The following is a 57,671-nucleotide window of genomic DNA, read 5'->3' as shown; positions in this document are numbered from 1 at the left end:
CCGTTGCGAGCGGATTTTAGTTCTTTCTTCAGACTTCTGGATTCACGCTCCTGACTTCCTGGTAGAATTTTTAGTGTTTCTCAAACATTGGTCAATGGGATCGACACGCGCAAGAATTGCAATAGACGCTATGGGTGGGGATCATGCCCCCGCCGAAGTTGTAGCTGGAGCGCTTAAGGCACAAGAAGAATTAGGCGTAGAGATTTTGCTCGTGGGCGACCCGCAGCAAATAGAAGACTCGCTCCGGCAACAAGACGCGATCGGCCGCGTCTCTACAGGTCAGCTAGAAATCGTTCCTTCTGAAGGAGCGGTGGAAATGCACGAAGAACCTTTGAGTGCCCTCAAACGCAAGCCCAACGCTTCGATTAACGTAGCGATGAACTTGGTAAAGCAGCAGCAAGCTGATGCTGTGGTGTCCGCCGGTCACTCCGGCGCGGCAATGGCTGCTGCCCTGCTCAGGTTGGGCAGGCTCCCCGGAATCGATCGCCCTGCGATCGGTGCGGTTTTGCCGACAATGGTAGCGGGCACCTCTGTACTCATTCTCGATGTCGGCGCTAACGTGGACTGCCGCCCCAAATTTTTGGAGCAGTTCGCTCTTATGGGAACTATTTACAGCCAGTGCGTGCTGGGCGTCGCCGAACCTAAAATCGGCCTGCTCAACATTGGCGAAGAACCTTCTAAAGGCAACGACGCGGCAGTGCGGACTCACCAGTTATTGGTAGACAACCCGAACATTCCTTTTGTGGGCAATGCCGAAGGCCGCGACGTGCTGTCGGGGAAATTCGACGTGATTGTCTGCGACGGGTTTGTTGGCAACGTGTTGTTGAAGTTTGCCGAAGCGGTGGGCGAAGTCGTGGTGCAAGTTCTTAAGGAAGAATTAGTCAAAGGACTCCAACATCAAATTAACGATCCTCTGCTGCAAAAAAGCTTGCAAGGATTTAAGCAGCGGGTAGACCACGTTGAACACGGCGGCGGTTTGCTATTGGGCGTTGCTGGAGTTTGCATTATCAGCCACGGTTCGTCTCAAGCTGGCTCGATTTTTAATGCCATTCGTTTGGCGAAGGAGGCTATTGACAACCAAGTGCTGGAGCGAATTCGCTCGTCCAATCAGCAAAGCGCTCTGGAACAAGAAGCTGTGAATTAGAGGCAGTAAGTAGGAATTAAAAATTAAAAATGTCAAATTAAAAATATCAGCTTAAACAAGCGGTTTTGCTTCACAAAAAAGTAATTTCAGCAGTTTAAAAAATAATTTTAATTAGTAGTTTTTAATTTTTAATTTCTCGATCGAACAGCGAGTAAATGGAGAGGAATGTTGCAGCAATCAGGGTTCGGCATTGCCGTCACGGGTAGCGGTTCTTGTACACCGCAGGTTTCACTGGATAATAACGGTTTGAGTCAGATAGTAGAAACTTCTGACGAGTGGATTGGGGCGCGGACGGGCATTCGTTCCCGCAGGCTGGCGGACGATCGCACTTCTTTGTGCGATTTAGCCACAGAGGCATCTCAAAAGGCGATCGAAATGGCACAGATTTCGCCTACAGATATCGATTTGATTATTTTGGCGACCTCAAGCCCCGACGATTTGTTTGGCACTGCCAGTAAAATTCAATATCAATTGGGCGCAACAAAAGCTGTGGCTTTTGATTTGACAGCAGCTTGTTCGGGCTTTGTTTTTGGTTTAGTTACAGCCTCGCAGTTCATTCGGACAGGGGTTTATCAAAATGTTTTGCTGATCGGAGCAGATATTTTGTCTCGCTGGGTGAATTGGTCGGATCGCGGTACTTGCATTCTATTTGGAGACGGTGCAGGTGCGGTGGTATTGCAAGCTTCAGAAGTTGATCGCTTTTTGGGATTTGAAATTCGCAGCGACGGCACGCAAAACTCCTCTCTCAATTTGCCTTATAAAGCCGAGCCAAAAGAATTAATTGAGGGCGTCAACATCGGAGTTGGCGGATTTCATCCCATTACAATGAACGGTCAAGAAATCTATCGCTTTGCAGTGAAAAAAGTGCCGGAAGTCATAGAAAAAGCTATGTTTCGGGCAAATATTAGCGCTGCTGAAATTGACTGGCTGCTGTTGCACCAAGCCAATCAGCGGATTCTCGATGCAGTGGCCCAAAGGCTAAAGATTCCCCCCGAAAAAGTAATCAGCAATTTGGCGAATTACGGCAATACCTCAGCGGCTTCAATTCCCCTTGCCTTAGACGAAGCCGTACGTCAGGGTAAAGTTAAAGCGGGCGATACTATTGCTGCTGCTGGTTTCGGTGCAGGTTTGACTTGGGGGGCTGCGATTTTTCAATGGGGAAGGTGATATTTCCCGACTGTAAACTTGCCCAGGTGATTGTCGGGAGTTCGACCCTTGATAAATACAAATCCTTTAACACGCTATACACACACAGGGTAAGGTGTACGGCTGCACCCGGAGGACAGGAGTTCTTGACAAGCGGGGTCTGGAATTGGAAATCCTCTATTCTTCGATCGACTTTCGCCGGCTAGAAGGTGGAAAATTTTGTTACTGCTATTAATTTAATTAAAGTAGCAAAAAAAATATAAATTTCGTAAAAACTGCAATTATTATGTTATAATTGTGAGTCGCGAGTAGATAGTTCGTTAACCGAAAGATAGCGGATACCAGCGAGCGAACTTAGAAGCGGGAAAGAAAGAATTTTTGCAATCACCAATTAGCAACCACCAATTAGCAGATTACCGGAAAAATGACTAAAACAGCATGGGTATTTCCCGGACAAGGTTCCCAGGCGATCGGGATGGGTGCAGACTTATTAAACTTGCCAACAGCCAAAGCCAAATTTGAGCTCGCTAAAGAAATTTTAGGTTGGTCTGTCGCGGAAGTTTGCCAAAAAGAAGAAGCAAAACTATCTCGGACTCTCTACACTCAGCCTTGCTTGTTCGTAGTAGAAAGTATTTTGACCGACTTAATGCGAGAAAAAAGCGATCGACCAGCGGTAGTGGCCGGTCACAGTTTAGGAGAATACGTTGCCCTCTACGCAGCAGGCGTCTTTGACTTTGAAACCGGGTTGCGCTTAGTCAAACGCCGCGCCGAACTCATGGACACCGCCTCCGGCGGGCAAATGGTGGCTTTGATCGGGTTCGACAGGCAGGAACTAGAATTGCAAATTCAATACAGCCGAGACGTAGTGCTGGCAAACGACAACAGCGAAGCACAAGTCGTGATTTCTGGAACGCCCGCAGCAGTAGAAGATTTACTGGCCAAAATCAAAGTCAAACGCGCGGTTAAATTGAATGTTTCCGGTGCGTTTCACTCTCCCCTGATGGCTGGGGTGGCGGCAGAGTTTCAACTAGCTTTAAAGTCTGCAAGATTTTCCGATGCGAAAATGCTGGTACTCTCGAACGCAGAACCGTCAGCCACTACCAGCGCAGCCACTTTAAAGCAGCGGTTGACTCAGCAGATGACCAAAGGCGTGCGCTGGCGAGAAATTTCTCTGCAATTGCCACAACAAGGAATCGATCGCGTAGTGGAAATTGGTCCCGGTAAAGTTCTCACAGGTTTGATCAAACGGACTTGTCCGGATTTAGCGCTGGTAAATGTTAGTAGTTTTGCAGATTTGCCAGCTTAATCTATTTTTAACCTGTGATGAAATCCCAGGCGGTAAAATTGAGAGTTAACAGGCCTGAAGATTGCCGAAAAACAAATAGCACCACAGGAAAATCCGAATATTGCCTGTGGTGCTAATTGGGGATAGACGATCCAGACAGTTAGAAAATATTTATTAAAATTGTAGATATCGATCGAGCTGACGGGGCGATCGACAAATCCTGATGTAAACTAGGCGTAAAAACCAAGCTTATCTGGTATTTATATGAAAAAAGTCCTTTACTGGTTAATGGGCGACAAGGCAGGCAGAACCATAGTTGGTGCCTGGAATTGGATGTGGGGACTGCCCGTAGAATCAGGCGGCCCGGTGGCGGTGGCGGTAGCCGAAGAGTCACTGCGATCGATGCAAGAATCCGTGCAAAAGCTAGCAGCAGCAGTCTCCACCCAAGTTGCAGCCTACCAGCGCGCCAAAACTAAATATGAAGAAAAAGTTAGGGAAATGCAAACCGTAGAGCGCCAAGCCATCACAGCCCAGCGCAACGGCAACGAAGAAGCAGCCCGCTTGGCAATGTCGAAAGTAATTCAGACAGAACAAATTCTGCCGCAGTTAGAAGCTCAAGTAAAACAAGCCGAACAGTACGTCAACGCTTCCAAAGATAAGCTAAATCGAGAACGGATGAAGCTGGAAGCCTACAAAACCGATATGCAAAATATGAAAGATATGGCCGAGATTAACGAAGCCCTCCGAGCCATATCCCAAGTCAACAACGACCTCAGTATCGATTCAGCTCGATCGCAATTTGAGCAAGCCAAAAACGCCGTCCACGGCCGCAACCTCGAACAGCAAGCTTTAGCAGAACTCTCTGAGAACCCCCAAGAAAGACTTCAGGCAGAATTAGAAAATATGACCTTAGATGATGAAGTTAATCGCAGGCTGCAAATGTTAGACGGCTCCAACAACAAAGAACTTCCCAGCTAAGGAGAATTTTATGGCTAAGAGCGGGCCTCCCCCCATAGTTTTTATTCTGTTATTTCTGTTGCTCGCCGGTGGCGGTTGGTTCTTTTTTCTCAACAAACCAGCATCGCAAGATGTTAGTAACCATCCCCCCACTCCCATACCCGCAGGCGGTGGTGGGGCCAATCTGCCTCCCGTCGCGCCAGTAGTCGGCGGTGCTTCCCCTGTTGCAGCTACTTCCTTTGCGCTTCCAGCTTCCGTACCTGCGGGTACGGCCGTGAGAATTGACGGTTCTACCAGCATGGTGACAATCAATCAGAACCTCAAGAACGGCTTTCAAGGCAAGTTTTCCGGCACGACAGTCGATACCAAAGCGAACGGTTCTGCAAAGGGAATTCAAGATTTGGTGGCGGGAACAGCCGATATTGCAGCGGTATCGCGACCTTTGACGGCTCAAGAACAAGGTCAGGGTTTGGCAGCCGTGCCCGTTGCCCTAGATACGATCGCCCTTGTAGTTGGCATTAACAACCCCTTCAAAGGAGGTTTAACCTCCGTTCAAGTTCAAGATATCTTCAAGGGAAATGCTCAAGACTGGTCGAAAGTCGGCGGCCCGCCGGGCCAAATTAAAGTAATTAACAGACCGGCAGTTAGTGGCACTCACCAAACGTTTAAAGAACAAGTGCTTGGAGGTGGGGAGTTTGGCACGACGGCAAATATTACCACGCTCGATCGAGATGCGACAACTCCCCTGCTGCAAGCTTTAGGCAACAACGGCATTGGCTATGCGACTTTCGCTCAAGTAGCCAATCAGAAAACTGTGCGCGTTGTTCCCGTCAACGGTGCGACGCCGGATGCTGGTAACTATCCTTACAAGCGGCAGTTGTACTACGCCTACAAAAACCCTCCTAGCCAAGCAGTTAAAGATTTCTTGGGCTATGCGACTTCTTCGGAAGGACAAAAAGCCATGCTGGCTGGAAATTGAGCCTTTGCAAAGTTTTGACATTCAGAAATTCGCCAGAATAAATTCTGGCGCTACACAAGCAAATAGTCCGCCAGAATAAATTCTGGCGCTACACAAGCAAAGTCGGCCTGCGCGGACTATATTCTTCAGTCCGCGCAGGCCGACTTCGTTTGACTCTTAAGCGGTTTCAAGCGCCGAATAATCTCAAACGGACTCGATCTGATAGGCTAATATTCGATGTAATTTAAAATCTAAGGTTTTTCTGTGAGCAAAAGTCGCGAACCAGTCGAAAGTTTACTTCTCTACTATTTATTCAAATGGTCAATTGTCAGCCCGATGCTGCACCTGTACTTTCGGGGCCGCATCTACGGTGCAGAAAATGTTCCGACAGAAGGGCCGCTGGTGGTAGTCAGCAATCACGCCAGCGATTTTGATCCGCCGATTTTGTCGAATTGCATGAGGCGACCGGTGGCATTTATGGCAAAGGAAGAGTTATTTAAAGTTCCTATTTTGAAGCAGGCAATTACGCTTTACGGTGCTTATCCAGTGAAGCGGGAAAGTGCCGATCGCAGTGCAATTCGATCCGCTATCAACTCTTTGGAAAATGGCTGGGCGACGGGTGTATTTTTGCAGGGAACTCGCACGCCAGACGGCAGAATTACTGAACCGAAATTAGGTGCTGCGCTGATAGCTGCTAAGGCTAAAGCGCCGCTGTTACCTGTTAGTTTGTGGGGAACTCACGCGATCGCGTCGAAAGGTTCGGCAGTGCCGCGTCCGGTGCCCCTAACCGTGCGAATTGGCAAGCTAATTGAAGCGCCCGGTTCTTCGGATCGCCAGGAGTTGGAAGCGCTTACTCAAAGATGTGCGATCGAGATTAATGCCATGCACGATTTGGGTCGCTGATTTTATAACTTTTGTTGCTGTTTTTCAGGTTATATCTACAGATAGATGAATGCTGAATATAAACACCGAAAAATATCAATATAAGTGATTGAAGACAAGCGCAATAATTAGGCTTGAATTTGAGTTTAATTTGACAGGAGATAAGAAGAAAGATATGGTAACAAGCAATCAAACCCGCGCGTTGGGATTGTTTTCTAACCGCGAAGAGGCTGAGCAAGCTCTGACAGAATTGAAATCTTCCGGGTTTCCAATGGATAAAGTTTCGGTTGTTGCTAGGGATGCAGGTGAGTCTGTAGGCGATACTCAAACGATCGCTCAGGTAGGCGATAAAAATCTAGACACAGGAGCAGGAGTGGTAGCAGACACTCTGACAAATAGTGCTTTAGCCACCGTGCTAGTGGGTCTGGGAAGTTTAGCTATTCCCGGAATCGGGCCGATGATTGCAGCGGGGACTTTGGGCGCCTCACTCGTGGCTGGCGTAGCAAGCACTGGCGTCGCGGCTGCGGCTTTCGGTGGAGTGGTGAAAGCCTTGACTGACTTGGGAATTCCCGAAGAAACAGCTAGAATTTACACCGATCGCCTGCAGGCCGGCGATTATTTGGTGGTAGTAGATGGCGCTGAGAATGATATTAGTCGGGCTCAAGGGATTTTCAGCAGTCGGGGCATTCAAAATTGGGGCGTTTTTTAAACAAGAATTGTGCACCAAGTCTATCCCTAGGGCGATGCACACCTCACCATTGGTGAGAACAATCAGCTCAAATTTAGTACCCGACTTTTCTGTGAAAATTAGCGCATCTATCCCCCCTAATTTAAAAAGGGGGGAACCGGAAACGGTCTTTCGTCTGCCGGAAAGGGGATTGAGATTCGGCTAAAACCCAGATCTAGACGTGGTTTTAGTCTTAAGTTTACATTCCTTTATTGCCCATCCCCTGCCTACAAGTCAATTATTGATTTTTATGGCTCATGTTTTGGTGCTGAGGCGGTGACATAAGCAACAGCTAAGGGCGAAATTTTTTCTGTAACTGCTGCGATAACTTGGCGATCGAAGTCCGTCCAAACTCTGGGGCGATCGAACATACAAGGCTGCAACACCCCCCACAATAAGCCGTCATCACAAAGGTGAGCGTGAATCAAAGCTCGATGTCCGAACTCTTTGGCCTCAAAATCTTTGTTGACCACTTCAGGATTGGCTGTTTCAACATCCTCAACAAAAATCGACGGTTTAGTTCGCAAAGCTGCTGCAAACAAAGGGTCTTCTTCCCCTAAAGATTCAGGTTCTTTTTTCCATTCCGCGTCCCAAACCTCTGGATAGTTTGAGTTGCGACGCCAGCAGTAAGGTACTCTGCCAATTTGGGTTTCAGGATGGCGGAGGTAGAGAAAGACGCGATCGCAATTTAACACCTCGCCTAAAGCCGGCACCAAAGCCGAAAAAACAGCATCGGGCGTTTTGCTATAACTCAAAATTTGCTCTAGAACTTGCGGCAGAATTTGCTCGGTCATTAACTTTAGCTTTTGAAGTTCATCTACTAATTTTAAACTACTCCTTCTCTTCTTTTACGCATTTGTCATCAGCGTCTTCGCGCTTCGTTAAATCGCTATAGGAGACAAGTTTTCAAACCAGATGGAATGGAAAAAAAATTAAAACTTGCTTAATCCTTCCCTTTGTTTATTGAATTCTGGCTTGGGTGAAGTTAGCACCCGTATAACCCGTTGTCAGCCAAAGAATAGCCCTAGCGCCGTCGCGAAGAGCTTTTTCCATTGGTTCGGGGGTTCGACCAGACGGAACTGCCACAGGCTTAAAGCTAATGCCTCGACTGCCGAGCACGATTTCGCCGATAATCTGAGCTCGCCGCATATGATCGTCAGAAGTGATCAGATACACGCTCTCAATCCCTTGAGCTTTCAATTCATCTACCAGCGTGGTAAAATTTGTTACCGTATCCACCGCTCTGTAGTCTAAGTGCAGGCGATCGGACTCAATTCCCGCTTCTGAAAACACCCATTCCGCGAACTCGGGATTGCTCCCAGAGGACACCCAAATCGGCAATTCAGGATGAACCCGAGCAAATTTGGCGGCAAACACCTCTCGCTCAGTAGCCCCACCTAGAACTAACACAGCTTGGGGTCTCTGAAATTCGCTCTTAACCTGCTGATAGCCAAACCAACACGCCATTAAAAGCCCTACTAGGAACCAAAAACTGCGTAAAGTGTTCAAACGCTTGTAACGCTGAGTGTTTGAATGGATTCTTAACCACATCTAAACCTATAAAAATTTTATGTAACTGACAAAGGAACCATAACAAAAAATACCGCACGTATAGCCCACTAACAGGAATTAAAAATTAAAAATTAAAACAGGGTCTGGGGATCATAGGATTTTAGATTTTAGATTTTAGATTTTAGATTGACTCTACGCTGATGTTGGGGGCTTAAACGGGAGATTTTAGATTTTAGATTTCAGAGGGACTCTAGAGAGAGAGGTTCTGCGTAAGCCCTCGTCTTCCAGCAAGTATTCGTCTGTGGGCGAATTCGTTAGCGGATATACAAAAAAGAGGGGCAAAACTTAAGCTTTCCCCTCCTGCTTTTAATTTTTCTTGATTTTTAACGGGACTGGCCGGGTTCGAACCGGCGGCCTAGCGCTTCAGATTTGTGTGAGTTTCCCCACTCTCTGGACTATACCTTCACCATAGGCTTGCGGCCTTTAGGTGGTGACCGTCTAGTCTCTAAACCTTCCTGATTTCAATATAGGCAATTCTTTAATCGCCCTGAACTCAGGCTTGGCTTGGTATTGCCTTAGAGTCATAGGAACCCATGAACTCTTTAGGTTTCACCAAATTTGACCACATTCACTCCCAGAGTTTCCTCGCAGGGTGCCCGATTCTTCAGGAGGCGCTTGCTCTATCCATCTGAGCCACAGCCCCAGTTGCTAAACCGTTTTGATTATAGCAGTTAATGTCGATTTTGAATTTTTTATTTTGGATGATTAGCGATCGCCAGTTGCCAGTTTCGCAGCGATGCGGGCAAAGTTTTCTGCCGCGGTGAGTTTACCAGCACCGTAACAGGCGCGCTGCCTCCAGGCGGTGACAGGGAGATGTCCGGGGGGAGCATTTTCGTTGAACGAGAGCTCGCTGTAATATTTCCAATTTTCCTTGACTCGCCAGCCGACTCGATCGCAAAATTCAGTATAATTTGCCTCGGTACTTACCCAAATCTGCTGCTGCACGCTCAACCCAAACTGCCCGCTGCTGTATTGTTGCCAAAGTTGGTCGATCGTGCGAAGGTCTGTAGGAGGAAAACTGTCAATATCGGCTGCACTCAGCCAGCCTTCGTCTTCCCTAACAGCGATTTGCAGCAAGATTTCCCAAGTGTGTTCGTCAGCTTTGCGCCATTTTCCGGTTTCTAATAGCTTTGTCAGTTGCCGGTAGTCCATCCCCACTTCAGAGACAGCCGGAGTTTTGTCAGGTATGGCGCCGATTTTGTCTTCCAGTCGCAGTAGAGTGCTGACAATCAATTCGGGGTTTAGTTGTTCGAGGCGATACAAAACCCATTCTAACTGAGATTGAAGGTACGTGCGGGCGATCGCACCTTGCTGCATTTCGCCCTGCAACTCATCAAATTTTGCTGACCAATCTTGTTGATTGCGGGCCACTTCCCACATTTGTTTTGCCCACTGCAATCTAACTCGTTCTTTTTTTAAATAAGTTTTGGAAGGCTTAGCACGTTGCGGGTAGGGAGTCACATCCCAGCCGCAAATCGAGCAAAACTCTGCTTTGTCTTCTATGTATTCAGCACCGCACACTGGACAGTTAGACATATTGCCATAAATTCCGTTGCGAAGTAATTATATGACATCCGGTAAATTAACCATAATTCGATTAGGTGCTTATGGCGCACCCTACAATTACAACTTATCTGTAGTAATGTGCGCCTTTCGTACCCCAAAGTTAGAGTTAATTATACCGCTCTAACAAGGCAAGCGAATTGTAAACAAACTGCCTTTGCCCAAGTCTGATGTTACCTCGATCGTGCCGCGGTGAGCTTCGACTATTTGGCGGCAGAGGTGTAATCCCAAACCTGTACTGGATCTCTTGTGAGTTCCCGGGCCAAACCTTTCAAATAACTTTGCTTTTTCGGTGGGAGAAATGCCGGCGCCGGTGTCTTTGATTTCTATGATTACCCATGCCAGCGGTTGGTTTTTGAAGCTAGTATAAGCAGGCGAATTCGCAGCTTTTAAGCTGACATCTATTGAGCCGCTGTCGGTGAATTTAATCGCATTTCCGATTAAATTTGTCATCAAGCGGTGCAGTTCCAGACGATCGCCCGGATACTTCGCAATCGGTGCACTTTCTGCACTTTCGGTCAAGTCTAAATTTACCGACAAGCTTTTAGCATCGGCTAAGGGAGCGAGTTCTTCAGCTACCTCAGTAATAAGCTGGCGCAAGTCAACGGGAGCGAAACTTAGGGATTTGCGGCCTGCTTCATAGCGGTAGACTTCCAGCAGCATATTTACCATCGCGATCAGGTTTTTGTTGCTGCGAACCATCGTCCCGAAAGCGTCGCGCATGGGAAGCGAAATGTCTCCCAAAGCTCCCTGCTGCATTAAAGTTAGCATTCGATCGGCTGCTACCAGGGGCGTCCGCAAGTCGTGAGCGAGTCGAGAGACAAAATCTTCGCGCTGCAGGGCGATCGAATTGCGCTCGTCTACGCTGTGTTTTAGCCGCAAAAGCGATCGAACCCTCGCCAGCAGTTCGTCCATTTCGACTGGTTTGCGGATGAAATCGTCTGCTCCCATGTCCAATCCCTGGACTACGCTCGCACTGTCGTGAGCCGTGATTAACAAAATCGGGATAAAGGGCAATTCCTTATTTTGTCGCATTCGCTTGGTGACTTCATAACCGTCCATTCCCGGCATCATCACGTCTAGCAGTACCAAATCCGGGGCTGACTTGTCAATTTGACTCAAGGCAGAAAAGCCGTTTTCTGCAGTGCTAATTTCGTAACCTTCTTCTTCTAGGATTGTCTGTACCAATAAAACATTATCTGGTGCGTCGTCTACCACCAGAATGCGATCGGCTTTTGTGGCATTCGGAACAGATAAATAATTCATTTAAGTGACTGCAAACAAATACTAAACTTTAATCTCGCATCCGATTTATGTTTTCACATTTTTACACTTATTAACTCTGTCATAAGGAAGATTTCAAATCTTTATGCAATCTTTTTACTTTTCAACACTCGGATGTAATATAATCTACTACTTGGTTGTCATCCTATGCACGCCGTCCCAATCATCGGACGGGGGTACTTCCAAATAGCTCAGGGATCGGTCGAGGTGAACTTCCACAGGTCGATCGCTCGGTCGCATTGCTAAAGCCGCTTCAAAATAACTAATAGCTTTCTGAAAATTTCTAGCAATATAAGCCTCCCTACCGTTACTGTAAAGTTCCATAAACCGAAGGGTTTCCCCGTCGATGGGTTCAGAACTATTTTGCAACAACTCGTAAATGCCCACCGGCTGATTTTGGCCCTTAACCCGCACCTTGTCCAACTCTCGCACCCAAATCCGTTCGCTGCACAAACTGTATGTAAATTCGCTCAAAATTATATCGCACCCGTACTCCTTTGTAAGCTGTTCCAATCGCGAACTCAAGTTCACCGCATCCCCGATTACCGTGTAATCCATCCGCTTTTGGGAACCAATATTTCCCGAAACCACCTCTCCGGAACTAATCCCAATTCCGAAGCGAAACGGAACTTCGCCGGGGCGAGAATAATTAAACTCTTTCAAACGCCGGCGCATATCTAAAGCCGACTGAACCGCCATCCAACCGTGACTTTCCGGGGGATTCAGCGGCAGGGGCGCGCCGAACACCGCCATTAAAGCATCGCCGATAAACTTGTCTAAAGTGCCTTCGTGGTGGAAAACCGCCTCCACCATCGTCTCAAAATATTCGTTTAGCAGGGATACCACCTGGGACGCTCCCAGATTTTCGGTCAGCGTGGTGTAGCCGCGAATGTCGGAAAATAAAATAGTCACTTCTTTGCGTTCGCCCACCATCATGGCGCCTTCACCCAAGGCCATCACTTTATCTACGACTCCAGGAGTCAGGTAGCGGTACATCGTATTTTTCATCCGCTTTTCGCGGCTGATGTCTTCGAGTACCACTAAACCGCCACGCACGCCGCCCTCTGGATTGATCAGCGGGTTGACAGTCAAATTCAAACTACGTTCAATTAGTTTAATTCGAGAGGCGGGGATGGGCAGTGGACAATAAGGGTGATAAAGGGCAGAATTCCGCAGCGAAAATAGAGATTGGGCATTAGCTAATTCTGCCAACGCTACTTCCTCAGTCCACGCGCTGTTTTCGCCCCAAGCGTAATATAAATTAGGGTCATTGCGATCGGGCACGGCCAAAATATAACTTTCTTCTTCTTCTTCTTCTTTTTGTTGTTGGGAATTTAGCGTTTTTTCCACCAACAATCCCAAAGTTAAACTTTGTTCGGGAACGTAATGTCTGGCAGCATTTTTGAGACTGTCTTCTAGTCTAAATTGCAAATTGTCGATCGGCACAACTTCCCAAACATAGCGATTCACAAGTTTATCTTCCCAAATCTGGGGATTTTGTTTGCTTTTAGCTTGATTTACCGGACAGCCCAACAATTCTAGGGCTGCTTCGTTGATCGTCACAACTCGCCCCTTCAAATCCGTGGAAATCACTGCATCAGAAAGACTTTGCAGCATATCTTTCTGATACTGCTTTTCCACCATCACGTTTTGAAACAGTTGAGAATTTTGCAACGCCATTCCCGCTTGGGAATTAAACGCTCGCAAAAACTCTTCGTCGGAAGGAGTGAAAGTACCTTGGTTCTTATTAATTAGCTGAGTTACCCCGATCAGCTCACCTTTAGCGTTATGCACCGGCATACACAAGACCGTCCGAGTGCGGTATCCCGTTTGCTGGTCTGTAGAGGGGTCAAAGCGCGGATCGTCGTAAGCATCTGTAATATTTAGAGGTTGACCAGTCGAAGCCACGTAGCCAGCAATTCCCCTATTCGCAGGAATACGGATTTCCATCATCGTTTTGCCGTCAGCCTTAGCGACTTTTGTCCAGAGTTCGTTAGTCTCCCGATTTAACAAAAATAGCGTGCTGCGATCGGCTTGCATCAAGTCGCGAGCTTGATCCATGACAGAGCGCAAAGTTGTTTCCAAGTCAAGACTTTGACCCAAAGTCGTGGTGGCTCTCAAAAGTGCGGCAACCCCTCGCTGGTTGCGGGCGACGACGTAGAAAGACTGACAGCTTTCGAGAATAATCCCGATCGAATCTGCAAAAGCCTGGAACTGCTGTTCGTCTTCCTCGCTAAAGGAGACATTGCCAGCTTTATTTAACAGTCTGACCACCGCTACGGGTTCATGTTGGCTCTTGCTGCTAAAAATCGGCATACAGAGGATGGTCTCGATCTGATAGCCCGGTGGTTCGTCTACTTCGGAATTAAAATGCTCGTGCGATCGAGCTTCGGTGACATTGATCGATTTTCCGGTTGTTGCTACGTAGCCTAAAATGCCTGCATCCATCGGCAAGCGTACTTCTACATCCTCGCCCGTAAGTGGATCGACTATTTTGTGCCACAGTTGATTTTTGTTGGAGTCAACCAAAAAAATTGTTGTCCGGTCTGCTTGCAGAATCTGACCAATTTTAACAGTGAAGGCATCTAACAGTTGCTCTAAGAGAGTTTCGAGTGCTTCATTGTTAATCAGGTCCATCGCCCGGATAAATTGCTGAAATTCAGCCGTGATAAAGTCCAGCAGGCAGACTAATTCAGGAACTGGCAGGCTCTTAACACGGGAGGTCAATGCCCCCATAAAATTGACTTGAGTCAGTGTAGCCAGAACGCTACCAGTATTGGAGAATGTCATGATTAACTGCTTGCTCAGAGGGGTAAACTGACGGCAGGTTGAGCCGCGCTAGATTCGGCGGCGGTGCAAACTCTTGGATTTGTTTGCAAGCGCGTCGGCACTCGCTTGCCGTTTTGATGAATCCTGAGTTCAAAAGTGGCGCACGCAACTTCAGTTTGCTTGTTATGTATGCTCGATCGATCTTTTTTACAACCTGGATACTGATGAGGGTTCGTCAATTAAAGCTGAACTTGAGTTCGGAACCGTATCCGCCGGAAAACTAGCTCCCAGACTTTTGTTCGATCAAGAGTGCAAGGTAGATTTGACACTCTGTGCTCGGCGGCAGCGCGGTGTGACTGTTTTAGCGCACTCGGCGACCGTATCCGGTCAGGTAAAGGGCGCTATGAAAGCAGCGCGCGAGGCATTCCTACAGAGCTACTCATAGTTTAATGGTAAACGCAACAGCAGGATAACGACGGTAATTTATGCAGCAAAAAAGTTTGATCAATCTTTGAGGACATCCCTCCTCAGTACCAACTGACGATCGAACAGCGAAGCTAAGTTGGCGGTGATGTTTAAAGGTGCTACAGATCCTGACATTTAGGCCGCTCTGGGCACAGACTGGGCAAACACCACTGATTGATAGTACCGCTGGAGTTGTGCGGCGGCGGCGGCCCAACCCCAGCGTTCGGCTTCTCGGCGAGCGTTATGGCGCAGGGTTTCCCGTTCTTCAGGATTCGCAAACAGACGCTTGGTGGCAGCGAGTGCTCCTTCTTCGTCGGCGGGGTCAAATAAATATCCGTTAACACCGTCGGTGACGATATCCGGAATTCCGCCGCTGCGCGCCGCCACTACGGGCGTCCCCGCAGCCATTGCTTCTAGGAGCACTAAGCCCAAGGTTTCGGTGCGGGAGGGAAAAATGAAGGCGTCGGCCGATGCGTAAGCTCTGGCGAGTTCTTGCCCCTTGAGGTAGCCGACAAAATTAGTGGGGGTGCCGGCAAAATATTGTTCAAGGGTTTGCCGATGCGGGCCGTCTCCCACTAAGGCGAGGCGGGCGTCGGGAATCGCTGCGAGGACTGGTTTGATGCGTTCGATTTCTTTTTCTGCACCCAGGCGACCGACGTACAGCAGCAGGGGACTGTCTGGGTTATTTTCAGAAAGGCGCGATCGCATTTCTCGACTTGCCAATTCCGGGACAAACATTTCAGTATCTACACCCCGCTGCCACAAATCTACCCGATCGATCCCGTGGTTTCTGAGTTCTTCCACCATTGCTGTAGAAGTACACAGATTCAATTCTGCTTGGTTGTGAGCTCCCTTGAGCAATTCCCACAATAAAGGTTCGAGAACTCCGAAACCGTAGTGGTGCAAGTATTTGGGCAAATGCGTGTGGTAAGAAGCCAAAATCGGAATGTTGAACTTTTTGCCGTAATATATACCGCCCAATCCCAAAATAGCGGGATTGACAACGTGAATAATATCCGGTTTAAACTGCTCTAATTGGCGACCGACAGCCGGAGAAGGAAGTGCCATTTTCAATTCCGGGTACATCGGCAAAGGCAAACCCTCCACACCGTAAACTCGGGCGCCTTTGTATTCTTTAATCCCGTAATCTGGAGAAAATATCAGAACTTGTTCGCCCGATCGCTGCAAGTGATCTACAGTGTGAATCAGGCGCGTCACAATGCCATCTATTTTTGGCAGAAATGTCTCAGTGAACAGAGCAATTTTCATAAAAATAAGTTATTTAGGGAGCCGATAATCCTACCCTGCGGCCAAGGTCATCGGTAACAGGATACACTGTCTCGCGGGGAGCTAAGTCATTGCGTGCGATCGGCTGCTTTTCTACACTTCTTCTTTCTGTTGCACTATCGCTAATTCCGAGCGAGAGGTTTTTGGGATAAAATGCCAATTCCCTGAATGCCAATTGATATAATTATCCCACCTCAAAGCCATCCCACACTTTCAGCCAAGCAATTAATTCTGTGAATTTCCTGTGCTGTTCCGGCAATTTATCTTGCTTTTTAAGTGGCTGATAAGCCTTCGCTAACTCGGCGCTAATTGTGATAACTTGCCGTTAATGCAGCCCATTCCGATATTAAATAATCAGCACAAACTGCACTCGCTGAAAATCCCGGCCGAACAACCAAAAGCCACAGAACAAAAATGTGACTTTTCACGGTTTTATTCCCAAAAAGCCAGCCTTAAAAACCTTATGCCATTTTGCAACTAAGCGCAGAGGACGCAGAGAACACAGAGCAAAAGATCAAAAAGATAGATATGAAAAAATTAATCTACAAAGAAATCCCTTCTAAACTTGCAAACATTTCTCCTCTCTTCCCTTCTTTCCTCTTGCTTCGCGCCCTTCGCGCCTTCGCGGTTCGTTAAAAAATCTCTTACCCGCAAATAGATACCAGAACTTACTTCCAAGAAACCTTCGGCAAAATCTGGTTTTTATCGACACGATGCTGATATTTCGTAGCAAAATTCAGCAGAGAATCGAGCAGGGAATCTGAGAGATAGTGCGGTTGCAAACCGAGGTCTAGCAAATTGGTGTTTTTGGCATTGAAATAATGTTCTTCTTTCTCGACTCTGGGATTTTCGATGTTGTTGATTTCTACTTTTAATCCCATTGCCATGCCTGCTTTTTGCACCAAGGAGGCTAAGTCGCCGACGCTGAATAGTTCGGTGAATTGGTTGAAGACGCGGAATTGTCCGGCTTCGGCGGGGTTGGCGATCGCTAATTCCACGCACCGCACGGTATCCCGAATGTCCAAGAAGCTGCGGGTTTGTCCGCCTGTGCCGTAAACTGTCAGAGGATGACCGATCGCAGCTTGGATGCAAAATCTGTTCAAGGCCGTACCGAATACTCCGTCGTAGTCCAAACGGTTGATCAACAGTTCGTCCATGCCGGTTTCATCTGTGAGCACGCCGTATACTACGCCCTGATTTAAGTCGGTGGCTCTTAAACCCCAGATTTTGCAAGCAAAATGGATGTTGTGGGAGTCGTGGACTTTTGACAGGTGGTAGAAACTGCCTGGTTGTTTGGGATAGGGTAGTGTATCCTTGCGGCCGTTGTGTTCGATCGTAATGTAGCCTTCTTCAATGTCAATATTCGGCGTGCCGTATTCGCCCATTGTCCCCAATTTCACTAGGTGACAATCGGGGAAGTCTTCGCGGATGGCGTACAGCAGGTTGAGTGTCCCGACGACGTTATTGACTTGGGTGAGGACTGCGTGTTCGCGATCGATCATTGAGAAAGGTGCCGAACGCTGTTCGCCGAAATGGACGATCGCCTCTGGTGCAAATTTTCTCATGCTTTTGCTGAGAAAATCGTAGTTGGTGATGTCACCGACGAACAAGTCGATCGACTTGCCCGTTAAATCTTGCCATCGCTGGAGTCGTTGCTGAATCGGTGCGATGGGAGTGAGGGTGTCGCTGCACAGTTCCAGATCCCAGTGCCGCCGCACGAAGCTGTCGAGGATGCCAACTTCGTAACCCTTGTTAGAAAGGTAGAGTGCGGTTGCCCAACCGCAATAGCCATCGCCACCAATAACCAGGACTTTCATAAATCAACGGTGAATCTTGCTTGCCAATACTGGGTTAATGTATCAGGTTATGGTGCATTCTGAACCTTTAATCAAGCGTGTTCGCCCAGGAGGGACTCTGTTTTTTTGGATTAAACCGAAATTTCGTCGGCGAAACTGGCACGGCGGGTGAATTCAAAGGGGCCGGCCTGGGCTCCCCAGACGTGGGCATCGGTTTCGGGGTCACGTCCGCGATCGTGGCTAATAAATTTGTCTTGGTCAATCTCGAATTCGCTGTCTAGATAGGTTTTTTTGCCCTTTCTGACGACCATGCAGCCTTTTCCGGGTTCGACAGACCCTTTGAAGCTGTTGCCCGTCCACTGCGTAATAAAGGTGCAGCCGGGAAGCAGTGTCAGTTGTGCTTTTTTGATTTCTTGCAGCCGTTGCGGGTCGCGGGCAGCGCCGTAGAATTGTTCTTCGTTTTCTATGGCATAATTTTCGATGTCGATTCGATCGCCCACCGGGACTAATTTCAAAACTCGGACTCGGTACGGTACATTCAGTTCAATATCGTAGGCTTGTTCTAGGTACAAGCTGATCCCATCCAGAACTTCTACGGGCAAAGGTCTCATGCAGACGCGGATGTGGGCGAAGAATGGCGGATTTTCAAAGGCTTGGGCTTGGTTGCTGAAGTCGGCTGCCATCCAGCGGGCGAGGGTGACGATATCGGTGGAATGAGTCATTTCGATTTTAGATTGTGGATTTTAGATTTTGGATTGAGGGAGTAGAAATTATTTTAGGGGAAATTCAGGTGCGATCGCACTTGAGATCCCTGACTTCTTAAATCAGTCGGGAATCTGGGTATTCTGTTTTTTCCAGGTGGGCTTACTTATCGGGAAATCATGAAATTACAAGCAGTCGAATCTAGCATGATCGAAGCTGTAGGTTATGACGAAACCACGTCTAACCTTGAGGTTATTTTCAATAGTGGCAAAACCTATCGATACTTTGAAGTCCCCAAGACTGTCTACTTGGAACTGATGGAATCTGATTCCAAAGGTAGTTATATGCTATCTGACGTTATTGATTGTTTTCCCTATGAACAAGTAAAGAAACGGCGACGATAAGTACGGAATTAATATCTGCTTGCGATACTTCTCATTTTGCAGGCGAATAAACCTCAGATTTAGCGTTATTCTCAAGGTATTGCTGATAAGCTACCTCTATTTAATGATTTTCTTCATCTTCTAGAGCATTGGGGAATCGAGCGATTTTAGATTTTAGATTTTAGATTTTAGATTGAAGCATTAACCCAATTACTTTGGGTCACATATTAAATTAGCCAATGGTAGCATCCAGTTATATGAAACAAAGTATTTGCGCCGTCAATCTACAGATAAACCTAGAGATTTTTGGCGCAAATACTTTATCTAACTGATACTTTTGCCAGAGATTAAATACTCTGGTTCAGACATCTAAATTAGCAAATTAGATGAGTTTGACAGCCCGCAGACCAAACATCAGCACTGTCGCCAAGCCGATCATGCCGCCAAAAATCCCAAAATAAGTTATTGCTCCGCTAAGACTCATTGCAATTTCTCCAAAATAATCAATAAAAAGACCTATAAGAACTATAATCTAAAATCTAATATCTAAATTAGATAAATATGCAATCCATAATTAAAGTTGACTTGGGGCCACAATCTTACAATGTTTGCGTGCGATCGGGCGGCTTAGACGAACTCGGCAGTCTGATGGGCGATCTAAGTTTGGGCAAAAAAGTCCTGCTGGTGTCGAATCAGTCGATTTTTCGGCAGTACGGCGAAAGAGCAACGGCAGCCCTCGAATCGGCCGGTCTGGAAGTCAGTAGCTGCATTTTACCACCGGGAGAACAGTACAAAACTTTAAATTCGGTGCAGAAAATTTACGGTGCGGCTTTGGCAAACCGTTTAGAACGTTCCTCGACAATGGTGGCTTTGGGCGGCGGGGTGGTTGGCGATATGACTGGTTTTGCTGCGGCGACTTGGCTGCGGGGAATTAATGTCGTGCAGGTTCCGACTTCGCTGCTGGCGATGGTTGATGCTTCTATTGGCGGCAAAACCGGGGTAAATCATCCTTTAGGGAAGAATTTAATCGGGGCTTTTCACCAGCCGCGTTTGGTGTTAATTGACCCGGATGTACTCAAAACTCTGCCGGCGAGGGAGTTTCGTTCGGCGATGGCGGAAGTTATCAAGTACGGGGTGATTTGGGATGTTGAACTTTTCGAGAAGTTGGAGAAGTGCAAGCGTTTGGATCAAATGCGCTATGTGAAGGCGGATTTGTTGGCAGAAATTTTGAGCAGGTCTTGCCAAGCTAAGGCTGAGGTGGTAAGCAAAGACGAGAAGGAATCGGGTTTGCGGGCGATTTTGAATTACGGACACACCATCGGTCATGCTGTGGAAAGTTTGACCAATTACAAGGTGATCAATCACGGGGAAGGAGTGGCAATCGGCATGGCTGCGTCAAGCCGATTGGCTGTGGAGTTGGGAATGTGGGACGCTGAGTGCGATCGCCGCCAGTCTGCTTTGATTGAAAAAGCGGGTTTACCTGCCAAATTGCCGGCGGGTGTGGATGTTGAGGAAATTTTGCATACTTTGCAACTGGATAAAAAGGTGCAGGATGGCAAGGTGCGGTTTGTTTTGCCAGTGCGCTTGGGTGAGGCTGCTGTGAGCGATCGGGTGGATGGGGATTTGATTATACAAGTTTTGAAGGAAATGCTTTAGATTCTCGTTTTTGAGGTTGTTTAACCGCCGGTGAACGCCCATTAACGCCGATCGCCAAAGATGTTTTTTCTTTCAATGTGCGATCGGCGGTTGAGTTTAGGAACCGCTCGACCGCGAATTAATTTCCTCCAAAATTTTATCGACTCTGTTAGCCGATTGAGTTCTGCCTTGCTTGATAAATAACTCCTTAGCTTTTGTGAGGCTGGCTACTGCCTCCGCTTGGTTTTCCTTGTCGCCTTGCTGGTACAAACCGACTCCTAAATTATTTAAAGCATCGGGATATTGATCGTTAATTTTAACGGCTTGTCTCCACTGAACAATTGCCTCGGGTAACTGCCCCTGACTTGCCATCGCCACGCCTAAATCGTTGTGAGCTTTGGCGTGCTGCGGGTTGACTTCAATTGCTTTTTGGAATAGAACGATCGCATCGCTCATTTTACCTTGCCCCGACAGCATAGTTGCCAACTTGTAATAAGCATCCGCTTGTTTGGGATAGCGAGCGATTAGTTGCCGGTACAAAGCTTCGGCATTAACAGCATTTCCTTGACCGTAAAGGTCGTTGGCAGTTCTCAAACCCACTATGTAGCCTTTACCTACAACTTGGCACTTTTTCTCGGAGTTACCTTCCTGCTTGCAAATCCTGAGTTCGTCTCCCTTCATTTCGTAGGACATAACTTCTCGCACTGCCGGCACTCGGCGCGGGGGCTGCAAGTTCTGCGACTGCAAGTTTTGCGAGAGTTGCAGGGCGATTGTCTCAGCTTGTGCCGGTTGACCCGCTGCTGCATTGCAGACTCCAGCACCCACCAAAATGCTTGGGGCAATCCACCTCAAAGGTTTGAACCAGCGAAACTCTCGATCGTTTTTCATGTCTTTTGTGGAAACGTGTTGTTGATATCCTGGGTTTCACTAGCGCTGTAAGAGTCGGAGCCGATGGGGCCCACCCGATGAAATAGTTAGTTATTAACAGTCGAGATATTTTAGCACTGTGTGGCCGAGTTTGAGTTAAATTAGAGTAGAATTCCGATCGATTCTCAGTCAACCTTAGCAGGAAAATAGAAATGGGGCAGTCTATTCTTACCATGCTCTTTGCGCTCATGCTCGGCTACGCTGTTAACTCAAGCGTCAAAATAGTCAGCGGTGGCGACGAAGCTTTAGTGGAACGTTTGGGTCAATACAAGCGCACTCTAAAGCCAGGATTCCACTTTATCAGTCCCCTGGTCGAAAAAGTCGTCTGCGTGGACACAAGCCGTGAAAGAGTTTTAGACATTAAACCTCAGTCAGCAATCACGGGAGATAATGTGGCTCTCGAAGTCGATGCCGTTGTGTATTGGCGGGTTGTGAATTTACAGAAAGCTTATTATGGAATCGATCAAATTGAAAATGCGATCGCCAACTTAGTTTTAACGACGTTTCGCGCTGAAATTGGTCGATTGCCAATGCAAGACATCTTGGGTTCCCGAGATGACATGAATAAAAAGTTACTCAAGAAATTGGACGAAGCTACCGAAACTTGGGGTGTCAAAGTAATTCGGGTGGAAATTCAAAGCATTACACCTCCTAAAAGGGTGCAAGAAGCTATGGAATTGGAGCGCGCTACTAAGAGCGAGTGGCAAGCAATGGTCAATAAGGCGATCGGCACTAAGGAGTATATGAGGCTCTTAGTTGAAGCTTTAGACTCCCATCCAAATAGCAAGCAAGTTTTGAATTACTTAGTAACCGAAAAATACTTGGACGCTCAACAAAAACTCGGCGAGAGCGACAATGCCAAAATTTTGTTTATGGACCCGAAGAACATGACAGAAGCTCTGAACAATTTGATGGGTTCTATTCCGGACGTGACGCCTCATTCTGAGGCTCAGGAAATGAAAGTTATCGATACTCAAACTTCTCAAGATTGATTTCTGAAGATAGCGTCGGCAACCAGACAAACATCGTACATTTCTTTGACATCGTGAACTCGCAAGATATCTGCCAAATTTGCGATCGCACCTGTACAAGCCGCCGCTGTCCCCCAAACTCTTTGTTTCGCTTCTGGCTGATTTAAAATGTGTCCGATGAAGCTTTTGCGAGACACTCCGACTAAAATCGGACAGTTTAAAGAACGAAATTTTGGCAACTCGCGCAAAATTTCTAAATTCTGACTGTAAGTTTTAGCAAAGCCAATACCGGGGTCGATAATTATTTGAGATTTGTCAACTCCTGCTGCTACGGCTGCCGCAATTCTACTCTCTAAAAATTCCCTAATTTCCCCAATTAAATCGCTATAATCTGTAAGTTTTTGCATCGTCTGGGGAGTTCCCCGAATGTGCATCAAAATTATTGGTACTTTTAATTTAGCAACAGTTGACAGCATTTCTGAGTCAAACGTTGCTCCCGAAATATCGTTAATTATATCAGCGCCCGCCTCAACCGCAGCTTTCGCAACCTGCGCTCTGGTAGTATCCACAGAAATAGGAACTGAGCCAAAAATATCCGCTTTTTGCCGCAGTATTTGTACGAGAGGTATAACGCGATTGATCTCCTCTTCTAAAGATATTTCCGCTGCACCGGGCCGCGTAGATTGACCGCCAATATCAATAATATCTACACCGGATTCTACCATATTTTCCGCTTGCGCTAAAGCAGATTCTATGGTATAGAAATCTCCGCCGTCGCTAAAACTGTCAGGGGTAATATTTAAAACGCCCATTAAATAAGTGCGTTTTCCCCACTCGAAAACTTTATTTCTAATTGTAATTTTTTTGTTATTTATCATATCAACTCATCAGTCGGCGATTGAAATTGATTCTTGTCAAACGAAGTATCTCTCTAAAAGACTAAAGAATACAGCAGAAGCGCCCTTCTTAATTTAACCAAAACTTAACCAGCTAAACACAGTTTCAACTGTCAATTCTAATTCAATTTTATCAATGAGTGGCAACAGAGCTTCACCTTTGTACAGTTCTACTTTTTGTCCTGGAAATACTGCCAAAATACTCTCTTCTTCTGGGTCTAATAACCACCACAACTCAGTTCCGTGTCGGGAACAGTGAAGTAATTTACTCAGCATTTTTGTTTGACTTTGGCTTGGGGAGAGGATTTCAATCGACCAGTCTGGATTAATTTCAAAGCGGTTAGCAATTCTACCAGAGGGCAAAAAAGGAATTCTTTCCCATCGGAATACTGCTACATCTGGCACGATTGATGCGCCACCAAATGTGCAGTATAACTCTGGAAAGCACGGGCAATTTTCTGAGTTTTTGTTACTAAATCGATCGTCTTGCAGAGTTCACCTTGAAGGACGCTGTGTTCACCTTGTGGCAGGGGCTTCTGAATGATTTCTCCGTCAAGAAATTCTGAGGCTGGTTCAGTTTCAGGAAGTTTTAGGAACTCCTCTAAGGTGGGTTTTGATTTAACGATCGCAATCATAGGTCAATTCTCCCGCTCCGAGAAACACTCAACGGCACATCACAGTTGTACGCGATCGCTGTTTAATTCCCGCTGCCCTGGTTCCACTTACCACTTAGCAATTACCTATTAGCAATTACCTATTACTGATAATTGACAATTCGAGCAAAACTCGCAGCTTCCAAACTAGCACCACCAACCAAAACCCCGTCAATCTCAGGCATCGCCATAACTTCATCAATATTCTCCGGTTTGACGGAGCCGCCGTACTGAATTGGCACGCCAGGATTAGTCAATTTACTGCGAATCAAACCAATAACTCGGTTAGCTTCCTTAGCTTCGCAAGTATCGCCAGTGCCAATCGCCCAAATCGGCTCGTAAGCAATTACCAACTTATTTTGGTCAACACCAACCAAATCTTTTTCCAATTGAGAAAAAATGTGAGCTTCAGTTTCCCCTGCATCTCGCTGCTGCTTGGTTTCCCCAACGCACAGAATCGGAATTAAATCGTATTTCTGAGCAGCTTTCAGCCGCAAATTCACCGTTTCGTCAGTTTCCCCAAAATATTGGCGTCGCTCGCTGTGGCCGATGATGACATAACGGACACCAAGTTCACTCAGCATTGGCCCGGAAATTTCCCCAGTAAAAGCTCCTGACTCTTGCCAGTGAACATTCTGAGCACCGAGTCTAATCCGGCTGCCGTGCAAATTTTTCGAGAGGACAGCCAAGGAAGTGAAGGGAACGCAAAGCACGACTTCCCGTTCCTCTGGGGTTTCCGTTAGACAGGACATGAATCCTTGAAGAAACTCTAGGGATTCTGCCCTAGTTTTGTACATTTTCCAGTTGCCAGCAATAACTATTTTCCGCACGGGTGACTCAGTAGCTCTGTGAACATCAAAATCAGGCAACTTATAGTTTAAAGCTTTAGGGTACATTTGGAGCTCTTATTGCCCAAACTCGATGCGAGCTTGCTCCACTAAGTCAACGGTGACGACTTCGGTTTCGGCTTCGCGCGCCAACTGCTCGATGCGGACGCGAGCTTGTCCCCGGACAAAATACGGAATATTTTTCAGCTTCGCCTTGGCTTCTGGCGTCCATTTTAAATCATCGGAAAATTCGGAATCGGGCATGGCGTATTAAGCGATCGACTACAAGCCTTCATGGATCTGGCTTTGATGGAAAGCCTGGATGTATTAAATTTACCACGAGTTGCGATCGGGCGACACCTTCTCACTCTGCCTTAAATTTGTTTCCTAAAATAGCCGACGCTTCTTGTAAAAGCTGATTCTGCTCTTGTCGAATTCCCTCCAACCTTGTCAAAATATTAGCAATTCGTTCCTGAGACTCCAAACTTTTTGATTCAACTCCCCTCAATTGTAAAGCTGAATTATTTTTGTCTTCGGGATTCTTTGAAACCAATGAGTTTACAGCCACTCCACCGAAATTACTTACAAATTTAGAGGCCACACTCAAAATCCCTTGCATAAATTTTCCCGGTCTTTGCATAACAAATAACCCTCCTCCTGCAAAAAAGCTACCTAAAGCCTGAAAAAAAAACCTATTTAATGAATATAAATAGCAGTATCATTGCTAAAGATATCAGCGGGTGACTCACCAACCAGAAGACTACAGCGTCCGAATCAATCCACTCTTTAACAGTACCATTGATAGCACAGCACTTTGAAGGGCATCTGAAGCGGCACCCATCATATTGCCTGCGTTGTGAATGCTATCTTCTAATGAAGCCTTAGCCTTTTCTGTAGCTTGATTTACACTCTCTACAGCTTGGCTAGTGCTTTGATTCAGAGTATTGACCGCAGAGTTAGTAGTTTGATGAATAGTTTCTTTAGCAGTTGCCGCAGAGTGAGAAACAGCATCAACCGCTTTGTTTGTACTTTCACTGAGGCGACTAACGGCTTGATTCCCGACTTCAGATATAGAAATCCTCGCTTTTTCGGTTTTATCCGCTACAGTACCTAAAGCATTGTTCGTAGCTTGATTAACAGTATTAACTGCTGAATTAGTAGTTTGAGTGAGAGCTTCTTTTGCCTGAAATGCAGATTTGGAGAGAGAAGATTTAGCTTCTGCTGTTGCTTCTCAAACAGAATTAACTGCTTTTCCGAGTTGTTCCGTCCAAACTTCTTTCGTTTTTTGAAAGCTTTGAGAAAAATCTGGCAGTGCTACTTCCATAGTAAGTGACCTCCATCAAGTTAAATTACTCTTTCCCAGTGATCATAGTATAGCTTCTATTTTTAATAGTGGGATTTTTGCCAAAAATAGAGCGATAAATAGAGCTAAGATATATAGAGTAAACTTTTTAGGTTAGTCTCTTTCCTGATGGAATTTGATCAGAGAAACAGTTTGGACATCCATGCCCCCATGCTTTGAAAGATGGTGCCAGCGCTTTGACGATGTGTTTCACACTCAAGCCCAAAGAAATGAGTTTAGACACTATCTGGAGGGATTATGGGGAGAAAGGAGAGACAAAACCTATCCCAGCTCGCGCAGAACGCTGTAAATGTTTGTTAACAAAGCTTACGCCATGTTGCAGTCAGAGCTTCTTGGTGCGAAAAAACGCTCAACCAAGGGGGAAGCTATACGCGATCGCGTGATCAAAAAGATGTATTCCCCAAAAATAGAGCGGACGATCGCTCGTGGGACAATGGAGGAATTTGATGCACCTGAAAAAGCAGGAATTAAGTTGAGAAATATAGCATATTATCCCACGAACGATCGCCAGATAACAGGCGATCGTTCGTCAAAGCTCGCTCCACGTTGTAAAAACTGTTTAATTCCCGCAAAAATTAGCGCAAGTTAGCAGACTTTATATCCCCGAAAAAAAGCGATAAATTTTAAGTAGACTGTGGCTGTTGGTTTAACAAACCTGACGCTGCCTAGGATTTTGTTGCGGCAGCTTAGCTGGTGTATAATGTATGACATATTTGCCAATTTTTAACTTTCCATCCCAAGCTCAAAATATGCTAGGCTAGAATGTTTCCCAAGCTTAAGATACACCATGACGTATGTATCAATCATTAGAAGAGTCAGCCATTTCGACTAACCCATCTACGGAACCGTCCTCTCTAATTCTCATCGTGGATGACGATGCGTTGATTCGTTTGCAACTTCGACTGTATTTACAGAAAGAAAAATACCGAGTGGCTGAAGCTAATGATGGGGTGACAGGGCTAGCAGCTTATGAGGAAGTACATCCAGACCTCATCCTGCTAGATGCAGTGATGCCCACTATGGATGGTTTTGCTTGTTGTCAAAAATTATCTGAAGTGGCTCAGAGCGATCGCCCACCTATTTTGATGATTACTAGCTTGGAAGACAAAGAATCTGTCGATCGAGCATTTGCAGCGGGAGCTGCTGACTATATCACTAAGCCGATTCACTGGGCTGTTCTGGGACAGAGAGTGCGACGATTGATTCAGCAGTTCCACTTGCAACAGCAACAAACCCTACTTTACAAGCAGCTAGAGGCCGCCAATCGACAATTAAAATACCTAGCGTCAATTGACGGTTTGACTCAGATTGCCAATCGCCGTCAGTTTGACCAACAGCTAGAGGAGGAGTGGCGACGCATGACGAGGCAGCAAACTCCTTTGTCACTGATTTTGTGTGATATCGATTTGTTCAAGCCTTATAACGATACTTATGGACACCAAGCAGGGGATCTATGTTTACAGCAAGTTGCGGAAGCTCTCAATCGCAGTATTAATCGAGCTGGAGATTTAGTAGCACGTTATGGAGGTGAAGAATTTGTAGTGATTTTATCCGACACCGAGCTTGAGGGAGCAGTCCAAATCGTTAAGCAAATGCAGGCTCGTATCCAAGCTTTAGCAATAGTACATAATAGTTCTCCGAATCATTACGTTACGCTCAGCTTCGGTATTACCAGTGTGATTCCTAACCAAGAGATCCGACCAGAAAATTTAATTACTGCTGCCGATGCAGCACTTTATGAAGCTAAAGACAAAGGTCGTAATACTTTTTGTACCAAGATTCATACAGTTAATAAATTCACCCGTTAAATCATAAGGGGAAAAACTATGCCTATCGAAATTGGGAATAATTATTTATTAAAATTTTAGCTAAATATCAAGTTCTGCATGAGTAAGCCTTGATTTTAGTATTAAAGATTAAAGCCTAAATAATCGGTTTTGCGACATTCAGGGAAACTGTCAGAGATAGAACCAGAGTGTCTCTACGACGATTTATTATCAAAATCAGTTTATATTCAGCAAGTAGCGATTCTAGAAGTTTATGGGAGGAGCTAGCTCAGTGCGTGATCAAAGATGGTTTGGTGCGATCGCCCTTCTCACTGGTGCGGGTTTTCTGGGCAACTATTTCAGTTTATCTCTTTTCTTTGGGCTTGATTTTCTCTTTGGCAGTATTGCAATACTGATTATTACTTACTATTTCGGCTGGCGCTGGGGAGGTTTTGCCAGTCTAATAGCAGGCAGCTATACTTATCTACTTTGGCATCATCCATACGCCACAATTATTTTGGTCATTGAGGCTCTGTTTGTAGGTTTTTTTTGCAAGCGTAAACGTCCGAACCTCCTTTTATTTGATGGGCTTTACTGGTTCTTAATTGGAATGCCTCTGGTTTGGCTTTTCTACGGTCAAATGATCCACCTGGAGGCTGCTCAAGTCCTCCTAGTTATGTGCAAACAAGCAGTCAACGGCATTTTTAATGCCTTAGTTGCCAGCTTTATCATTGTTTATGCACCCGTTGATAAACAGGTTGGTCGTTCCAAGAAAGTCCATGCCCTTTCATTAAAACAAACTATTTTTCATCTGTTGGTTGCTTTTGTCTTTATTCCAGGACTGCTTTTATTAGTTATTGATGGTAGATACTTGGTCGCTCAAATTCAGACGACTGTGCAAACTGAGTTACAAACAAACGGGACAAATCTCAGTAGCGGTGTATCTAGATGGCATCAGCGACATCTCTTAGCGTTGAATACATTAGCGGAAAAATCGCTCCTTGAAGCCGCCACTGCTGCGAATCAAGCGATTCAATCATCCGATCAACTGCAACAAGACATTAGCATGATCGAGCAGTGGTTTCCTGATTTCGACAACATTTATGTGACCGATTCATCTGGAACAGTTTTAGCAGCTTCTCCTCCTTTAAATCAAACACGTCGGCGGTTGATTGAACAAAGCACCGAACATAAATCTATAATTACCCTGGCTCAAGAGCGGTTGAGACCTTGGATGACTCCTATCCACAACGATTTATTAATTGACGAACCTCGTGTAGGATTGAATGTTCCCCTGCAAGTTAAAGGTCATTTCCTTGGGCTTATTCACGGTTCATTAGCATTAAGCCAGATCCAATCTCTATACATTTTTCAGCAAAACAATCAGCAACTACGCATTACATTGCTCGATCAAAACAACCAAGTTATTGCGAGTAATCAATCCCACCAAAAGCTGTTGACCAGTGTTCAAGAGTCAAAGCACGGCAGCACTCGCACCTTAGAGGGAACCTTGCAGCAGTGGGTTGCTAACAAGGGCAACTATCCGATGATCCGTTGGAAAAACTCTCTATATATACAGGAATTTAGGATTACCCCTGAGCTGAACTGGAGATTACGCTTAGAAATTCCAGCAGCTCCCTATGTAGAAAATTTACAAAACCGCTACAGGATAGATCTGATTATTCTTCTCGTCATCACAATGTTGGCATTTTTGTTTGCAACGGTGGTTAGCGAACGACTGGTCAAGCCGTTATCCTTTTTAGCTCTTGCGACTACTGACTTACCCAACAAGCTTTCAGAAGAAACATTTGAATGGAAACATAGCTCTGTTACGGAAATCAACGAGCTTGCTAGCAATTTTCAATTGATGGCGATCGCACTCAATCAAAAATTTAGGGAGATTAAACACGTCAACGCTACATTAGAACAACGGGTTCAAGAACGAACGCAAAGATTATCCAAAATCAATCGATCTCTGAAAGCTGAAATTAAGAGACGTAAACAAGCCGAAGCTGAACTAAGAACAAGAGAGGCGGCAATACGAGCTTTATATGAAGTCACTGCTACCCAAAATCTCAATTTTGAGCAGCGCATCCAAGCGTTGATTGACATGGGATGTCAGACATTTCGCCTTGAATGTGGCATCTTGGCTCGTGTGCAAGATAATCGTTATGAGGTGATGGCTGTGCGATCGCCCGATCGAGTCCTGAAACCAGGTGATGTCTTTGATATTAAGCAAACTTTGTGCTGTGAAGCTTTAGACACAAATGAACCCCTAACCATCGAACATATAGGCACGTCCAAATGGCGTTACCATCCTGCCTATCTTGCCCTTGGCATAGAAGCTTATATGGGAACACGAGTGTTAGTTGCAGGCAAAGTCTACAGTACCCTCAGCTTTTCTAGTAAATCTCCCCGTGCAGACAGCTTTAAATCTGCCCATGTGGAATTGCTGAAGCTGATGGCTCAGTGGATTGGTAGTGAAATAGAAGGGCATCAGTCAGAAGTCGCTCTGCAAGCCAGTGAAGAGCGGTGGCAACTCGCCCTACGTGGTAGTAATGATGGGGTATGGGATTGGAACGTCAACACGAATGAAGTATTCTTCTCGGCTCGCTGGAAAGAGATGTTGGGCTACCAGGAACATGAAATCCCGAATCACTTTGATGAATGGACTAAGCGAGTTCATCCAGACGATATCGAATGGGTGATGCAAGCCATTCAAGATCACTTTCAGCGCAAAACTCCCTTTTATATTACAGAACATCAAGTGCTTTGCAAGGATGGGAGTTACAAATGGATTTTGGCTCGAGGGCAAGCACTTTCGGATGCAGCGGGCAGAGTTGTGCGTATGACTGGTTCTCACAGCGATATTACCAACCGCAAAAAGTTAGAGCAGGAAATTCAAGCCAGAGAGCAATTATTGAATGCTTTCTTTAAAGGAGCTTCCCTAGCAGGGGTGGGGCTGTGTATCCACGATCGGCAGTTTCGATTTTTACAAATCAATGAGGCATTAGCTGAAATTTATGGCCACTCTGTGGAGGCTCACTTAGGCAAGACAACCGAGGATATTTTGGGGGAATTTGCTCATGATGTGAATGTCCTGTTACAACAGGTTTTAGCCACTGGACAACCTTCAATCAACTTGGAAAGGAGCCCAGAAGTACCCAGTCAAACCGGTGCCAACCGCTACTGGCTCGCTTCTCACTTTCCCATTTTCAAGGATGCAGAGCAGCCTATAGCAGTGGGTTGCATCCTTATTGAAATTACCGATCGCAAACGAGCCGAAGCAGAACTACAACAAATGAGTGCGGCCCTAGAAAATGCCGTGGCAGGCATTTCTCGACTGGATACTCAAGGACGCTATATCTCTGTCAATGTTACTTATGCTGCCATCACCGGATATCAGCCTGAGGAAATGCTAGGGATGGAATGGCAAAGAACTCTTCATCCTGAAGATGTTAAGAAGATGGCGGCTGCTTATCAGCAGATGTTGAGAGAAGGCAGAGTTGAAGTCGAAGCTAGAGGGATGAGAAAAAATGGCTCTAGCTTCTATAAACAAGTGGTGATGGTTTCTGCTTATGACGAGCAAAATGTCTTTGTGGGGCATCACGGCTTCATGAAGGATATTACCGATCGCAAGCAGGCAGAAGAAGCACTACAACGACAGTTGCAAAAAGCCCTACTGCTGAAGCAAATTACCCAAGAAATTCGTCAAAGCCTCAATGCTCAGCAGATATTTGAAACGGCTGCTATTCAGATTGGGCAAACTTTTGGGGTCAGTCGCTGCTTAATTAGCACATACCAGGACAATCCGCAGCCTCAATTTCCTGTCGTTGCACAGTATCTAGCAGTGGGCTCGGCCCCTAGTGGCGAGTATGACATTCTGGTGGCGAGTCCTGCTTATACAAAACAGTTGATGGCTCAAGATGAAGCTATCGCCTCCCCGGATGTCTATTGCGATTCATTGCTCACCTTTGCTAATTCAATTTTTACCAGTCTCAAATTGAGATCGACATTAGCAGTGCGAACCTCTTACCAAGGAGAACCGAATGGTGCCATTTGTCTGTACCAGTGCGATCGCTACCGTCATTGGACTGCCGATCAAATCGAGTTGCTAGAATCAGTCGCGGCTCAAGTAGGAATTGCCCTAGCTCAAGCCAAATTACTAGAGCAAGAAACTCGACAACGAGAAGAATTAACTCTGAAAAACTTTGCCCTGGAGCAAACTAAACGGGAAGCAGAAGCAGCGAGCCGAGCTAAAAGTGAGTTTCTGGCGATGATGAGCCATGAAATTCGCACTCCCATGAATGCGGTTATTGGTATGACGGGACTACTGCTCGATACAGAACTCAAGGCTCAACAGCGAGACTTTATCGAGACCATTCGCAATAGTGGGGATACCCTCCTGAGCATCATCAACGACATCCTTGACTTCTCCAAAATTGAGTCGGGCAAGCTGGAGCTAGAAATGTATCCCTTGAACTTGAGAGATTGCATAGAAGGTGCGATCGACCAACTTGCAGTTAAAGCAGATGAGAAGGGGATTGAGTTGGGCTACCTGATCCACCCTCAAACTCCTAAGTTCATTTTGGGTGATGTCACCCGTCTCCGTCAGATTCTAGTTAACTTGCTCAACAATGCGATTAAGTTTACTGAAACTGGGGAAGTTACCATTTCGGTGCAAGCCTCTGTAGTTGATTCTGACAAAACGATTTCTGAGCCAGGGAACTTGCCAGAAAGCTTGTATGAAATCCAATTTGCCATTCAAGACACAGGTATTGGCATTCCAGCTAACCGCCTCGATCGACTGTTCAAGTCTTTTAGCCAAGTAGATGCTTCGACAACTCGGCAGTATGGAGGGACTGGTTTAGGTCTGGCGATTAGTAAGCGACTTAGTGAAACGATGAACGGCATGATGTGGGTTGAGAGCTCCGGCCACGTCGGAGGAACCCCTTCACCAAAATGGCAAGCCGCTAAGCCTCATCGAGTCACAATTGGTTCCACCTTCTACTTCACGATTGTGGCATCCTCTGTTGCTGCTGAGTTAGCCGAACCGATTGAAATGCTACCAGAACTATCTGGCAAGCATTTATTAATCGTGGATGACCAGCCCACAAACCGACAAATTCTGACGTTGCAAGCCCAGACTTGGGGGATGCAGATTCGCGCTGCCCAATCGGCTCTGGAAGCGCTTAACTGGCTTGAGCGTGGAGAAACCTTTGATGTCGCCATTTTAGATATGCAAATGCCACACATGGACGGCCTCACACTCGCCTCAGCCATCCACCAGCATCCTAAGTGCCACCGTTTACCCCTAGTGATGCTGACTTCAATGGGCAAACCAGAAGCGAGTTCTTCAGAGCTCTCTACCCACTTTGCGGCTTGTTTAAGCAAACCCATCAAACAATCCCAACTTTATGAAGTCCTGACCCAGGTGCTACAAGCTCAACCGACAAAAGTTCAACAGCGACCCCCTAGCTCTGTTCAGGATGATATTAAACTGGCCCAGAGACTTCCACTGCGAATTCTGTTAGCAGAGGATCATCTGGTGAATCAGAAGGTGGCACTGCTGCTGTTAGAGCGTTTGGGATACCGGGCCGATGTTGCTGCCAATGGATTAGAAGTCTTGGAAGCTCTGCATCGCCAGCCTTATGATGTCGTGCTGATGGATGTACAAATGCCAGAGATGGATGGGCTAGAAGCCACCCGTCGTATTGGTGAGGAGTGGCCGGCTCATGCTCGTCCCCGAATTATTGCCATGACGGCGAATGCCATGCAGGGCGATCGCGAGCTTTGTCTGGATGCTGGCATGAATGACTATATCAGTAAACCAATTCGAGTAGAGGCTCTCATCCAAGCGCTGAGTCAGTGTCAACCCAACCAGGAACAGCAGCAGGCCCAGAAAGATGAATCACATAGCAACCAGCCAGAAATTGATGTACCAGCGGTTAACCTCACAGAACTGCAAGCCTTCTGTAGCAGCATCGATCAAGATTCAACCAAGATTTTGAGCTTGCTGGCGAACTGCTACTTGGAGGAAGCTCTAAAGTTGCTACAAGCTATGAAATTTGCGATCGCCCAAGCGGATACTCAAGCCCTAAAGCGAGCCGCTCATACCCTCAAAGGCAGTAGTGCAAACCTAAGCGCGGCTCCTCTAGCCCTGCTTTGTGGCAGGTTAGAAGTCATGAGTACCTCTGGTGAACTCGATCAAGCCTCAACGCTTTTGGCTCAAATCGAGGTTGAGTACGATCGTGTCAAGAATACTCTCCAACAAGAACTACAAAAGAGCGAAACTAATCTATGAAAGTCAATTAAATAGGAATCTTTTTGCATCAGGACTTAGGCAACTGTCACACGCGATGCCGCAAGGTGGCTATGCGAGCGCATACGCACGATCAAGCCTGATTCCAAATCTGTTAGCATCGCAATTATTCATATATCTCTGATCTGCATCTGCGTGAATCAGCGTCAATCCATTGTCATCTGCGGTTAATACATTCTCTTTTTTTAACCGCCCATACAGACCGACTAACACAGATTAACGCAGATTAATAATATCAATTCTGGTTGCAGCGTCCGTGATTGTTGACCCTTCGCCTTCGCTCAGGGCATCGCTGTTGGCTGGATTTTAAAATAATGACTAATGACTAATGACTAATGACTGCTGTCGGAGCGGAATCTCGATCACAAACTCAGTACCTTTCCCCAATTCCGAATTGCATTTTAAAACGCCGCCGTGTTTATCTACCACAATTTGGTAACTAATTGACAGTCCCAATCCTGTACCTTTTCCCACCGCCTTAGTCGTGAAAAAAGGGTCAAAGATGCGTTTTCTCATAGATTCCGAAATTCCCGTACCGTTATCAGAAATCCGAATCTGCGCGCTAGGAATAGTACCATTAAGTTGACCGACAGCAGTAGAGATTTTAATTTGAGGAACTACAGATTGACCAGGGAGCAACTTGTGCGATTCCAAAGCATCGATCGCATTCCCGATGACATTCATAAACACCTGATTCAACTGTCCAGCATAACACTCAACCAGAGGCAAAATGCCGTATTCTTTCACTAGCACAATGTTGCCACTGTCAGCATTAGATTTCAGTCTGTGCTGTAAAATTAACAGCGTGCTGTCAATCCCTTCGTGAATGTCAACGGCCTTCATTTGACTTTCGTCAAGACGAGAGAAATTCCTCAAAGACAAAACTATTTGCCGGATGCGATCGGCTCCTACTTTCATTGACAATAGCAATTTTGGCAAATCTTCTAGCAGAAATTCCAAGTCAATATCTTCGCTCAATTTGTCTATTTCAGGACTAGAATCGGGATATTGCTGCTGGTAAAGTTCCAGCAAACTCAGTAAGCTAGCAGTATATTCAGTAGCGTGATCGAGATTGCCGTAAATAAAATTAACCGGATTGTTAATTTCGTGAGCAATCCCGGCTACCAGTTGCCCCAAACCAGACATTTTTTCAGTTTGAATCAATTGAGCTTGAGTGTGTTGCAAATCCTTTAAACTTTGAGCGATTTGTTCTGCTTGGCGTCTGGTTTGAGCCAGCAAATCAGCTTGTTGGATAGCTACGCCTAATTGATTGGCAATCTGAGCTAAAAAGTTAACTTCTGAACTTTCCCAACTGCGGGGTCCAGAATGTTGATAGGCTGTGAGCAAACCCCAAAGTTCTTGTCCTACAAAAATCGGCGCGATCGCATAAGCCTTCACTTGAAATTGGTCTAAAATACCGAGAACACACTCCGAGTGGCAAGCTTGATATATATCGTCAACGGCTAGAGTTTCATTATGGACATACCTCCCACCTCGGTTTTCCTGCAAATAAGTATCTTGCCAAACCGTACTGATACCTTCCCCTACCAATTTTATCCAGCCATCTTTCACAAACTCTGCCACATATTGGCCACCCCAATCAGGAGTAAAGCGATAAACAGCAATTCTATCGACTTGCATAAACTGACAAACTTCTTGGGTTGCAGTCTTAAAAATTGCCTTGATATCGAGAGATTCTCGAATCTTAGCTACCACTTCAAACAGTATCCGCTGTTGCTCGGCGACCAACTGCAAATCGATCGTTTGCTGCCGCGTTTTAGCGAGCAAATCTGCTTGTTCTAATGCTACACTCAACTGAGCTCCGACTTGCGTAGCAAACTGGATTTCCGAAGTTTTCCAATTGCGCGAACCGTCGCACTGGTGCACGCACAGCAAGCCCCAAAGCTCGCTGCCATTCATCAGCGGCATAATCACCTGAGATCTAATGTGAAATTGAGCTAAAATAGCAGCGTGGCAGTCTGATAGTCCCGCACTTTCGATATCGGGCAACACTTGAATGCGTCCCTGCCTGTATTTATTTGCATAGTCTTCGCCAAAACACTGATCGCGAATTTTCACATCCATTGCCGAACAAAAACCGGGCAAAACATCTTCAGTAATAAATTTGCCTTCATTAAACTTTGAACTCGTATCGAAGCGATAAATACCAACTCTATCTGCCTTTAAAATCCGCCGCAATTCTGTAGTTGTCGTGCGAAAAATTGTATCTAAATCGAGAGATTGTCGAATCTTAGCAACTACCTCAAACAGTATCCGCTCCTGCTCTGCTGCCCGCTCCAACTCAACTGCTTGCTGCTGAGTTTGAGCGAGCAAATCTGCTTGTTCTAAGGCGATGCTGAGCTGAGCGGAAATTTGGGTAGCAAACTTAATTTCGGAAGACTCCCAGTGGCGGGGAGCCGAACACTGGTGTACGCACAGCAACCCCCAAAGGTCTTTGCCTTTCATCACCGGTGCAACTAAACTAGCTTTGACCTGAAATTGCTCTAATAGTTGCTCATAGCAATCTTGCAGTCCGGCCTGTCTAATGTCGGACATTGTGTGAACTCGCCCCTGAGAGTAGAGATTGGCGTAGTTTTCTCCGAAGCAGCGATCGTGCACTTTGACTGCCATTGCTGACACAAAATCTGGCAAAACATCTTCGGCAACGAATTCGCCGTCGTTAAATTGTGATGCGGAATCGAAGTGGTAAACCGCAACTCTATCGGCATTTAAAGCCCGCCGCACTTCCTGGGACATCGTGCTAAAAATCTTGTTCAAGTCGAGGGATTTCCGCATTTTTGCGACCACTTCAAACAGCACTCGCTGCTGTTGGGTCAACTGCTGTAGTTGAGCGGTGCGCTTTTGAACTTGATTTTCTAAATTTGTGTTAAGTTCTTCTATTTGTTGATCGAGTTGGTAGTGGTTAATAGCATTAGAAAAGTGGGTGCCAAAAATTTGCAGCAATTCAATTTCTTCTGTTTTCCATTCGCGAATTTGGGCAGTTTTTGACTCTTTCCACGCTTCAAAAGATATCCGAGATTGGGCGAGCCGCTCGTCGCTATCAAACTGTCTCGCCCAGAGAGTTTCTGTGTCAAATTCTTCTCGAAAAATGGTCAAGTAACCGAAAATTTTCTGGCGGGTTCTGAGCGGTACGATTAAAATGCTGCGAATTTTGGTCGATCGAAATGCAGGTTGCAGGCTTCTCAAACTGCTAATTTGGTACAAGTCGGGAATTGCCCAAATCTGTTGCTCGCCGGACTTAAAATATTCGTGCCAGACGCTGTATTGCTCAACCTGCGGGTATTTTGCGGAAATTCCCATCTTCGGCCCTGAGCCGCAAGTGTAGACTGTGAGTTCCCGATTCGAGTTATCCGAATAGGGAACGAGATTCGTAACCTTGCTGCTGTCGGAAATGAATGGCGTGGCGAAAATGCACAGCCTCCCGCCTGCTGCGTCTAGTGCTGCTACAGATTCTGCCAAAGCTGTTTGGAGTTCAATCGCCGGCTGGGAGTTAAGGGCTGTGGCGACGCGGTTGACGGCCGCTTCCCGTTGAGCTTTCGCCCTCGCTTGGGCGAGGAGGGTTGATTGGGCTATGGCAACGCCGAGCTGATCTGCGACCATCTGAACACCTTGCAGTTCGTTTTCTGCCACACTCCGGGGCTCGGAGTGGTGAGATACCAACAAGCCCCAGAATTCTTCGCCGTGAAAAATTGGTACTATCAAGCAAGCCTTGACGCCGAGTGCAGTCAAGTATTCAGCGTGGCAGGGATCGAGCGGGCGAAAGCGCATTTCCTCGGGCAGCAGTTGGCCGGAAACCGCGTCGCGGCGCGGACTTTGACCTAGCTGCCCGGAATCTATATCGACGATCGATCGCACCTGTACTTGCGCGAACAGTTCGCGGGCGTGAGGGGGAATATCCTCTGCTGGAAAATGCAGTCCCAATAGGGATGGCAAGCGGTTGTCATTAATGGATTCGGCAATCACTTCACCGCTACCGTCGCTATGAAATTTGTAGATTTTTACTCTGTCTGTTCCCAAGAAGGATTGAACTTCCGCTGCTGTTGCGCTCAAAATTTCGGGTAGTTCTAGAGAGCGGCGAATGCGGTTGGCGATGCGTTCGAGCAAATTTGCTCGATCGAACCTCACCTTGACATTTTCGATATTTAATGAGTCCATTATTAATCTTTTGCTTTCCTAGCAATAACCATAAGTTGCCCAAAAGTTTTGTGCCTGTTAAAAAAATCGGCAAGCACAGCCATTTAATAAAATATAAATATCCTGAGGGCGATCGTCGATTATTTTTGCACCGCTAGCGATCTGCCTTAAAATTGCAACTTTCCATTGCAACTTTCCATTGTGTGGGATTAAAACTCTTGTACTTTAAATATAAACTTTGTAGAGCCTGCCTTGCAAGCTTTATACCCGAACCGATTAAAATTGTCAAGTTTCAAGGCTTGCAGAGTCATTGACCGCCACCGATTAATGTCGCGGCGAAATATCTCAGTCATGGATGCCAAAGCTCGCTCAGGAACCAGCTTACTGAAAGAAACAGTATTGTAATTCAAAATGTTGACTCAGAAACCGGGTTTCTACGTTTAGGATTGTATCTGCTGCTGGCCGGCGAGCGAGAACGGTCGATCGACAATCCGCAGCTTTTTCCGATATTATCAGATCAAAAAAAAGCTCCTGCCGTTAAGCAGGAGCCTTTTTCAACTAGACAGTCAAATCAGAAATAAATTCGATCGATTAGTCTAAGTCTGGCATAGAAAGTACCGCTTCATTTTCGCGATCGATACCCTTCTCAAAGCCAGCGACAGCCGCGCGAGCGCGACCAGCGTGCCACAAGTGGCCGACCAAGAAGAAGAAACCCATCACAAAGTGGAAACACGACAGCCAAGAACGAGGAGAAGTGAAGTTAAACGAGTTAACTTCAGTCGCCACACCGCCCACAGAGTTCAAAGAACCCAGAGGAGCGTGAGTCATGTACTCAGCAGCGCGGCGAGCTTGCCAAGGCTGAATGTCATTCTTGATTTTGTTCAAGTCCAAACCGTTAGTACCGCGCAAGGGTTCCAACCAAGGGCCTTGGAAATCCCAGAAACGCATCGTTTCACCGCCGAAAATGATTTCGCCAGTAGGAGAGCGCATCAGGTATTTACCCAGACCGGTGGGGCCTTGTGCAGAACCGACGTTAGCACCCAAGCGTTGGTCGCGGATCAGGAAGGTCAAAGCTTGCGCTTGAGAAGCTTCCGGGCCCGTCGGGCCGTAGAATTCGCTGGGGTAAGCAGTGTTGTTGAACCAGACAAAGCAGCAAGCGATGAAGCCCATCAGGGACAAAGCGCCCAAGCTGTAAGACAGGTAAGCTTCGCCAGACCAGATTAAGGCGCGGCGAGCCCAGCCGAAAGGCTTGGTCAAAATGTGCCAAACACCGCCAGCGATACAAATCAGGCCCAGCCAGATGTGACCGCCAATGATGTCTTCCATGTTGTTGACGCTGACAATCCAGCCTTCGCCACCAAAAGGAGAGCGAACCAAGTAGCCAAAAATCACAGCCGGATTCAGGGTGGGGTTCGTGATAATACGCACGTCGCCGCCGCCCGGAGCCCAAGTGTCATAGACACCGCCGAAGAACATAGCCTTAGCTACCAGCAGCAGAGCGCCGCATCCCAACAGAATCAGGTGGTAGCCGATGATATTGGTCATCTGGTTCTTATCTTTCCAGTCGTAGCCGAAGAACGAAGAGTATTCTTCGAGAACTTCCGGGCCGCGAACGGCGTGATAAATGCCGCCCAAACCGAGAACAGCAGATGAAATCAAGTGAAGAACGCCGACTACGAAGAACGGGAAGATATCCGTAACTTCACCGCCGGGGCCGACGCCCCAACCCAAAGTAGCGATGTGGGGCATCAAGATTAAGCCCTGTTCGTACATGGGCTTTTCTGGGATAAAGTGAGCGACTTCAAACAAAGTCATTGCACCGGCCCAGAACACGATCAAACCAGAGTGAGCGACGTGGGCGCCCAGCAGTTTGCCGGAGAGATTGATTAAACGAGCGTTGCCAGACCACCAAGCGAACCCGGAGGATTCTTGGTCGCGACCGCTTGCGTAGGAATTAGAGAGCGTTACCACCCGGTAGAACCTCCAACGATTTTAGATTTTGGATTTTGGGTTTTTTTGTTCCCTAGTAGGGCACGGGAGAACCGCGCCTGCGCCGGGGAGTAGGGATTTGGATTTCAGATTAGTTTAAAAAAATTAAATTAATCTGAAATCCAAATCCTGCATTTTTTTAAAGTGCGTTACCGCGAGGCAGAACTTCTTCAGGGAAGATGTAGTTTTCGTGAGGTTGGTCTGTCGGAGCCATCCAAGCACGAATGCCTTCGTTAAGCAGAATGTTCTTAGTGTAGAACGTTTCAAACTCAGGATCTTCAGCAGCGCGTAATTCTTGTGATACGAAGTCATAGGCGCGCAGGTTTAATGCTAAACCGACGATGCCAATGGAGCTCATCCACAAGCCTGTGACAGGTACGAACAACATGAAGAAGTGCAACCAGCGCTTGTTGGAGAAGGCAATTCCGAAGATTTGCGACCAAAAGCGGTTGGCTGTCACCATCGAGTAGGTTTCTTCTGACTGAGTGGGGTTGAAGGCGCGGAAGGTGTTTGAGCCTTCGCCGTCTTCAAACAAGGTGTTTTCTACGGTTGCACCGTGGATAGCGCACAACAGCGCGCCGCCCAAGATGCCTGCAACGCCCATCATGTGGAAGGGGTTGAGCGTCCAGTTGTGGAAGCCTTGCAGGAATAACAAAAAGCGGAAAATTGCTGCGACGCCGAAACTGGGGGCGAAGAACCAGCCTGATTGACCCAAGGGGTAAAGCAGGAACACCGACACAAACACGGCGATGGGGCCGGTGAATGCTAGGGCGTTGTAGGGACGGATGCCGACTAAACGGGCGATTTCAATCTGACGCAGGCAAAAGCCGATCAGTGCGAATGCACCGTGGAGGGCGACGAATGTCCACAGCCCACCGAGTTGGAACCAGCGGGTGAAGTCCCACTGTGCTTCCGGGCCCCACAGGAACAGCAGGGAGTGTCCGAGGCTGTTGGCTGGGGTGGAGACTGCTACGGTGAGGAAGTTGGCTCCTTCGAGGTAGGAGCTTGCCAAACCGTGGGTGTACCAGGATGTGACGAAGGTGGTGCCTGTTAACCAGCCACCGATGGCTAGGTAGGCGCAGGGGAATAGCAGGATGCCAGACCAGCCTACGAAGACGAAGCGATCGCGTTTGAGCCAGTCGTCGAGGACATCAAATATGCCTCTTTCGGTCTGGGCGCGTCCGACTGCGATTGTCATTGCGGTAAAATCCTTTTGCTTGTTAAAAGACCAAGGTTTCTAATTAAAGTTAACATAACTATATATTAGAAGTTCATAATTTTTCAACATAATTAGCAGGAGTTGATACACAATGCCGATCAGTCGATCGCGATCTCGTCAGCGAAGCGTGACGCTCGGTGGGCTAATTGAATTAAGATTTGGCTTTAAGGCTGTTTAATTTTATGACTGCAAAAACAATGACCTCGATCGATCCTGTCCTGCGCTACCCGGTTTTGGGCTCCCGCCGCTTCAGCAATTACTGGTGGGCGACGGTGGTCAGCATTGGAGGGACTGGTTTCCTGCTGTCGGGCATTTCCAGCTACTTGCACGTTAACCTACTGCCTTTTGCTGACCCGACTCTGCTTGTTTTCATCCCCCAAGGCATCGCGATGGGTTTCTACGGTGTCTGTGGCGTGCTGTTGGCGCTCTACCTGTGGCTGACTATTCTCTGGGATGTCGGTGGCGGTTACAACGAGTTCGATCGGCAAACTGGTAACATTCGGATCTTTCGCTGGGGTTTTCCCGGCAAAAACCGCAAAGTTGATTTTAATTGCAAGACATCGGAGGTGCAATCTGTGCGGGTGGACATTAAAGAAGGTCTCAATCCCCGCCGCAGTATTTATCTTAAGCTCAAAGACCGCCGTCAGTTTCCCCTGACGAGAGTCGGACAGCCGATTGCTTTGTCTGAAGTGGAAAATCAAGCGGCCGAATTGGCTCGATTTTTGCAAGTTCCTCTAGAAGGACTTTAGAGATTTTAGATTTTAGATTGGTAATGTCTCGTAGTAAGGCCTCGTAGGGTGCTCTTCGGCGCACCTTACCTACCTAATAAGTGAAAAAGATTGATCGGCGAGTAGATCCGTTACCAATTTTTGAATCTATCAATTAAAATCTCTAGTTGCCAAGTCCGTAATAGACTCAAAGTAAAAATACAAATGCAAATGCAAATCAAAATTCAGCGGTGGTTTTTCTCACTTTTAATAATAGGCGCGCTGTTTGTCGGGGGATGCGGTAGTTCCCCTGCTGCAAACTCGACTCCCACACCGAATCCGGCGTCGGGTGAAAGTATTTCTTTGTCTCCGTCTCCCTCTCCTGCGGTTGTGGCGGCGGGTTCGCAATTTAGCAATTTGCCACGCTTGCAAGGAAAAGCAACGGTGGTGATGACGGTTAAAGGTGCTCCAATTACGATCGAACTCGACGGCACAAATGCGCCAATTACTGCTGGCAATTTTGTCGATTTGGTTCAGAAAGGTGTCTACGACGGATTGGTTTTTCACCGAGTCGTGCGGGAACCTCAGCCTTTTGTAGTTCAGGGCGGCGACCCCCAGGGTAAAGACCCTAAATTCCCTACAGCGAGACTGGGAACTGGGGGTTTTATTGACCCAAAAACTTCTACCGAGCGCAGGATTCCTCTGGAAATTAAAGCTAAAGGTGCTGCAAATCCGACTTACAGCCAAACGCTAGAAGAAGCTGGGGTTAAGGAGAAACCCGTGTTGATGCACAGTCGCGGGGCTGTTGCTATGGCTCGATCGCAGAGTCCTGATTCGGCTTCTTCTCAGTTTTACTTTACTTTGACCGATGTGCCGTTTTTGGACGGGAGTTATGCGGTTTTTGGGTACGTGAAGCAAGGGATGGATGTTGTTGATAAGATTGAAGCGGGCGATCGCATTGATAAGGTTACTGTTACTCAGGGCTTGGAAAATTTTAAGGCTGGTAGCTGAAGGTAGTTAACCAATTTTGGATTTTTGATTTTAGATTTGGGATTTTAGACTTTAGATTATCCCCAGGAGAGCGATCCGATGGCTTGTAAATTCGGGATTTGAGATAAGGGAATTGGATTTTAGATTTTAGGTTATCCCTTTTTAATCCAAAATCTAAAATCGTCTGGCCTGATTCTTCTTTTAATCCCAACTCTAAAATCTAAAATCGGCTTAGCTATGGATGTTGTTGTTACGGGAATTGGTCTTGTTTCGGGTTTAGGGACTCTGGAAACAGGCTGGAAAAGACTGCTGTCTGGAGAATCTGGAATCGATCTGCATCAACCTTTTTTAGAACTAGAACGGCGACCTTTGGCTTTAATTAGCACTAAACCTGCCGATTTAATAACTTTAATTCGGCAGGTCTTAACAGATGCTTTGCAAGATGCTAATTTGACTTTGCCTTTGCCGGATTGCGGGATTGCGATCGGTTCTAGCCGCGGTTTCCAGGGAAATTTGGAACAATTGGCGAGGGAAGGAAGAAGGAAGAAGGAAGAAGGAAGAAGGAAGAGGGAAGAGAGAAGGGAATTACCGATTCCAGATTGTCAATTACCGATTCCCAATTCTCAATTTGTGAATTTTTTGCCTCACATGGGGGCGATCGCAGCGGCGAGGGCAATTGGTTCGACGGGGCCGGTATTGGCACCGATGGCTGCTTGTGCGACGGGTATTTGGTCGATCGCCCGTGCTGTTGATTTAATCCGCACTGGTGAGTGTCAGCGGGCGATCGCAGGTGCTGTGGAAGCGCCTATAACACCGCTGACTCTGGCTGGATTTAGCCGGATGGGTGCTTTGGCAAACACTGGGTGCTATCCGTTTGATGAAAATCGAGAAGGCTTTGTGCTCGGTGAAGGCGGGGCTTTATTTGTATTAGAATCTGCCGAGTTGGCAAGGCGTCGTGGCGCTAAAATCTACGGTAGAGTTTCCGGTTTTGGCTTGACAAATGATGCTTGCTATGCTAACTCGCCCGCTCTGGGGGGAAAAAGTACGATCGCGGCGGTAAATCAATGTTTGAAACGGAGCAATTTAGCAGCGGTTGATATAGATTTTATTCATGCTCACGGTACTGCAACTGAGTTAAATGACCGGCACGAAGCACTGTTAATTGAGAAGTTATTTGACCGAGAAGTTGCTGTTAGTTCGACTAAGGGGGCTACGGGTCATACTTTGGGAGCTTCGGGAGCTTTGGGTGTGGCTTTTTGTTTGATGAGTATGAAATATCAGATGTTGCCACCTTGCGTTGGAATGAAAAAACCGGGGTTTGAATTAGATTTTGTTCGCTGTGCGCGATCGGCTATTGTCAGAAATGCGGTTTGTTTGAGTTTTGGCTTTGGCGGGCAGAATGCTGCGATCGTTTTATCGGGCGAGTGTTAATTTTTGCAAACTCGGTCGATCGGCTTTTAAATTACACGATATTTCTACAGTTAAAATCTTCTGAGGTGGCCGGAGAACCCGCCCGCAGAGCCAATTTAAATCTCACAAATAGTACAATATTTATGTATTTTAGTCAATTAACTGAGAATTGTGGTGAGATTGCTGGTGCTGCTGTCCTAGTCTGGCTCTAGATCCCAACGCTGCTCCTTGCGTCAAAGCCTGGCAGGCTAGAAAATAGAGGCCGATTAAAGCAGTATTGTATTTTATTAACGCACCGCTCCCGATCATCGGCACAAATAGAAGAAATAAACTGTTTAAATTAAGCCCCAGGTATTTTCACATGGATCTGGCATCTCATCGATTTATGTCTTATTTTGAACCAGAGCAAGCTGCTCACCTTTGCCAAATAGCTGTAGTGGAGAGTTTTGCGGAGGAAACGTTGGTTTTTGAAGAAGGAGAAACAGCAGATTTTTTATATCTAGTTTTAGAAGGTCAAGTCGAGTTTAGCAAGCGGCTTGAAAACAATAAATATCAAACTGTTGCTGTGGCTAAGCCAGACGATTATTTTGGCGAACTCGGAGTGTTAGACGGAGAACCTCGCAGTGCTAGAGCTGTGGCAGTTGCAGGCTCGACTTTAGCAAAAATAGGCCGTGAAGAACTAATAACAACTCTCCAGTTTGCTAAAGGCAGTTCGGTACTGCAAATGTTTAGTTTCATTACTAAAAATTTACGGGACACCACGGATCAATATGTGAGCCAGTTAGTACACAAACAAAAAATGGTATTAGTAGGAGAAATGGTGAGCACAATTATTCATGATTTTAAAAATCCTTTTACCGGAATTAAACTCTCCACAGAAATGCTCAAAGAAATGCACGAAGATGAGGAAACTCAGGAGTGGTGCGAACTTATTCAATTGCAGGTTCAGCGAATGTTGGGGATGGCTGAAGAAGTATTAGAGTTTTCGCGCGGTAATTATGTATTACATAAAAAACCCATTAATCTAATTCAGACGTTGCAGCAGTTTGAAAAGTTGAACAGAGTTTATTGTGAAGCAGCAAAAGTAAATTTAGCTGTACGGGTGACAGAAGTAATAGTGGAAGCGGATGAAAATAAGATTTTGCGCGTTTTACAAAATTTAGTTGGGAATGCTGTTGAGGCTTTTGGCGGCAGAGGGGGTCGGGTGGAGATTGCGGTGACACAAAGTGAGGAGTGGGGAGAAATTAGCATTTACGATAACGGCCCCGGCATTCCGCCGACAATTAAGGAAAAGTTATTTGAACCGTTTGTGACTTATGGCAAGCGGACTGGTACTGGATTGGGAACGGCGATTGTTAAGTCGATCGTTGAGGCTCACAAAGGGAAAATTACTTATGAGTCAGAGGACGGAAAAGGCACAACTTTTTATATCCGCTTGCCGAAAATCATCGCTTGATTAGCTAGATTTTAAGTAGGTAAGGAGAGATTTACTTAGAAGTTTATCACTCAGCATCAGAGACTTGGTTGATAAGTAGAGATCTTGTTATAAAACAATATTTTTCTACTAAACCTGGTTTAAGAGCGTAAGTCCTAATACGGTGTAGCGACTTGCAGAATCCAGTATAATTGAATTAACGAACTGCTAAAAATTTGATGCCAGTTACTATTCAAACCTTACCCACAGAAGTTATCAATTTAATTGCCGCCGGCGAGGTGATTGACTCGATCGCCGCTGCGGTACGAGAATTAGTTGAAAATTCTCTGGATGCTGGCGCAACCCGCATTGTTGTTTCTGTCTGGCCCGAACAGTGGCGGGTGCAAGTTGCAGATAATGGTACGGGAATGGATCTGGAAAATTTGCAGCAGGCGGCTTCGCCCCACAGTACGAGCAAAATTACCACTGAAGCTGACCTTTACAAAATTGCTACTTTGGGATTTCGTGGGGAAGCTTTGCACAGTTTGGCTCAGTTGGGCTGTTTGGAGGTTTTGAGCCGATCGAATGATTTGGGATTGGGGAATTTTTCGGAAAATCGAGAGTCGCCACCAAACCCCGCCAAATCATCGTTTAACAAGGCGGGAGTTGAAAATGCTCGATCGGGCTGGCGGGTGGTTTACAACAACGCGGGTGTTGCTGTGGAGGTAGAAACAGCGGCGATCGCTCCTGGTACGGTGGTGACTGTTGATAATTTGTTTGGCAATTGGCCGGTGCGCCGCAGTTTTTTGTCACCGACGCAGCAAATGCGATCGATACAATTAACCCTTCAGCAAATTGCTATTTGTCACCCGCACGTTAATTGGCAGTTGCGTCAAGGAAATACGCCTTGTTTGCACGTAACTCCTGGTAGCACAGCGGAACAACTTTTACCTCAATTCGTGCGCGGTGTGCGATCGAGCGATTTGCAGTATTTAAAGTTAGATTTGCCTGCGAGTCCTCCAAATCAGAAAGCAGCAAATTTATTGGTAGAAACTCAACTTGTTGGCGCTACGGTTAAGCATAATTACCAATTACCACTTGCCAATTACCAATTACCACTTGCCAATTCCCAGTTTTTAGAATTAGTAATTGGTTTGCCCGATCGCTGTCACCGCAGGCGGCCGGATTGGGTGAAGGTGGGGGTAAATCGGCGAGTTGTGCGATCGCCCGAATTAGAGCAAACTATTCTCAGCGCCTTTGCCCGCACTTGTCCGCGCGATCGCTATCCCGTGTGTTTTGTTCACCTGCAAATTTCCCCCTCGGAAATCGACTGGAACCGCCACCCGGCTAAAGCAGAAATTTATCTGCATGATCCGAGTTTTTGGCAATCACAAGTTAGCGCGGCAATTGCTCGCGCTTTGCACCTGAATGATGAAGTTTTGCCTGCTGCCCCAATTCCCGATCGAGTGGGAAAATTGCTGAAGGCATCGGAACAAAAAAGTGCTTACAGTGTGGGGATTTCGGCTAGGCAGAATGAGGACGGCGGCGAAGACGCAAAAGGTAATAAAATAGGATTGATGGAATTGAGGGCGATCGCTCAAGTTCACAATACTTACATTGTTGCCGAACATTCCAGCGGAATGTGGTTGGTGGAACAACACATCGCTCACGAGCGAGTTTTGTACGAGCAGTTGTGCGCGGCTTGGCAGCTAAAATGTCTAGAAAAACCAGTGATTCTCAGTCAATTATCTGCACTGCAAATTGAGAATTTATCCCGCTTGGGTTTGGAAGTAGAAACGTTTGGGGAACAGCTATGGGCCGCCCGCGAAGTTCCTGAAGTGTTAGCCGATCGAGATGACTGTGCGGATGCGCTTTTTGAACTCAGTAAAGTAGCCGATTTACAAGCGGCTCAAGTTGCGACTGCTTGCCGTAGTGCTATGCGAAACGGTACTCCTTTGAGTCTCTCCCAAATGCAGAATTTGTTAGATGAATGGCAGCAAACTCGCAATCCGCGCACTTGTCCTCACGGCCGCCCTATCTATTTTGCTTTGGAAGAATCGACTTTGGCTCGGATTTTTCGCCGCAGTTGGGTGATTGGCAAAAGTCACGGGATTTGAAGGTTAAAAGTTAAGCTGTAAGGTGCGCGTTACATACAAGACTGTTTTTTTTGAACCGCAGAGGGCGCAGAGAACGCAGAGAGGAAGAGAAGAGAGATGTTTTTAAAATTTTTTTGGGCAACGGGATATTCGTATAAAATGTCAATTAAAATCAAATAAATCATAAATATGGATTTTCCGATCGCCCGACAACTCTTTTATCAAGAAATAAATCAGCCGGATGGCTCGATCGACCTGGCGAAAGCGGCTCTTTACATGGCTTTGGAAGAATACCCAAATTTAGAGCCAGAGGAATATCTCAACGCTCTCGACACGATCGCAGATGAAGTGCGCGATCGCCTGCCGGCACAGAATTATCCGCTGCGGATTATTCAAACTATTAACGCCTATTTATATGGGGAGTTGCAGTTTTCGGGCAATGATGCTGATTATTACGACCCCGGCAATAGCTTTTTGAATGAAGTGATCGATCGGCGTACTGGCATTCCGATATCTTTATCTCTGGTTTATTTGGAGGTTGCTAAGCGCATTGATTTTCCGATGGTGGGTATTGGGATGCCGGGACATTTTTTAATTAGACCGGATTTTGAAGAGGCTGGCATTTTTGTTGATGCGTTTAACGGCGGCGAGATATTATTTCCTGAAGATTGTCAAGCCCGACTTTCTCAAATTTACGGTCAACCTATGGAGTTGCAGCCGAGTTTTCTCGCTCCGGTAAGTCGCCGACATTTTTTGGGGCGAATGCTGGGAAATCTGAAGGCGATTTACTTGCAACAGCGAGATGCTTTGAGGGTACTCGGAGCGATCGAACGAATTTTGCTGCTGTTTCCCGATGCGCTGGGGGAACGGCGCGATCGCGGAATTCTCTATTATCAACTGGGACGCTTGGTCGAAGCGCGCCACGATTTGGAACTATACCTGAGAAATGCTCCGAATGCTCCTGATGCTGCTAGAATTCGCCAATTGGTCGATCGGCTCGATCGGGATCTTTGAACTTAAATTCGCTATAGCAATCCTTGCAGGAGTCGTAAATTTTTTACCCCACTCCAACCCTCCCCGCGGGTTCGGGGAGGGAGTAAGAAATTCACAAATGATTTAGTCTTGCTATATATGTCCCACAGCACACTATAAGACATATTCAAGTGACACTCAATAAACTGCTGCCCGACGACCAAATTTCGCTTTTATCATTTTTGCAAAGGTATCTAAAATTGTCAAAAGAGTAAGCATAACATATTAATTGTCAATTAACACCTATCTTTTGATAGGTGGAATTTGCTTGACTTGAATGTAGAGTTATAGGTCATTTACGGAAATCCCGATTCGACTTTCCCGACAGATATCCGCACAGATATCCGCACAGACGAGCGATCTAAAAAGTATTTTGACGTAAAGAGGCACAAACTCATGAACTTTCAGTTTCAACAAGGTTATCTCAACGGAATGCAACCGCTGTCAGCCCATTTAACCAAAAGAATGTCAAAGTCTTTATCATTAGGTTTGGCGCTTTTGCTGGGAACAAGTGCAGTATTCCTAAGCAGTGGCAAAGCCTTTGCATTAGATAATGTTACCGTAAAATACGGTGCTGTTGACGTAACATTACCGATGAGCGACTTGCAAAGCTTTGCACAAACTGGCAAAGCATCATCTCAACTGCAAAGCGTTCTGAGTCTTGCCAAACAAACTCCCGAGTCGGTGCGCGAAATATTAACGAGAGAAGTGCCTTTAGATTCTCAATTAGTAGCGCGGCTGGCAAGCACTTATTTTGGGGAAATTGTTTTCAAACAATTGGGGGAGGTTGCTTATACGCCGGCAACTCGGCTGCAAAGCGCGCCGGCCCTGCGCGATGCTTTAGTCGCAGCTTCCAAAGATGGCAAAATATCGCTGATTGAAGTGATGCAAAATTACAGCCCTGCGGCCTTAGAAGTTGATGGCAATCAAGCTATGGCTATCTACGAGCGAGTGATTAAAGATATGCAAGATTTGCAAGCTTTGTATCAGAATTCCCCGGCTTTGCAAAATACCGCCGGCCAAGCGGTGAATTCTGCCAGACAAGTGATTTGTCAACCCAGTCCATCAGGAAGTGGGAAGTAAATAACTGAACTTGGAGGGAATGGGGAATTGGGAATGGGGAATTGGGAAGTTGGTGCTTTTTTTCCTATTAGCTCTTGGTTTTCAGCTATTACAAATTACCCCTACTTCGGCTACGCGAGGGTAAAAGTTCCCCATTACCCCTTACCCATTATACATTACCCATTTTTTGAGATAATTGCTCGGCTACGCGCTTGAGCCGGCGGAGTTGGTCTTTCATGTCTTTCTGCGTCCAAGGGGCTGCAAAGCGATTGAAACCAAATCTAATTAAACGATTGGGAATTTGAAATTCAAAGCGGTTAATCAAGAGAGTTCCTTGGATTTGCGGCTGGCATTCCCAACGATCGCATCCTTTGAAAAATCCGTCAAACCCCCACACAATTAAACCTGGTTGTCGCTCCAACACAACACTCTCCAAAGTGGGTTGCAAAACCGGAACTTGTATGATAAATAAGCTACGACTTCCTACGGCAGTATCCCATTCGCCCTGGGGATCGCAGCGTAGCAAGGGATTGAGCCACTTGTGCATTAAAGTGCGATCGACTATACAACGCTCCACCAGAGTAGCAGCAGCGCGAATTTCAATGGATTGCTCGAAAACTTGACGAATTGACATGAGAACCTGCAACAAGGAGGGGATTACAAAACTTTGCTTACTTTATAGTCCTTTATTTACTTGTAACGTCAATTTTTCCAGAAATAAAAAGATTGACACACTCATAAATACAGTGTATCATCTTGAATTAAAGTATATATACCATTTATGCAGCTAGTTGAAAGGCACGTCATTAAACCAAATCATAGGTTTTATCGAGAAGCCGATCGACTTTCTTGGCTAGGCAAAAATCTTTACAACAACGCTAACTACATCTACCGTCAAAACTTTTTCGCCAGCCAACAAACAAACGCTCTGGCTGTTTATCGGGCGCTCAAAACAAGTCCTGATTACAAAGCACTGTCGGCGAAGGTAGCACAAAACAGGCTCGGCTTAGTCCTCAAAGCATGGACTAGCTATTATCTGGCCCTGCGAAACTATCAGGAAGACCCAACTAAATTTAAAGCAGCACCGCAAATCCCTCATTATCAAGGTTTAACAGAGCGAAAAATAGAGGATGGGCGCTATGTAGTTATATTTAATTGTCAAACTGTCAGCAAAAGAGCCTTAAAAAAAGGATATGTTCGCCCCTCTGGGACTAATATTTGGTTGCCCTCAAGAGTCACCTCGATTCGGGAAATCCGGATTCTTCCCAAAGTAGGTTGTTATGTGGTCGAGGTGCTCTATGAGAAGTTAGAACAGCCTTTACAAGTTAATCAGAGAGTAGCTGTCATCAATTTAGGATTAAACAATCTGGCAACATTAACCTACAATGTTCTTGGGTTAGTACCCACAATCTACGATGGACGGGCTGTTAAGTCCACCAATCACTACTGCAATCAAGTTTCAGCGCCATTAAAATCATTGCTGCCCGTAGCGCAAAAAAACAGTAAAAAACTTGCCCAATTGTGGCACAAGCGTAACTGTAAAGTGGATTACTACCTCCACATGACGAGTTCCGCAGTTATAAAAGAACTCGTCAATCATCAAATGGGCTTGCTGGTTATAGGCTGGAACCAGGATTTTAAAGAGGGGATTAATACGGGTTTGACTAAAAATCAAAATTTTGCCTGTATTCCCCATCGCCGATTTCTGGAAATGTTGCAGTACAAAGGACAACTTGCGGGAATTCAAGTTGTGTTAGTTGAGGAGAGTTACACCTCAAAATGTTCAGCTTTGGAGTGGGAACCAATTCAACAACATTCCGACTACATTGGCAGTAGGGTAAAAAGAGGATTGTTCAGAACCAAAACTGGACGCTTCATAAATGCCCAGGTAAACGGTTGTTTGATTATTGATCCACAAGCAGTCGGAGATGGGTTTATCCCCAATTCGATAGAGGGTTTTGTAGTTAACCCAGTACGATTAAAAGTGTACAAACATTAAATTTAGGCGATGTCTAGATTTTTTGGAACTATTATTAAAGTTTCGTCTTCTCCTTGTCAAATCTGACGTTAACCTGAGAAAAAAATGAATGAAACTTGGCAAGAAATAACTCAACCGATATCGGGTCCCATAGCGGCGTTGTCCGATCGCATTTTGGCCCAGGCGCAGCCCGGGAATGCGCTGACAGATGCCGAACGCGGAATTAACAATTTCCTTCAGGGATCAAACATTGAAAATCTCCTCTGGGCCGTCGGTATCCTGCTCATTGGCTTGATAGTATCAGCCCTCGTCTCATCTGTAGTGGGGGGATTGCTCAAGAAGACTACGATCGACAATCGGCTAGCTGCTTGGATTACCGGGCGCCCGGAAGGAGCTGGAGCCCCGCAAGTGGAAAAATGGATTTCCGCAGCGGTGTTCTGGATCATTTTTATCTTTTTCCTGGTTGCCTTTTTCAACCGCCTGAATCTAACGGCTGTCTCGCAACCCCTCAATACTTTTCTCAATCAAATTACCGGTTTCTTGCCGAAGTTAGCCGGCGCGCTAATTTGGTTGGGGATTGCTTGGCTGTTGGCAACTGTAGCCAAAATGGCCGTATCGCGGGCGATGCGGACTTTTAGCGTGGACGAGCGCTTGAATCAGGAGGTAGGCGCAGCGCCCACTGAGCGCCCTTTGCTGCTGAGCGATACTGTGGCGAATGCGCTGTACTGGTTCATTTTTCTGCTGTTTTTGCCGCTGATTCTCGACTCACTGGAAATGCAGCAGGCTCTGCTGCCAGTGAATAATTTGCTGAACCAAATTCTGGCGGCAATTCCGAAAATTCTGGAAGCTGTGCTGATTGGGTTTGTCGGCTGGCTGCTGGCTATGGTGGTGCGGCGAATTGTCACAAATCTGTTGGCTGCTGCTGGGGCGGACAGTTTGGGCGCTCGGTTTGGAATTTCGCGGACTTCGGGCGGACAATCGCTGTCGTGGATTGTCGGGACGATAGTCTATGTTTTGATTTTGATTCCAACAGCGATCGCAGCTCTGAACGCTTTGGACATTCAGGCGATTTCGCAGCCTGCTGTCGCCATGCTCAACGACATTTTGGGCGCGGTTCCCAAAATCTTCACGGCCGCGCTGATTGTGGCGGTTGCTTACATTTTGGGTCGCTGGATCGCCGATTTGGTGACTAATATCCTGACGGGAATTGGCTTCAACAATGTCTTTTCTTGGTTGGGAGTGCAGCCACCGAAACAGCCGCTGAGGCTACCGCCAAGTTCGATCGATCCTGACGCAACGATTCTTCAGGAACCCGAACTTCCGGCTCGCACGCCTTCTGAGTTTGTCGGCATTGTGGTGCAGGTAGGCATCATGCTGTTTGCTGTGGTGGCGGCTACCGACGTGCTCGGGATTCCAGCGCTGACGGCGATTGTTAGCGGTATTGTGCTGGTTGCAGGTCGCGTGCTAGCTGGTTTGGTGGTATTTGCGATCGGCTTGTATTTGGCGAATCTGGCGTTTAGTTTGATTGCCAGTTCTGGAACTCGCCAAGCGCGACTTTTGGGCCAAGCGGCTCGGATTGCGATTATTGCCTTTGTTTCGGCCTTGGCGCTGCAACAGATGGGCATTGGCAGCGATATTGTCAATTTGGCTTTCGGGCTGCTGCTTGGGGCGATCGCAGTTGGCATTGCTCTAGCTTTTGGTTTGGGCGGGCGCGAGATTGCGGCCGACCAAATTCGCGAATGGTTAGCGTCGTTTAAACAAGATAAGACGCCGCGTTTGTAATTATATAAAATGGCGTTTGTCAAGTACAAACGCCATTTTTTTATGATTAATTTCATTTTGAGGGTCGCGAAGCAATCGCAAAGCCTTTGAATTTGAGGATACAGCTATAGACTGTTCGGATGCAAAGATTGATTCTTGTTTCTGAGCCGATGCCCCTAATTGAGAATGTTAAGAGCTGCGTCGTCGGCCCTAAAACAACAAAACCTTCTCATAGAGAAGGTTTTATCACAATCGGAGCGGCGGGATTTGAACCCACGACCCCTACTACCCCAAAGTAGTGCGCTACCAAGCTGCGCTACGCCCCGACAGCTTTAATAGCTTAGCATAGAATTCCCGAAAAAGTCAAAAAACTTTTAAAACTTTTGCGGCCTGCACCAAAGTCGGAACCGCAGCCGTCGGCCAAAAACCCTCGCACCTTCGGCCAGCATTCAAGATCAATTGCACACTGTAAGCTTCGGGATAGCCTTCCACCTGCACCCACAGCAAGTCGCTTTCGGCTTCAATAGCGATTTTTTCCTCGTCCATTAACTCAGAGGCCATGTGACTCATTGTGCCGGCTAATTGCCCCAACAATCGGCAAAAATCGTTCAACTCAGCCTCCGTGAGTTCGATCGCCCAACCGTCGCCAGCCACCAAACCCTGAAACTCTTCCGCCTCCGGGTTCCATCCCAAACGCCACCCAACACCCGTTTTAATTACACGTTCCACCATTGAGGGATTTTAGATTTTAGATTTTGGATTTTAGATTAGTAGGACTTACCCATAAATACGAAAGAAAACGGGTTTTTTACCTGTGTTAAAGGCTCAAAAGCAATATTTCCGTAAAAAACCAGGTTTCTGTATCCATGAGTATTAAGGTATCAGCAACTTCGCATCTCCCGGCTGTGGCTGCGGTATTTCCGGGGAATTCGATCGCCCTTGTGGTTTTTCCCCCGCCGTCGGTGTGCGCCCACCCCCTGAATTCTCCGTAAAAACATCAACCAAAGCTTGAACCAAAGCATCCCGCTGTACTCTATTTAACCTTTGAATAGCAGCGCGATCCTGTTCCATCGGATTTGATCGCAAAACGTCGTTTCCCGGATAAACGCTTTCCACCAAATAATCGGGAGTCGCCCCCAAATAATCAGCTAAACTCAACTTCCAATCAAAGCGGTAATTGGGTGGTCGTCCTTTGACAAATACGTGATATCGAATCAACCGCCCGACTAAAGTATTGGTAGGATCGACTTTTCCTGTTTCCTTGGAAATGTAGTTATTCTCGATCGGCAAATCCGGCAATTTTTCGTACACCAATTTCCACGCATCTTGCACCCTCACTTGCGACGGCGCAGATTGTTGAGCCACCCGCTGCACTGAGGTAGACTCAGAACTCCGCAGCAGCGAAGGTTCCAAAGCCGACATACTCAGTTCCCCGGATTCCAATACCCAACTCAAAAGCGTGAAAATCGCTACACTCAAAGTAACAAACAGAAAACTTAAGCCCTGCTTTAATCTATTCACGGTTTTGACAAAAATTTGAAAAATAGAATAATTTCATACACTTAGCCGCCAGGAGATGTCCTAGTTTATAATTTTAGGATTTACACTCATCAACCCGGTTTATTAGAAAAATCAGAGGTTTCTTAACCAGGCAGCTAGGAATAAACTGGGTTTCTCGTCCCGTGCGCCCAAGTCTAGTTTGAAAAAGTTGTGAGTTTTGAGTTGACAAAAATTGCTCGCAATTCACCACTCAAAACCCAAAACTTCCGAAGCCTAGATGTCTCCGATAATTTCCGGCTGACTCAGTTCGTCCGACATCTCAAATATCGCCCGCATTACAGGTTTCATTTGATGGTCGTCCATATTGTCAAAATCTTCATAGCGACGGCGTTTTGCGCGGTTCGCCACCTGCACCGTAATCCGATAGCGGTTGGATGCACCGTTAATCAACTCTTCCGCCCGACGGGTAAGCTGAGTTGAATCGAAGGTTGGACGCTTAACCATGAGACTACCTACTTTATGTAATGTTACATTCTAGTCTAGTATGTCAAGATTCATAATTTATTAACTGAGTATTATTGCTTATGCAGGTAGCAACAGCCTATTCCTTTGGTAGCTTGCATCGGGGAAATTCTCATCCCCTCAAATTGGTTGCTTTCGGCGACAGCTTAATCTACGGTTTCGGCGACGGTGTAGGCGGTGGCTGGGTGGAAAGATTGCGGCGCCAGTGGATGTTACCGGAGAGTGCAGGACACGTTTTATACAATTTGGGCGTTCGGGGCGATCGCACCTATCAAGTCTCCCAGCGGCTCGAAAACGAGTTTCGGCACCGGGGCGAACTGAGAAACCGCGTCCCGGATGCGATTATTCTTTCCGTCGGACTCAACGATTCGGCGAGAGTGCAGTCCCCTACCGGGCGCAGCTACACGGATTTTGAACATTTTAAAACTGTTTTGGATAATTTGTTAAACCTGTCCCAACAACTTTGTCCGGTGATATTTGTCGGGATGGTGCCGGTGGATGAAAGTAAAATGCCTTTTCAAGATTGTTTGTATTACAGTCATGCTGACCAATATCGGTATAAAGAGGCAACGAAATTAGCTTGTGAGTTGCGGGGAATTCCCTATCTAGATATTTTTGATAAATGGGTAAATCGGGGCAGTGATTGGTGGCGATCGCGCTTGATTGCAGACGGACTTCATCCCAATGCAGCGGGCTATCAATCTTTATTTGAAGATGTCACAAGTTGGGAGCCTCTCGCCAGCATTAGTCATTAGTTCAGTAGTCATTAGTCCTCAGTAAAAATGAAGTAGGGTGCGTCAACTAGCATTATTTCCGCTACAAACTAAGAATTTCACAACTTACGCACTCCCGCAAAAAACGGTGCGTCCGATTCATACTTTCCGTGCAAATTAAAAATCTCAAACCTGACGAACCCTACCACTGATTGTATTCTTGACCATCAAGTTTCACTTGATAAAATGCTCAGTAACCAGGTGGGTGTTGCAAGCTACCAACCACTTTGTCGAGCGCTTCTGCGATTGCCAACAACTCCATTTCACGCCACCGCTTACCAACAATTTGCATTCCAATCGGTAAACCATTTTGAGTTTGTCCAATTGGAATTACTACGGCAGGATGTCCGCTAAGATTAGAAGGCACGGTGTAAGCGCCGTTTGCCACTGCATGAGGATAGGATCTGCCATTAACATCAACGGCAGTCCAAGGGGGACGATGGGTAAACGCAGCGGTTGCCACAACAGGACAAAGCCATACATCCCACGGTTCTAATGCCTCATCCATATCGGCAGTGAAACGATCCCGCTGTGTGAGTGCCTCGAAATATCCTTTCAAACTTGGATTCAATATCTCAGGTAGGAATCTGCTGAAATCTCCCAATTTTCGGAGTTCCTTGTCGCCTTGGGTTGCGGTGCAGAAGATTAACCCTAAACTACGACGCAGGTTATATCTATCCTGCGGTTGAGCGTAGATAGTGAGGTACAGTGCGATTCGTTGAAACGTGAATCACGGTAATCAATCCGTACATAGCGTTTCCAGCCACAAGGCTGAACTCTCGG

At 46.5% G+C, this 57,671-nt stretch carries 46 protein-coding genes, 1 tRNA gene and 2 pseudogenes; 24 read left to right on the top strand and 25 right to left on the bottom strand.

Annotation, left to right across the window (positions count from 1 at the left end):
- Window positions 1-94 precede the first annotated feature (94 nt).
- From plsX to QT996_RS18540, 7 genes are all read left to right on the top strand, one after another.
- Entirely contained in the window at window positions 95-1,144 is a 1,050-nt protein-coding gene (gene plsX / locus QT996_RS18570; protein WP_333048229.1) for a phosphate acyltransferase PlsX, read from the top strand.
- Between the two features lie 165 nt (window positions 1,145-1,309).
- The gene (locus QT996_RS18565; protein WP_333048220.1) at window positions 1,310-2,311 is read left to right on the top strand and encodes a beta-ketoacyl-ACP synthase III; all 1,002 of its coding nucleotides are present in this window, start codon (window positions 1,310-1,312) and stop codon (window positions 2,309-2,311) included.
- A gap of 403 nt (window positions 2,312-2,714) precedes the next feature.
- On the top strand, window positions 2,715-3,596 hold the full coding sequence (gene fabD, locus QT996_RS18560; protein ID WP_190663634.1) for an ACP S-malonyltransferase: 882 nt from the start codon (window positions 2,715-2,717) through the stop codon (window positions 3,594-3,596).
- 243 nt (window positions 3,597-3,839) lie between these two features.
- Window positions 3,840-4,553: a PspA/IM30 family protein gene (locus QT996_RS18555; RefSeq protein WP_333048218.1), complete on the top strand. Its 714-nt coding sequence runs from the start codon at window positions 3,840-3,842 to the stop codon at window positions 4,551-4,553.
- 10 nt (window positions 4,554-4,563) lie between these two features.
- Window positions 4,564-5,511 (top strand): phosphate ABC transporter substrate-binding protein, encoded by a 948-nt coding sequence (locus tag QT996_RS18550; RefSeq protein WP_333048216.1) that lies wholly within the window; start codon window positions 4,564-4,566, stop codon window positions 5,509-5,511.
- A gap of 243 nt (window positions 5,512-5,754) precedes the next feature.
- Window positions 5,755-6,393 carry a lysophospholipid acyltransferase family protein gene (locus QT996_RS18545; protein ID WP_333048215.1) on the top strand — a complete coding sequence of 213 codons (639 nt, stop codon included), beginning with the start codon at window positions 5,755-5,757 and terminating at the stop codon, window positions 6,391-6,393.
- A 154-nt stretch (window positions 6,394-6,547) separates the two neighbouring features.
- Entirely contained in the window at window positions 6,548-7,081 is a 534-nt protein-coding gene (locus QT996_RS18540; protein ID WP_333048214.1) for a hypothetical protein, read from the top strand.
- A gap of 266 nt (window positions 7,082-7,347) precedes the next feature.
- Here QT996_RS18540 and QT996_RS18535 read toward each other — a convergent pair whose 3' ends face one another.
- The 9 genes from QT996_RS18535 to QT996_RS18495 all read right to left on the bottom strand — a co-directional run bounded on the left by QT996_RS18535 (window position 7,348) and on the right by QT996_RS18495 (window position 18,557).
- Entirely contained in the window at window positions 7,348-7,893 is a 546-nt protein-coding gene (locus QT996_RS18535) for a GAF domain-containing protein (protein WP_333048213.1), read from the bottom strand.
- A gap of 166 nt (window positions 7,894-8,059) precedes the next feature.
- Complete coding sequence (locus tag QT996_RS18530) at window positions 8,060-8,650, bottom strand: YdcF family protein (RefSeq protein ID WP_333048212.1); 591 nt, start codon at window positions 8,648-8,650, stop codon at window positions 8,060-8,062.
- 726 nt (window positions 8,651-9,376) lie between these two features.
- Window positions 9,377-10,207: a GUN4 domain-containing protein gene (locus QT996_RS18525; protein ID WP_333048211.1), complete on the bottom strand. Its 831-nt coding sequence runs from the start codon at window positions 10,205-10,207 to the stop codon at window positions 9,377-9,379.
- Between the two features lie 150 nt (window positions 10,208-10,357).
- Window positions 10,358-11,500 (bottom strand): hybrid sensor histidine kinase/response regulator, encoded by a 1,143-nt coding sequence (locus QT996_RS18520; protein ID WP_333048209.1) that lies wholly within the window; start codon window positions 11,498-11,500, stop codon window positions 10,358-10,360.
- 147 nt (window positions 11,501-11,647) lie between these two features.
- Complete coding sequence (locus QT996_RS18515) at window positions 11,648-14,308, bottom strand: GAF domain-containing protein (RefSeq protein ID WP_333048208.1); 2,661 nt, start codon at window positions 14,306-14,308, stop codon at window positions 11,648-11,650.
- A gap of 579 nt (window positions 14,309-14,887) precedes the next feature.
- A complete protein-coding gene (locus QT996_RS18510) occupies window positions 14,888-16,021 on the bottom strand; it encodes a glycosyltransferase family 1 protein (protein ID WP_333048207.1) in 1,134 nt (377 codons plus the stop codon).
- Window positions 16,022-16,034: 13 nt separating this feature from the next.
- Window positions 16,035-16,214, bottom strand: coding sequence for a hypothetical protein (locus tag QT996_RS18505; protein ID WP_333048206.1), 180 nt, complete (start codon window positions 16,212-16,214; stop codon window positions 16,035-16,037).
- A 493-nt stretch (window positions 16,215-16,707) separates the two neighbouring features.
- Window positions 16,708-17,856 (bottom strand): NAD-dependent epimerase/dehydratase family protein, encoded by a 1,149-nt coding sequence (locus tag QT996_RS18500; protein WP_333048204.1) that lies wholly within the window; start codon window positions 17,854-17,856, stop codon window positions 16,708-16,710.
- A 110-nt stretch (window positions 17,857-17,966) separates the two neighbouring features.
- The gene (locus tag QT996_RS18495) at window positions 17,967-18,557 is read right to left on the bottom strand and encodes a chromophore lyase CpcT/CpeT (protein ID WP_333048202.1); all 591 of its coding nucleotides are present in this window, start codon (window positions 18,555-18,557) and stop codon (window positions 17,967-17,969) included.
- 159 nt (window positions 18,558-18,716) lie between these two features.
- On the opposite strand from QT996_RS18495, the gene QT996_RS18490 reads away from it, so the two are divergent.
- A complete protein-coding gene (locus QT996_RS18490; RefSeq protein ID WP_333048201.1) occupies window positions 18,717-18,941 on the top strand; it encodes a KTSC domain-containing protein in 225 nt (74 codons plus the stop codon).
- Between the two features lie 361 nt (window positions 18,942-19,302).
- Here the strand turns inward: QT996_RS18490 and petL are convergent, their stop codons facing one another.
- Window positions 19,303-19,404, bottom strand: a complete 102-nt coding sequence (gene petL, locus QT996_RS18485) for a cytochrome b6-f complex subunit PetL (RefSeq protein WP_333048199.1) — start codon at window positions 19,402-19,404, stop codon at window positions 19,303-19,305.
- Window positions 19,405-19,481: 77 nt separating this feature from the next.
- Here petL and aroB point away from each other — a divergent pair, with 77 nt between their 5' ends.
- The gene (gene aroB / locus QT996_RS18480; protein WP_333048198.1) at window positions 19,482-20,576 is read left to right on the top strand and encodes a 3-dehydroquinate synthase; all 1,095 of its coding nucleotides are present in this window, start codon (window positions 19,482-19,484) and stop codon (window positions 20,574-20,576) included.
- A 96-nt stretch (window positions 20,577-20,672) separates the two neighbouring features.
- On the opposite strand, the gene QT996_RS18475 is transcribed toward aroB, so the two are convergent.
- Complete coding sequence (locus QT996_RS18475) at window positions 20,673-21,443, bottom strand: tetratricopeptide repeat protein (protein ID WP_333048197.1); 771 nt, start codon at window positions 21,441-21,443, stop codon at window positions 20,673-20,675.
- Between the two features lie 212 nt (window positions 21,444-21,655).
- On the opposite strand from QT996_RS18475, the gene QT996_RS18470 reads away from it, so the two are divergent.
- Window positions 21,656-22,474 (top strand): stomatin-like protein, encoded by an 819-nt coding sequence (locus QT996_RS18470; RefSeq protein ID WP_333048196.1) that lies wholly within the window; start codon window positions 21,656-21,658, stop codon window positions 22,472-22,474.
- Here the strand turns inward: QT996_RS18470 and folP are convergent.
- The 5 genes and pseudogenes from folP to QT996_RS18445 form a co-directional block, all read right to left on the bottom strand.
- A complete protein-coding gene (gene folP / locus QT996_RS18465; protein ID WP_333048195.1) occupies window positions 22,465-23,331 on the bottom strand; it encodes a dihydropteroate synthase in 867 nt (288 codons plus the stop codon). The two genes, QT996_RS18470 and folP, sit on opposite strands and share 10 nt — an antisense overlap.
- Before the next feature lie 93 nt (window positions 23,332-23,424).
- A pseudogene (locus QT996_RS18460) lies at window positions 23,425-23,984 on the bottom strand (Uma2 family endonuclease).
- Between the two features lie 122 nt (window positions 23,985-24,106).
- Window positions 24,107-24,832, bottom strand: coding sequence for a triose-phosphate isomerase (tpiA, locus tag QT996_RS18455; protein ID WP_333048228.1), 726 nt, complete (start codon window positions 24,830-24,832; stop codon window positions 24,107-24,109).
- A gap of 75 nt (window positions 24,833-24,907) precedes the next feature.
- Window positions 24,908-25,093: a PCP reductase family protein gene (locus tag QT996_RS18450; RefSeq protein ID WP_006633749.1), complete on the bottom strand. Its 186-nt coding sequence runs from the start codon at window positions 25,091-25,093 to the stop codon at window positions 24,908-24,910.
- 100 nt (window positions 25,094-25,193) lie between these two features.
- Window positions 25,194-25,448, bottom strand: coding sequence for a hypothetical protein (locus QT996_RS18445; RefSeq protein WP_333048194.1), 255 nt, complete (start codon window positions 25,446-25,448; stop codon window positions 25,194-25,196).
- Window positions 25,449-26,334: 886 nt separating this feature from the next.
- Here QT996_RS18445 and QT996_RS18440 point away from each other — a divergent pair.
- The 4 genes and pseudogenes from QT996_RS18440 to QT996_RS18425 form a co-directional block, all read left to right on the top strand.
- A pseudogene (locus QT996_RS18440) lies at window positions 26,335-26,487 on the top strand (IS701 family transposase); the annotation flags it as partial.
- Window positions 26,482-26,781, top strand: a complete 300-nt coding sequence (locus QT996_RS18435) for a hypothetical protein (protein WP_333048192.1) — start codon at window positions 26,482-26,484, stop codon at window positions 26,779-26,781. The pseudogene QT996_RS18440 and the gene QT996_RS18435, both read left to right, overlap by 6 nt.
- Window positions 26,782-26,986: 205 nt before the next feature.
- Complete coding sequence (locus tag QT996_RS18430) at window positions 26,987-28,000, top strand: PleD family two-component system response regulator (protein ID WP_333048191.1); 1,014 nt, start codon at window positions 26,987-26,989, stop codon at window positions 27,998-28,000.
- Window positions 28,001-28,232: 232 nt separating this feature from the next.
- On the top strand, window positions 28,233-34,262 hold the full coding sequence (locus tag QT996_RS18425) for a PAS domain S-box protein (protein ID WP_445304576.1): 6,030 nt from the start codon (window positions 28,233-28,235) through the stop codon (window positions 34,260-34,262).
- A 336-nt stretch (window positions 34,263-34,598) separates the two neighbouring features.
- On the opposite strand, the gene QT996_RS18420 is transcribed toward QT996_RS18425, so the two are convergent.
- The 3 genes from QT996_RS18420 to psbD all read right to left on the bottom strand — a co-directional run bounded on the left by QT996_RS18420 (window position 34,599) and on the right by psbD (window position 41,622).
- Window positions 34,599-38,456 carry a GAF domain-containing protein gene (locus QT996_RS18420; protein WP_333048189.1) on the bottom strand — a complete coding sequence of 1,286 codons (3,858 nt, stop codon included), beginning with the start codon at window positions 38,454-38,456 and terminating at the stop codon, window positions 34,599-34,601.
- Between the two features lie 570 nt (window positions 38,457-39,026).
- Window positions 39,027-40,406, bottom strand: a complete 1,380-nt coding sequence (psbC, locus tag QT996_RS18415; RefSeq protein ID WP_333048188.1) for a photosystem II reaction center protein CP43 — start codon at window positions 40,404-40,406, stop codon at window positions 39,027-39,029.
- A gap of 157 nt (window positions 40,407-40,563) precedes the next feature.
- Entirely contained in the window at window positions 40,564-41,622 is a 1,059-nt protein-coding gene (gene psbD / locus QT996_RS18410) for a photosystem II D2 protein (photosystem q(a) protein) (RefSeq protein ID WP_006635450.1), read from the bottom strand.
- Between the two features lie 203 nt (window positions 41,623-41,825).
- Here psbD and QT996_RS18405 point away from each other — a divergent pair, with 203 nt between their 5' ends.
- From QT996_RS18405 to QT996_RS18375, 7 genes are all read left to right on the top strand, one after another.
- Window positions 41,826-42,392: a photosystem I assembly protein Ycf4 gene (locus tag QT996_RS18405; protein WP_333048186.1), complete on the top strand. Its 567-nt coding sequence runs from the start codon at window positions 41,826-41,828 to the stop codon at window positions 42,390-42,392.
- Window positions 42,393-42,575: 183 nt separating this feature from the next.
- Entirely contained in the window at window positions 42,576-43,361 is a 786-nt protein-coding gene (locus QT996_RS18400) for a peptidylprolyl isomerase (protein WP_333048185.1), read from the top strand.
- 216 nt (window positions 43,362-43,577) lie between these two features.
- Window positions 43,578-44,771, top strand: a complete 1,194-nt coding sequence (locus QT996_RS18395; protein ID WP_333048184.1) for a beta-ketoacyl-ACP synthase — start codon at window positions 43,578-43,580, stop codon at window positions 44,769-44,771.
- A 340-nt stretch (window positions 44,772-45,111) separates the two neighbouring features.
- Window positions 45,112-46,206, top strand: a complete 1,095-nt coding sequence (locus QT996_RS18390; protein ID WP_333048182.1) for an ATP-binding protein — start codon at window positions 45,112-45,114, stop codon at window positions 46,204-46,206.
- A gap of 197 nt (window positions 46,207-46,403) precedes the next feature.
- Window positions 46,404-48,281: a DNA mismatch repair endonuclease MutL gene (mutL, locus tag QT996_RS18385; RefSeq protein ID WP_333048181.1), complete on the top strand. Its 1,878-nt coding sequence runs from the start codon at window positions 46,404-46,406 to the stop codon at window positions 48,279-48,281.
- Between the two features lie 168 nt (window positions 48,282-48,449).
- Window positions 48,450-49,274: a transglutaminase family protein gene (locus QT996_RS18380; protein ID WP_333048180.1), complete on the top strand. Its 825-nt coding sequence runs from the start codon at window positions 48,450-48,452 to the stop codon at window positions 49,272-49,274.
- A gap of 414 nt (window positions 49,275-49,688) precedes the next feature.
- On the top strand, window positions 49,689-50,375 hold the full coding sequence (locus QT996_RS18375) for an alpha/beta hydrolase (protein WP_333048178.1): 687 nt from the start codon (window positions 49,689-49,691) through the stop codon (window positions 50,373-50,375).
- Between the two features lie 148 nt (window positions 50,376-50,523).
- On the opposite strand, the gene QT996_RS18370 is transcribed toward QT996_RS18375, so the two are convergent.
- Window positions 50,524-50,988, bottom strand: coding sequence for an SRPBCC family protein (locus QT996_RS18370; RefSeq protein WP_333048177.1), 465 nt, complete (start codon window positions 50,986-50,988; stop codon window positions 50,524-50,526).
- 147 nt (window positions 50,989-51,135) lie between these two features.
- Between QT996_RS18370 and QT996_RS18365 the strand changes: the two genes are divergently transcribed.
- Window positions 51,136-52,353, top strand: a complete 1,218-nt coding sequence (locus tag QT996_RS18365) for a transposase (RefSeq protein WP_333048175.1) — start codon at window positions 51,136-51,138, stop codon at window positions 52,351-52,353.
- A gap of 84 nt (window positions 52,354-52,437) precedes the next feature.
- A complete protein-coding gene (locus QT996_RS18360; RefSeq protein WP_333048173.1) occupies window positions 52,438-54,114 on the top strand; it encodes a mechanosensitive ion channel in 1,677 nt (558 codons plus the stop codon).
- Window positions 54,115-54,345: 231 nt separating this feature from the next.
- On the opposite strand, the gene QT996_RS18355 is transcribed toward QT996_RS18360, so the two are convergent.
- From QT996_RS18355 to QT996_RS18340, 4 genes are all read right to left on the bottom strand, one after another.
- Window positions 54,346-54,419 (bottom strand) — tRNA-Pro (locus QT996_RS18355).
- A 37-nt stretch (window positions 54,420-54,456) separates the two neighbouring features.
- Window positions 54,457-54,825, bottom strand: coding sequence for a DUF1818 family protein (locus QT996_RS18350; RefSeq protein WP_333048172.1), 369 nt, complete (start codon window positions 54,823-54,825; stop codon window positions 54,457-54,459).
- 141 nt (window positions 54,826-54,966) lie between these two features.
- The gene (locus QT996_RS18345; protein WP_333048171.1) at window positions 54,967-55,614 is read right to left on the bottom strand and encodes a hypothetical protein; all 648 of its coding nucleotides are present in this window, start codon (window positions 55,612-55,614) and stop codon (window positions 54,967-54,969) included.
- A 252-nt stretch (window positions 55,615-55,866) separates the two neighbouring features.
- Window positions 55,867-56,097 carry a DNA-directed RNA polymerase subunit omega gene (locus QT996_RS18340; RefSeq protein ID WP_242721767.1) on the bottom strand — a complete coding sequence of 77 codons (231 nt, stop codon included), beginning with the start codon at window positions 56,095-56,097 and terminating at the stop codon, window positions 55,867-55,869.
- Window positions 56,098-56,177: 80 nt separating this feature from the next.
- Between QT996_RS18340 and QT996_RS18335 the strand changes: the two genes are divergently transcribed.
- The gene (locus QT996_RS18335; RefSeq protein ID WP_333048168.1) at window positions 56,178-56,870 is read left to right on the top strand and encodes a GDSL-type esterase/lipase family protein; all 693 of its coding nucleotides are present in this window, start codon (window positions 56,178-56,180) and stop codon (window positions 56,868-56,870) included.
- A gap of 208 nt (window positions 56,871-57,078) precedes the next feature.
- On the opposite strand, the gene QT996_RS18330 is transcribed toward QT996_RS18335, so the two are convergent.
- On the bottom strand, window positions 57,079-57,447 hold the full coding sequence (locus tag QT996_RS18330) for an amidase family protein (RefSeq protein ID WP_333048166.1): 369 nt from the start codon (window positions 57,445-57,447) through the stop codon (window positions 57,079-57,081).
- Window positions 57,448-57,671 lie beyond the last annotated feature (224 nt).

The organism is Microcoleus sp. S13C4, assembly GCF_036700865.1.
In the GTDB taxonomy this organism is placed as follows: Bacteria; Cyanobacteriota; Cyanobacteriia; order Cyanobacteriales; family Microcoleaceae; genus Microcoleus.
This window is presented reverse-complemented; position numbering and strand designations above follow the sequence as displayed.

Coding starts and splice junctions, on each gene's coding strand:
- QT996_RS18395 (WP_333048184.1), top strand. CDS start 43,578: ATGGATGTTGTTGTTACGGGAATTGGTCTTGTTTCGGGTTTAGGGACT.
- aroB (WP_333048198.1), top strand. CDS start 19,482: ATGCAATCCATAATTAAAGTTGACTTGGGGCCACAATCTTACAATGTT.
- QT996_RS18565 (WP_333048220.1), top strand. CDS start 1,310: ATGTTGCAGCAATCAGGGTTCGGCATTGCCGTCACGGGTAGCGGTTCT.
- QT996_RS18340 (WP_242721767.1), bottom strand. CDS start 56,097: ATGGTTAAGCGTCCAACCTTCGATTCAACTCAGCTTACCCGTCGGGCG.
- QT996_RS18475 (WP_333048197.1), bottom strand. CDS start 21,443: ATGAAAAACGATCGAGAGTTTCGCTGGTTCAAACCTTTGAGGTGGATT.
- QT996_RS18490 (WP_333048201.1), top strand. CDS start 18,717: ATGAAATTACAAGCAGTCGAATCTAGCATGATCGAAGCTGTAGGTTAT.
- QT996_RS18445 (WP_333048194.1), bottom strand. CDS start 25,448: ATGCAAGGGATTTTGAGTGTGGCCTCTAAATTTGTAAGTAATTTCGGT.
- QT996_RS18365 (WP_333048175.1), top strand. CDS start 51,136: ATGCAGCTAGTTGAAAGGCACGTCATTAAACCAAATCATAGGTTTTAT.
- QT996_RS18425 (WP_445304576.1), top strand. CDS start 28,233: ATGGGAGGAGCTAGCTCAGTGCGTGATCAAAGATGGTTTGGTGCGATC.
- QT996_RS18495 (WP_333048202.1), bottom strand. CDS start 18,557: ATGACTCATTCCACCGATATCGTCACCCTCGCCCGCTGGATGGCAGCC.
- QT996_RS18360 (WP_333048173.1), top strand. CDS start 52,438: ATGAATGAAACTTGGCAAGAAATAACTCAACCGATATCGGGTCCCATA.
- QT996_RS18405 (WP_333048186.1), top strand. CDS start 41,826: ATGACTGCAAAAACAATGACCTCGATCGATCCTGTCCTGCGCTACCCG.
- QT996_RS18510 (WP_333048207.1), bottom strand. CDS start 16,021: ATGAAAATTGCTCTGTTCACTGAGACATTTCTGCCAAAAATAGATGGC.
- QT996_RS18335 (WP_333048168.1), top strand. CDS start 56,178: ATGCAGGTAGCAACAGCCTATTCCTTTGGTAGCTTGCATCGGGGAAAT.
- QT996_RS18525 (WP_333048211.1), bottom strand. CDS start 10,207: ATGTCTAACTGTCCAGTGTGCGGTGCTGAATACATAGAAGACAAAGCA.
- QT996_RS18535 (WP_333048213.1), bottom strand. CDS start 7,893: ATGACCGAGCAAATTCTGCCGCAAGTTCTAGAGCAAATTTTGAGTTAT.
- QT996_RS18370 (WP_333048177.1), bottom strand. CDS start 50,988: ATGTCAATTCGTCAAGTTTTCGAGCAATCCATTGAAATTCGCGCTGCT.
- psbD (WP_006635450.1), bottom strand. CDS start 41,622: ATGACAATCGCAGTCGGACGCGCCCAGACCGAAAGAGGCATATTTGAT.
- plsX (WP_333048229.1), top strand. CDS start 95: ATGGGATCGACACGCGCAAGAATTGCAATAGACGCTATGGGTGGGGAT.
- QT996_RS18420 (WP_333048189.1), bottom strand. CDS start 38,456: ATGGACTCATTAAATATCGAAAATGTCAAGGTGAGGTTCGATCGAGCA.
- QT996_RS18500 (WP_333048204.1), bottom strand. CDS start 17,856: ATGAAAGTCCTGGTTATTGGTGGCGATGGCTATTGCGGTTGGGCAACC.
- petL (WP_333048199.1), bottom strand. CDS start 19,404: ATGAGTCTTAGCGGAGCAATAACTTATTTTGGGATTTTTGGCGGCATG.
- QT996_RS18520 (WP_333048209.1), bottom strand. CDS start 11,500: ATGAATTATTTATCTGTTCCGAATGCCACAAAAGCCGATCGCATTCTG.
- QT996_RS18400 (WP_333048185.1), top strand. CDS start 42,576: ATGCAAATGCAAATCAAAATTCAGCGGTGGTTTTTCTCACTTTTAATA.
- QT996_RS18390 (WP_333048182.1), top strand. CDS start 45,112: ATGGATCTGGCATCTCATCGATTTATGTCTTATTTTGAACCAGAGCAA.
- QT996_RS18555 (WP_333048218.1), top strand. CDS start 3,840: ATGAAAAAAGTCCTTTACTGGTTAATGGGCGACAAGGCAGGCAGAACC.
- QT996_RS18350 (WP_333048172.1), bottom strand. CDS start 54,825: ATGGTGGAACGTGTAATTAAAACGGGTGTTGGGTGGCGTTTGGGATGG.
- QT996_RS18430 (WP_333048191.1), top strand. CDS start 26,987: ATGTATCAATCATTAGAAGAGTCAGCCATTTCGACTAACCCATCTACG.
- QT996_RS18530 (WP_333048212.1), bottom strand. CDS start 8,650: ATGTGGTTAAGAATCCATTCAAACACTCAGCGTTACAAGCGTTTGAAC.
- folP (WP_333048195.1), bottom strand. CDS start 23,331: ATGATAAATAACAAAAAAATTACAATTAGAAATAAAGTTTTCGAGTGG.
- mutL (WP_333048181.1), top strand. CDS start 46,404: ATGCCAGTTACTATTCAAACCTTACCCACAGAAGTTATCAATTTAATT.
- QT996_RS18540 (WP_333048214.1), top strand. CDS start 6,548: ATGGTAACAAGCAATCAAACCCGCGCGTTGGGATTGTTTTCTAACCGC.
- QT996_RS18515 (WP_333048208.1), bottom strand. CDS start 14,308: ATGACATTCTCCAATACTGGTAGCGTTCTGGCTACACTGACTCAAGTC.
- QT996_RS18435 (WP_333048192.1), top strand. CDS start 26,482: ATGTTTGTTAACAAAGCTTACGCCATGTTGCAGTCAGAGCTTCTTGGT.
- QT996_RS18380 (WP_333048180.1), top strand. CDS start 48,450: ATGGATTTTCCGATCGCCCGACAACTCTTTTATCAAGAAATAAATCAG.
- QT996_RS18470 (WP_333048196.1), top strand. CDS start 21,656: ATGCTCTTTGCGCTCATGCTCGGCTACGCTGTTAACTCAAGCGTCAAA.
- QT996_RS18450 (WP_006633749.1), bottom strand. CDS start 25,093: ATGCCCGATTCCGAATTTTCCGATGATTTAAAATGGACGCCAGAAGCC.
- fabD (WP_190663634.1), top strand. CDS start 2,715: ATGACTAAAACAGCATGGGTATTTCCCGGACAAGGTTCCCAGGCGATC.
- QT996_RS18375 (WP_333048178.1), top strand. CDS start 49,689: ATGAACTTTCAGTTTCAACAAGGTTATCTCAACGGAATGCAACCGCTG.
- QT996_RS18550 (WP_333048216.1), top strand. CDS start 4,564: ATGGCTAAGAGCGGGCCTCCCCCCATAGTTTTTATTCTGTTATTTCTG.